57 protein-coding genes, 1 tRNA gene, 1 other RNA gene and 1 pseudogene (1 of these 60 cut by a window edge) are annotated in these 55546 nt (G+C 66.0%); 34 read left to right on the top strand and 26 right to left on the bottom strand.

The window, feature by feature from the left end:
* From ftsZ to ACED67_RS12305, 6 genes are all read left to right on the top strand, one after another.
* A protein-coding gene (gene ftsZ, locus ACED67_RS12330; protein WP_395541946.1) for a cell division protein FtsZ crosses the window boundary here: on the top strand, positions 1-620 show its 3' end. Its footprint begins 1051 nt before the window's first position; only the last 620 of its 1671 coding nucleotides appear in the window; the start codon falls outside the window, past its left edge; it ends in the stop codon at positions 618-620.
* Between the two features lie 208 nt (positions 621-828).
* Positions 829-1761, top strand: coding sequence for a UDP-3-O-acyl-N-acetylglucosamine deacetylase (gene lpxC, locus ACED67_RS12325; protein WP_395541945.1), 933 nt, complete (start codon positions 829-831; stop codon positions 1759-1761).
* A gap of 193 nt (positions 1762-1954) precedes the next feature.
* On the top strand, positions 1955-2794 hold the full coding sequence (locus tag ACED67_RS12320; protein WP_395541944.1) for an outer membrane protein assembly factor BamD: 840 nt from the start codon (positions 1955-1957) through the stop codon (positions 2792-2794).
* A 38-nt stretch (positions 2795-2832) separates the two neighbouring features.
* On the top strand, positions 2833-4476 hold the full coding sequence (gene recN, locus ACED67_RS12315) for a DNA repair protein RecN (RefSeq protein ID WP_395541943.1): 1644 nt from the start codon (positions 2833-2835) through the stop codon (positions 4474-4476).
* A gap of 217 nt (positions 4477-4693) precedes the next feature.
* Positions 4694-4855 carry a DUF3563 family protein gene (locus ACED67_RS12310; RefSeq protein WP_395541942.1) on the top strand — a complete coding sequence of 54 codons (162 nt, stop codon included), beginning with the start codon at positions 4694-4696 and terminating at the stop codon, positions 4853-4855.
* Positions 4856-4917: 62 nt separating this feature from the next.
* Positions 4918-5079: a hypothetical protein gene (locus ACED67_RS12305; protein ID WP_395541941.1), complete on the top strand. Its 162-nt coding sequence runs from the start codon at positions 4918-4920 to the stop codon at positions 5077-5079.
* Positions 5080-5114: 35 nt separating this feature from the next.
* On the opposite strand, the gene ACED67_RS12300 is transcribed toward ACED67_RS12305, so the two are convergent.
* Positions 5115-6482, bottom strand: a complete 1368-nt coding sequence (locus tag ACED67_RS12300) for an FAD-binding oxidoreductase (RefSeq protein ID WP_395541940.1) — start codon at positions 6480-6482, stop codon at positions 5115-5117.
* A 117-nt stretch (positions 6483-6599) separates the two neighbouring features.
* Here ACED67_RS12300 and purQ point away from each other — a divergent pair, with 117 nt between their 5' ends.
* From purQ to ACED67_RS12275, 5 genes are all read left to right on the top strand, one after another.
* Positions 6600-7268, top strand: coding sequence for a phosphoribosylformylglycinamidine synthase subunit PurQ (gene purQ / locus ACED67_RS12295; RefSeq protein WP_395541939.1), 669 nt, complete (start codon positions 6600-6602; stop codon positions 7266-7268).
* Positions 7269-7313: 45 nt separating this feature from the next.
* Entirely contained in the window at positions 7314-9074 is a 1761-nt protein-coding gene (locus tag ACED67_RS12290) for a sensor histidine kinase (protein WP_395541938.1), read from the top strand.
* A gap of 7 nt (positions 9075-9081) precedes the next feature.
* Positions 9082-10416 carry a sigma-54-dependent transcriptional regulator gene (locus tag ACED67_RS12285; protein WP_395541937.1) on the top strand — a complete coding sequence of 445 codons (1335 nt, stop codon included), beginning with the start codon at positions 9082-9084 and terminating at the stop codon, positions 10414-10416.
* 1 nt (position 10417) lies between these two features.
* Positions 10418-10615, top strand: a complete 198-nt coding sequence (locus ACED67_RS12280; protein WP_395541936.1) for a hypothetical protein — start codon at positions 10418-10420, stop codon at positions 10613-10615.
* A 460-nt stretch (positions 10616-11075) separates the two neighbouring features.
* A complete protein-coding gene (locus tag ACED67_RS12275) occupies positions 11076-13859 on the top strand; it encodes an Rne/Rng family ribonuclease (protein WP_395541935.1) in 2784 nt (927 codons plus the stop codon).
* A gap of 110 nt (positions 13860-13969) precedes the next feature.
* Here ACED67_RS12275 and ACED67_RS12270 read toward each other — a convergent pair whose 3' ends face one another.
* Positions 13970-14338, bottom strand: coding sequence for a hypothetical protein (locus tag ACED67_RS12270; protein WP_395541934.1), 369 nt, complete (start codon positions 14336-14338; stop codon positions 13970-13972).
* 97 nt (positions 14339-14435) lie between these two features.
* Positions 14436-14666, bottom strand: coding sequence for a sulfurtransferase TusA family protein (locus tag ACED67_RS12265; protein WP_395542174.1), 231 nt, complete (start codon positions 14664-14666; stop codon positions 14436-14438).
* A gap of 131 nt (positions 14667-14797) precedes the next feature.
* Here ACED67_RS12265 and ACED67_RS12260 point away from each other — a divergent pair, with 131 nt between their 5' ends.
* The 3 genes from ACED67_RS12260 (at position 14798) to ACED67_RS12250 (ending at position 18315) form a co-directional block, all read left to right on the top strand.
* Positions 14798-15556 carry a cytochrome c biogenesis CcdA family protein gene (locus tag ACED67_RS12260; protein WP_395541933.1) on the top strand — a complete coding sequence of 253 codons (759 nt, stop codon included), beginning with the start codon at positions 14798-14800 and terminating at the stop codon, positions 15554-15556.
* A 123-nt stretch (positions 15557-15679) separates the two neighbouring features.
* Positions 15680-16960, top strand: a complete 1281-nt coding sequence (locus tag ACED67_RS12255) for a hypothetical protein (protein WP_395541932.1) — start codon at positions 15680-15682, stop codon at positions 16958-16960.
* Positions 16957-18315, top strand: a complete 1359-nt coding sequence (locus ACED67_RS12250; protein WP_395541931.1) for a cytochrome P450 — start codon at positions 16957-16959, stop codon at positions 18313-18315. The genes ACED67_RS12255 and ACED67_RS12250 overlap by 4 nt, the downstream gene beginning before the upstream one ends.
* A 67-nt stretch (positions 18316-18382) precedes the next feature.
* Here ACED67_RS12250 and purS read toward each other — a convergent pair whose 3' ends face one another.
* Together purS and ACED67_RS12240 are read right to left on the bottom strand one after the other, a co-directional pair.
* Positions 18383-18622, bottom strand: a complete 240-nt coding sequence (gene purS / locus ACED67_RS12245; protein WP_395541930.1) for a phosphoribosylformylglycinamidine synthase subunit PurS — start codon at positions 18620-18622, stop codon at positions 18383-18385.
* 16 nt (positions 18623-18638) lie between these two features.
* A complete protein-coding gene (locus ACED67_RS12240; protein ID WP_395541929.1) occupies positions 18639-19397 on the bottom strand; it encodes a phosphoribosylaminoimidazolesuccinocarboxamide synthase in 759 nt (252 codons plus the stop codon).
* Positions 19398-19598: 201 nt separating this feature from the next.
* Here ACED67_RS12240 and ACED67_RS12235 point away from each other — a divergent pair, with 201 nt between their 5' ends.
* Both ACED67_RS12235 and bmt read left to right on the top strand, forming a co-directional pair.
* On the top strand, positions 19599-19913 hold the full coding sequence (locus tag ACED67_RS12235; protein WP_395541928.1) for a DUF1476 domain-containing protein: 315 nt from the start codon (positions 19599-19601) through the stop codon (positions 19911-19913).
* A gap of 197 nt (positions 19914-20110) precedes the next feature.
* The gene (gene bmt, locus ACED67_RS12230; RefSeq protein WP_395541927.1) at positions 20111-21124 is read left to right on the top strand and encodes a betaine--homocysteine S-methyltransferase; all 1014 of its coding nucleotides are present in this window, start codon (positions 20111-20113) and stop codon (positions 21122-21124) included.
* Positions 21125-21165: 41 nt separating this feature from the next.
* On the opposite strand, the gene ACED67_RS12225 is transcribed toward bmt, so the two are convergent.
* The gene (locus ACED67_RS12225; protein WP_395541926.1) at positions 21166-21624 is read right to left on the bottom strand and encodes a hypothetical protein; all 459 of its coding nucleotides are present in this window, start codon (positions 21622-21624) and stop codon (positions 21166-21168) included.
* 63 nt (positions 21625-21687) lie between these two features.
* The gene (locus ACED67_RS12220) at positions 21688-22779 is read right to left on the bottom strand and encodes a PA0069 family radical SAM protein (RefSeq protein WP_395541925.1); all 1092 of its coding nucleotides are present in this window, start codon (positions 22777-22779) and stop codon (positions 21688-21690) included.
* A gap of 159 nt (positions 22780-22938) precedes the next feature.
* On the opposite strand from ACED67_RS12220, the gene ACED67_RS12215 reads away from it, so the two are divergent.
* The 3 genes from ACED67_RS12215 to ACED67_RS12205 all read left to right on the top strand — a co-directional run bounded on the left by ACED67_RS12215 (position 22939) and on the right by ACED67_RS12205 (position 24563).
* Entirely contained in the window at positions 22939-23634 is a 696-nt protein-coding gene (locus tag ACED67_RS12215) for a cobalamin B12-binding domain-containing protein (RefSeq protein ID WP_395541924.1), read from the top strand.
* 111 nt (positions 23635-23745) lie between these two features.
* Positions 23746-23904 carry a hypothetical protein gene (locus tag ACED67_RS12210; protein WP_395541922.1) on the top strand — a complete coding sequence of 53 codons (159 nt, stop codon included), beginning with the start codon at positions 23746-23748 and terminating at the stop codon, positions 23902-23904.
* Positions 23895-24563 (top strand): DUF1638 domain-containing protein, encoded by a 669-nt coding sequence (locus tag ACED67_RS12205; protein ID WP_395541921.1) that lies wholly within the window; start codon positions 23895-23897, stop codon positions 24561-24563. Before ACED67_RS12210 ends, ACED67_RS12205 begins: the two co-directional genes overlap by 10 nt.
* Here the strand turns inward: ACED67_RS12205 and ACED67_RS12200 are convergent.
* The 12 genes from ACED67_RS12200 to ACED67_RS12145 all read right to left on the bottom strand — a co-directional run bounded on the left by ACED67_RS12200 (position 24542) and on the right by ACED67_RS12145 (position 33226).
* Positions 24542-24766 carry a ribbon-helix-helix domain-containing protein gene (locus ACED67_RS12200; protein ID WP_395541920.1) on the bottom strand — a complete coding sequence of 75 codons (225 nt, stop codon included), beginning with the start codon at positions 24764-24766 and terminating at the stop codon, positions 24542-24544. The two genes, ACED67_RS12205 and ACED67_RS12200, sit on opposite strands and share 22 nt — an antisense overlap.
* Positions 24767-24856: 90 nt before the next feature.
* Positions 24857-25087 carry an N-(5'-phosphoribosyl)anthranilate isomerase gene (locus tag ACED67_RS12195; RefSeq protein ID WP_395541919.1) on the bottom strand — a complete coding sequence of 77 codons (231 nt, stop codon included), beginning with the start codon at positions 25085-25087 and terminating at the stop codon, positions 24857-24859.
* Between the two features lie 47 nt (positions 25088-25134).
* A complete protein-coding gene (locus tag ACED67_RS12190) occupies positions 25135-25326 on the bottom strand; it encodes a DUF4169 family protein (RefSeq protein WP_395541918.1) in 192 nt (63 codons plus the stop codon).
* Between the two features lie 14 nt (positions 25327-25340).
* Positions 25341-26735, bottom strand: coding sequence for a class II fumarate hydratase (fumC, locus tag ACED67_RS12185; protein ID WP_395541917.1), 1395 nt, complete (start codon positions 26733-26735; stop codon positions 25341-25343).
* Positions 26736-26833: 98 nt separating this feature from the next.
* A complete protein-coding gene (locus tag ACED67_RS12180) occupies positions 26834-27388 on the bottom strand; it encodes a class I SAM-dependent methyltransferase (RefSeq protein ID WP_395541916.1) in 555 nt (184 codons plus the stop codon).
* Positions 27389-27404: 16 nt separating this feature from the next.
* Complete coding sequence (locus tag ACED67_RS12175) at positions 27405-27866, bottom strand: SspB family protein (RefSeq protein WP_395541915.1); 462 nt, start codon at positions 27864-27866, stop codon at positions 27405-27407.
* A 77-nt stretch (positions 27867-27943) separates the two neighbouring features.
* Positions 27944-29218, bottom strand: a complete 1275-nt coding sequence (gene chrA, locus ACED67_RS12170) for a chromate efflux transporter (protein WP_395541914.1) — start codon at positions 29216-29218, stop codon at positions 27944-27946.
* Positions 29215-30009: a chromate resistance protein ChrB domain-containing protein gene (locus ACED67_RS12165; protein WP_395541913.1), complete on the bottom strand. Its 795-nt coding sequence runs from the start codon at positions 30007-30009 to the stop codon at positions 29215-29217. The genes chrA and ACED67_RS12165 overlap by 4 nt, the downstream gene beginning before the upstream one ends.
* A gap of 105 nt (positions 30010-30114) precedes the next feature.
* On the bottom strand, positions 30115-30744 hold the full coding sequence (locus ACED67_RS12160) for a trimeric intracellular cation channel family protein (protein ID WP_395541912.1): 630 nt from the start codon (positions 30742-30744) through the stop codon (positions 30115-30117).
* Positions 30745-30800: 56 nt separating this feature from the next.
* Positions 30801-31454: a DUF1194 domain-containing protein gene (locus tag ACED67_RS12155; RefSeq protein ID WP_395541911.1), complete on the bottom strand. Its 654-nt coding sequence runs from the start codon at positions 31452-31454 to the stop codon at positions 30801-30803.
* 127 nt (positions 31455-31581) lie between these two features.
* Positions 31582-31938, bottom strand: a transfer-messenger RNA (tmRNA) gene (gene ssrA, locus ACED67_RS12150).
* A 40-nt stretch (positions 31939-31978) separates the two neighbouring features.
* On the bottom strand, positions 31979-33226 hold the full coding sequence (locus tag ACED67_RS12145; RefSeq protein ID WP_395541910.1) for a D-amino acid dehydrogenase: 1248 nt from the start codon (positions 33224-33226) through the stop codon (positions 31979-31981).
* A 146-nt stretch (positions 33227-33372) separates the two neighbouring features.
* On the opposite strand from ACED67_RS12145, the gene ACED67_RS12140 reads away from it, so the two are divergent.
* Positions 33373-33813 (top strand): Lrp/AsnC family transcriptional regulator, encoded by a 441-nt coding sequence (locus ACED67_RS12140; protein ID WP_395541909.1) that lies wholly within the window; start codon positions 33373-33375, stop codon positions 33811-33813.
* Positions 33814-33929: 116 nt separating this feature from the next.
* Here ACED67_RS12140 and ACED67_RS12135 read toward each other — a convergent pair whose 3' ends face one another.
* Complete coding sequence (locus ACED67_RS12135) at positions 33930-34976, bottom strand: ABC transporter substrate-binding protein (protein ID WP_395541907.1); 1047 nt, start codon at positions 34974-34976, stop codon at positions 33930-33932.
* A 423-nt stretch (positions 34977-35399) separates the two neighbouring features.
* Between ACED67_RS12135 and ACED67_RS12130 the strand changes: the two genes are divergently transcribed.
* From ACED67_RS12130 to ACED67_RS12075, 12 genes are all read left to right on the top strand, one after another.
* Positions 35400-36626, top strand: coding sequence for an aminotransferase class V-fold PLP-dependent enzyme (locus ACED67_RS12130; protein WP_395541906.1), 1227 nt, complete (start codon positions 35400-35402; stop codon positions 36624-36626).
* 107 nt (positions 36627-36733) lie between these two features.
* Entirely contained in the window at positions 36734-38158 is a 1425-nt protein-coding gene (locus ACED67_RS12125) for a cryptochrome/photolyase family protein (RefSeq protein WP_395541905.1), read from the top strand.
* 58 nt (positions 38159-38216) lie between these two features.
* Positions 38217-39431 carry a class I SAM-dependent methyltransferase gene (locus tag ACED67_RS12120; protein WP_395541904.1) on the top strand — a complete coding sequence of 405 codons (1215 nt, stop codon included), beginning with the start codon at positions 38217-38219 and terminating at the stop codon, positions 39429-39431.
* 25 nt (positions 39432-39456) lie between these two features.
* A complete protein-coding gene (locus tag ACED67_RS12115) occupies positions 39457-39903 on the top strand; it encodes a TrgA family protein (RefSeq protein WP_395541902.1) in 447 nt (148 codons plus the stop codon).
* A 2-nt stretch (positions 39904-39905) separates the two neighbouring features.
* Entirely contained in the window at positions 39906-40769 is an 864-nt protein-coding gene (locus ACED67_RS12110; RefSeq protein WP_395541900.1) for an NUDIX domain-containing protein, read from the top strand.
* Positions 40770-40830: 61 nt separating this feature from the next.
* Positions 40831-41484: a GntR family transcriptional regulator gene (locus tag ACED67_RS12105; protein WP_395541899.1), complete on the top strand. Its 654-nt coding sequence runs from the start codon at positions 40831-40833 to the stop codon at positions 41482-41484.
* 169 nt (positions 41485-41653) lie between these two features.
* The gene (locus tag ACED67_RS12100; RefSeq protein WP_395541898.1) at positions 41654-43054 is read left to right on the top strand and encodes an aspartate aminotransferase family protein; all 1401 of its coding nucleotides are present in this window, start codon (positions 41654-41656) and stop codon (positions 43052-43054) included.
* Positions 43055-43251: 197 nt separating this feature from the next.
* Positions 43252-43908, top strand: a complete 657-nt coding sequence (locus ACED67_RS12095; protein WP_395541896.1) for a hypothetical protein — start codon at positions 43252-43254, stop codon at positions 43906-43908.
* Positions 43909-44085: 177 nt separating this feature from the next.
* Positions 44086-45120 carry a cysteine synthase A gene (locus tag ACED67_RS12090; RefSeq protein WP_395541895.1) on the top strand — a complete coding sequence of 345 codons (1035 nt, stop codon included), beginning with the start codon at positions 44086-44088 and terminating at the stop codon, positions 45118-45120.
* 5 nt (positions 45121-45125) lie between these two features.
* Positions 45126-47633 (top strand): DUF3772 domain-containing protein, encoded by a 2508-nt coding sequence (locus ACED67_RS12085; protein ID WP_395541893.1) that lies wholly within the window; start codon positions 45126-45128, stop codon positions 47631-47633.
* Positions 47630-48349, top strand: a complete 720-nt coding sequence (locus tag ACED67_RS12080) for an alanyl-tRNA editing protein (protein ID WP_395541892.1) — start codon at positions 47630-47632, stop codon at positions 48347-48349. Before ACED67_RS12085 ends, ACED67_RS12080 begins: the two co-directional genes overlap by 4 nt.
* Before the next feature lie 216 nt (positions 48350-48565).
* A tRNA-Ser gene (locus tag ACED67_RS12075) sits at positions 48566-48655 on the top strand.
* Positions 48656-49087: 432 nt separating this feature from the next.
* On the opposite strand, the gene ACED67_RS12070 is transcribed toward ACED67_RS12075, so the two are convergent.
* The 5 genes from ACED67_RS12070 to ACED67_RS12050 all read right to left on the bottom strand — a co-directional run bounded on the left by ACED67_RS12070 (position 49088) and on the right by ACED67_RS12050 (position 52944).
* Positions 49088-50749 carry a recombinase family protein gene (locus tag ACED67_RS12070; protein ID WP_395541891.1) on the bottom strand — a complete coding sequence of 554 codons (1662 nt, stop codon included), beginning with the start codon at positions 50747-50749 and terminating at the stop codon, positions 49088-49090.
* Positions 50746-51201, bottom strand: coding sequence for a DUF2924 domain-containing protein (locus ACED67_RS12065; protein WP_395541889.1), 456 nt, complete (start codon positions 51199-51201; stop codon positions 50746-50748). The genes ACED67_RS12070 and ACED67_RS12065 overlap by 4 nt, the downstream gene beginning before the upstream one ends.
* Positions 51198-51632, bottom strand: a complete 435-nt coding sequence (locus tag ACED67_RS12060; RefSeq protein ID WP_395541887.1) for a DUF3489 domain-containing protein — start codon at positions 51630-51632, stop codon at positions 51198-51200. Before ACED67_RS12060 ends, ACED67_RS12065 begins: the two co-directional genes overlap by 4 nt.
* 147 nt (positions 51633-51779) lie before the next feature.
* Complete coding sequence (locus ACED67_RS12055; protein WP_395541885.1) at positions 51780-52589, bottom strand: ImmA/IrrE family metallo-endopeptidase; 810 nt, start codon at positions 52587-52589, stop codon at positions 51780-51782.
* 19 nt (positions 52590-52608) lie between these two features.
* Positions 52609-52944, bottom strand: coding sequence for a helix-turn-helix domain-containing protein (locus tag ACED67_RS12050; protein WP_395541883.1), 336 nt, complete (start codon positions 52942-52944; stop codon positions 52609-52611).
* A gap of 127 nt (positions 52945-53071) precedes the next feature.
* On the opposite strand from ACED67_RS12050, the gene ACED67_RS12045 reads away from it, so the two are divergent.
* Together ACED67_RS12045 and ACED67_RS12040 are read left to right on the top strand one after the other, a co-directional pair.
* Positions 53072-54403, top strand: a complete 1332-nt coding sequence (locus tag ACED67_RS12045; protein WP_395541882.1) for a site-specific DNA-methyltransferase — start codon at positions 53072-53074, stop codon at positions 54401-54403.
* Positions 54400-55119, top strand: a complete 720-nt coding sequence (locus ACED67_RS12040) for a DUF5681 domain-containing protein (RefSeq protein ID WP_395541880.1) — start codon at positions 54400-54402, stop codon at positions 55117-55119. The genes ACED67_RS12045 and ACED67_RS12040 overlap by 4 nt, the downstream gene beginning before the upstream one ends.
* Before the next feature lie 309 nt (positions 55120-55428).
* Here ACED67_RS12040 and ACED67_RS12035 read toward each other — a convergent pair.
* A pseudogene (locus ACED67_RS12035) lies at positions 55429-55546 on the bottom strand (DDE-type integrase/transposase/recombinase); the annotation flags it as partial.

Here is a 55546-nt window from a genome sequence, read left to right as displayed (position 1 = left end):
CCCCGCGCCGCGAAGCGCCCCGCGCCGCCCCGGCTCCGGTCGCCGCAGCTCCGGCTCCGCAGCCTGCACCGCGCCCCGCGCCTGTTGCGGCCCCGACGCCGGTCAGCCAGTTCGCCTCCAGCCAGGATCTCTTCGACACGGCGGAGGACAGCGAAGAGGCCTTCGCCGCCGAGCAGGCCGAGTATCTGGACGACGAGGTGCCGCCGCCGGTCTATCGCCCGCAGCCCGCGCCGCAACCCGTGGCAACGGCTCGCCCGGCGCCCGCCTCGATTGACCAGGACCCGGGCGCTTTCGTGGCGCCGCGTCCGCGCAGCGCTGGCCAGCCCTCGCCCGAGGCGCTTGCCCGCCTCCAGGCCGCCGTTTCAAAGAACCCTGCCGCTCTTGCCCAGCAACGCGGCATGGCGCAGCCGGCACCACAGCCGGCGGCCGCAGGTGCCAAGCCGCGCTTCGGCATCGGGTCCTTGATCAACCGGATGGCCGGGCATCTGGAGGCCAACGAACGCCCCGTTCCGCAGGGCCGCGCCCAGCCGCCCGTGACGGCCTTTGACGACGAGCCCGAGGCCGGTGGCGACCACGAGCGGATCGAGATTCCCGCCTTCCTGCGCCGCCAGGCCAACTGAAAAGCGCTGTAACAGGTTCATGCAAAGGCCCGGTTAGTCCGGGCCTTTTCTTTTTGAAATCATGTAGTTGGGTCGTGTCACAAACCGTTGCAAAAGGTGAATTGCTGCAACTGCGTGACAGACCTATCTAGACCCTCGGAACAATCAGTCTGACTTGCGCATTAGTGCGAAGGCTGATCGAACCCAGAGGAAGACAAGGTAGACGGACGTGCAGAACACGTTGAAATCGGCGGTTACGTTCACTGGGGTGGGGCTTCACTCCGGCAAGCCCGTGCGCATGACCCTGCGTCCGGCCTCGGCCGACTATGGCATCTGGTTCCGCCGCACCGACATTCTGGACCGCGATGCGCTGGTCCCGGCGATCTGGCATGCAGTGACGCCCTCGCGTCTTTGCACCGTGGTCGAGAATGCCGATGGTGTCTCGGTCTCGACCATCGAACATATCATGGCGGCCCTTGCCGGCTGTGCCGTCCACAACCTGCTGATCGAGATCGACGGGCCGGAAGTGCCGATTCTCGACGGGTCGGCCGAGCCCTTCGTCGCCGCGATCCTGGCGCGCGGCCTGCGCCAGCAGGCGGCCGATGTGCGCGCGATCCGCGTCCTGAAGCCGGTCGAAGTGCGCGAGGGCGAGGCTGTGGCCCGGCTTGAGCCGTCGGACATGCTGGAAATCGACTTCCGCATCGATTTCGACGATGCCGCCATCGGCCGTCAGGAACGCCATCTGAACATGTCGAATGGCGCTTTCGTGCGCGAGCTTTCCGATTGCCGCACCTTCTGCCGCCAGGCCGATGTCGATGCGATGCATGCCCGTGGTCTTGCCCTGGGCGGCACGCTGGAAAATGCCGTGGTTTTCGACGGCGATCGCATCCTGTCGCCGGGCGGTCTGCGCCGCGCCGATGAGCCCGTGCGCCACAAGATGCTGGATGCGCTGGGCGATCTTGCCCTGGCCGGTGGTCCGCTCCTGGGTCGCTATACCGGCGAGCGGGCGGGCCATGCGATGACCAACCGGCTGCTGCGCGCGCTGTTTGCCGATCCCGAAGCCTATCGGATCGAAGGCTGCGGCGGCCGCGTCGGCGAAAAATTGCCGGGTGTGGGCGTCAACCGCGCCGATCTGCCCTCGCGCCGCCGCCTCGCGGCTTGAACTTCGCGTCGCTGGGCGGCCTTTTCGCAACAAGTGCCTGCCCTTGCGGCAGCGTGATCACCGAGAAAGGCGTTTTGCGCCGCCGATTTTTCTATGCTAGGACAGCGCAAAAGCCGGGCGCAAATCGCCCGGGCGGAGCCTGCGAATTGCGCGCGCGCCCCGGACAAGGAAGACAGGTTTGGATAGGCAAGGCATGACGGGCAGGGCATCGGCAGGACAGGGCGCGGTGGCGCTTGTGGCGGCGTTGCTGCTTTCGGCCTGCGCGGGCGGCAACAAGGAAGTTCCGCTCGAGAATTACACCGCCGAGGAAATCTACCGCCAAGGTGAGCTGGCGCTGGAGAAAGAGCCCAAGCCTGATGACGCTCTGGTCTATTTCCAAGAGATCGAGCGGCTTTACCCCTATACCGAATACGCCAAGCGCGCGCTGATCATGCAGGCCTTTACCCTGCACAAGTCCAAGAAATACGAAGAGGCCCGCGCCGCCGCGCAGCGCTTCCTTGATTTCTACCCGGACGATGAAGACGCCGCCTACGCCCAGTATCTGATGGCGCTGTCCTATTACGATCAGATCGACGATGTCGGTCGCGACCAGGGCCTGACCTTCCTGGCGCTCCAGGGCATGCGCGATGTGATCGAGAAATATCCCGACAGCGAATATGCGCAATCGGCGATCCTGAAATTCGACCTCGCTTTCGACCATCTGGCCGCCAAGGAGATGGAGATCGGGCGCTACTACCTCAAGCGCAAGAACTATGCCGCCGCGCTCAAGCGATTCCGCACCGTGGTGCAGGACTACCAGACCACCTCGCACACCGCCGAGGCGCTGCACCGGCTGGTGGAGTGCTATCTGGCGCTGGGTCTGGTGGAAGAGGCGCAGACCGCTGGCGCGATCCTGGGTTACAACTACCAGTCCTCGCCCTTCTATCAGGACAGCTACAACCTGTTGAAGTCGAAGGGCCTGTCGCCGGAAGCCAAGGGCAATAACTGGCTGGCCAAGATCTATCGCCAGATGGTCCGCGGCGAGTGGTTGTAGGGATGTCGGGCGTCGAAACGCGCCCGACAGCATAGGCCATGCTGCGCAGTCTTGAGATTCGCGACATTCTGATCATCGACCGCCTGGCGCTGGATTTGGCGCCGGGGCTGAACGTGCTGACCGGCGAGACGGGGGCGGGCAAGTCGATCCTGCTTGATGCTCTGGGCATGGTGCTGGGCTGGAAGGGCCGGGCCGATCTTGTTCGGGCCGGGGCTGAGACGGGCGAGGTGACGGCGGTCTTTGATCTGCCTGTCGGCCATGCCGCGCGCGCCGTGCTGGAGGAAGCGGGGATCGCTGCCGAGGACGAGCTGATCCTGCGCCGCACCGCCCATGCGGATGGGCGCCGTTCGGGCTTTGCCAATGACCGCAGGGTCTCGGCCGAGGTGCTGCGCGCGCTGTCGGACACTCTGGTCGAACTGCATGGCCAGCAGGATGACCGCGGCCTTTTGAACCCGCGCGGCCATCGCGCGCTTCTCGATTCCTATTCCAGTCAGGATCTTGCGCCCCTGCGCGCCCTTTGGGCGGCACAGCGAGAGGCGCGGGATACGTTGTTTGCGGCCGAGGCGCAGATCGCGCGGGCCAAGACCGAGGAAGAGTTTCTGCGCCATGCCGTCGCGGAACTGGTGAAGCTGGCGCCGCAGCCGGGCGAGGAAGCCACGCTGGACGCCCGCCGCCGGGCGATGCAGGCGGGGGCGCGGATCCGCGAGGATATTGGGCGGGCGCAGGGGGCCTTGTCGGAAGAGGGGGCCGAAGGCCGGTTGCGCGACGCCTATCGCTGGCTGACCGGGGCGGCGGACAAGGCCGAGGGGCGGCTGGACGAGGCGTTGGCGGCGCTGGACCGGGCGCTGAACGAATTGTCGGAGGCGCAAGCCGGGGTCGAGGCCTGTGTCGAGGCGCTGGATTTCGATCCGTCGGAGCTGGAACGGGCCGAGGAACGGCTTTTCGCGATCCGGGCGCTGGCACGCAAACATGGCGTCGCGCCGGACGATCTGGCCGATCATGCCGCCGGATTGCAGGCGCGGCTGGAGGCTTTGGATGCGGGTGAGGCCGGGCTGGCGAAGCTGTCCCGCGCGGTGGCGGAAGCCGAAGCCGCCTATGCCAAGGCGGCAAAAGACGTGACAAAAGAACGGCTTGCCGCCGCCGCCCGGCTGGACAAGGCCATGGCGAGGGAACTGGCGCCGCTGAAAATGGAGCGGGCGGTGTTCCGCACGGTGGTTTCCGAGGGGGAGCCGGGGCCGGAGGGGATGGATCTGGTCACTTTCACTGTGGCGACCAATCCGGGGGCGCCGCAGGGGGCGTTGAACAAGATTGCCTCGGGCGGTGAACTCAGCCGCTTTCTTCTGGCGCTGAAGGTCTGTCTGACCGGCCGCCAGCCGGGGCTGACGATGATTTTCGATGAGATCGACCGCGGTGTGGGTGGGGCGACGGCGGATGCGGTGGGACGCCGCCTGAAGGCATTGTCCGAGGATTCCCAAGTGCTTGTCGTGACCCACTCGCCGCAGGTCGCGGCGTTCGGGGCGCAGCATTGGCGGGTCGAGAAGAAGGTCAAGGCCGGGGCGACGCTGTCGACTGTCAAGCCGCTGGACCCGGTGGAGCGGGTTGAGGAACTGGCGCGGATGCTGGCGGGCGACACGGTGACCGACGCCGCCCGCGCCGCCGCGCGCGCGCTGATAGAGGCCTGATTTCCCGGCATTTTCAACGTCTTCCGAAGGTCTTCCAAAGGTCTTCCGAACGTCTTCCGCTGCGCTCGGTCGCAACATCCCCGGAAAATGCCCGCAAGTTACGCGTTTTCTGCGCGAGCTATGATGTCTGCGCATGACGGCAAGACCCAAAGGTCCGATGTTTTCTGCGGTGCGGCATTCTAACTAATGGGCATGAACCGATAAGGAGGGTTCAGCCATGTTCAACCGCCTGCAAACCGTTCTTGGCCGCCTGCGCATGCCCAGCATCGCCGATCAGGAACATGCCTATCTGAGCGCGGCGGTGTCGCTGGTCGACCTGGAGCGCCGCGAGCGCGAAGTCGATCAGGGCCTGTTCCGCCGCTCGCCCTTTGACCGCTAAACCGCAAGGAAGAGCGCTGGCCCGGTGCTGCTCTGCACCCGTCCCGCGCGGAGAATGAGAAAATGACCAAGAAGATCCGTTCGCTGATTTCCGGTTTCCGCATCCCGTCGCTGAGCACGGTGATCTCGGATATCGAAGGGCTTTACGTCAATGCGGCCGAAGGCGCGGAAGAGCGCGCGCGCCGTCAGCGCGAAGTGGCCGCCGGCCGTTTCCGCAACTGGTAATCGTGATCCACAGGGTGCCCTGACCGCAACGGGTCTCAGGGCACCATCTTGCCGGGGTTCATCAGCCCCTTCGGGTCCAGCGCCTGCTTGATCCGTCCCATTGCCTGCCAGCCCGCGCCATGTTCGGCCGGCATCAGCCCGGTCTTGCCGAAGCCGATGCCATGCTCGCCGGTGATCGTGCCGCCCAGCCGTAGGGCCCGTTCGGCCATGCGACGGGCAAGGTCCTTGGCCACGGCAGCCTCGGCCGCATCCCCCCGTTTCACCATCAGGATCGCATGGAAATTGCCGTCGCCGACATGGCCCAGAATCGGGCCGGGCAGCGGTGAGGCCGCGATATCCGCCGCAGTCTCGGCCAGAGCCTGCGCCAGCGCCGAAATCGGCACGCAGACATCCGTCACAACGGCGGTTGCGCCGGGCCGTGACGCCAGAATGGCGCGATAGGCCTGATGCCGCGCCGCCCAGAGCCGATTGCGGTCTTCCTGCTTTTCCGCCCATTGGAAGCCCTGTGCGCCGAAACCGGCGGCCAACTCGCCAAAGCGTTCGGCCTGTTCGGCGACGCTGGCGGGCGAGCCGTGGAATTCCAGCAGCAATTGCGGCGCGGGCGGCAGGGCGAGATGCGAGAAGGCGTTGACCGCCGCAACCGTCGCTTCGTCCAGAAGCTCGATCCGCGCCATGGGCAGGCCCATCTGGATCGTCGCGATGACGCAATCCACCGCCGCCGAAACCGAAGGGAAGGCGCAGGCGGCGGAGGACACCGCCTCGGGCTGGCCATGCAGGCGCAGGGTCAGTTCGGTGATCAGGCCGAGCGTGCCCTCGGAGCCGACGATCAGGCCGGTCAGATCGTAGCCGGCGGCGGATTTGCGCGCCATGGTGCCGGTGCGGATGACTTCACCGCCGGCCAGAACGACCTCGAGCCCAAGAACATTGTCGCGCATCGTGCCGTAGCGGACGGTCGCCGTGCCGGAGGCGCGGGTCGAGGCCATGCCGCCCAACGAGGCATTGGCACCGGGATCGACCGGGAAGAACAGACCGGTGGCGCGCAGCGCGTCATTCAGCGCGATGCGGGTCAGGCCGGGCTGGACCACGGCGACCATATCCTCGGGATGGACAGCAAGAACGCGGTCCATCCGGGTGAAATCGACGGTGACGCCGCCCTGCGGCGCAAGGGCATGGCCTTCCAGCGACGTGCCGGCGCCCCAGCCGATCAGCGGGAATCCATGGCGGTCGGACAGCGCGGCGAGCGCCGAAACCTCTTGCGTCGTTTCGGGGAAGACCACGGCCCAGGGCGGCGGGGCCGAGACCAGGCTTTCGCTTTGGGCATGATGGTCCAGCACGGCACGGGCGGTCGAGAAGCGCGCGCCGAACAGGGCGGACAGATCGGCAAGGGCGGGATCGCTGAGCATGGAACAGGCATGGCGCAGGAAAAGCCGCGCCGCAAGGGGCGGGGGTGGCCAAACGCTCTGGAAAGCCCGGCGCGCATGGGATAGGAACCGCGCCATCCCCAAGCAGGAGTGCTGCCGATGAGAGCCGCCGTCATCACCTTTCCCGGGTCGAATTGCGACCGCGATCTTGCGGTGGCCTTTGAGGGCGCGGGGTTCAAGGTGGACCGGGTCTGGCACAAGGACACGGCGCTGCCTGCGGGCGTGGATGTCGTGGGGGTGCCGGGCGGCTTTTCCTATGGCGATTACCTGCGCTGCGGCGCCATTGCCGCGCAATCGCCGATCTCGGCCGCGGTGAAGCGCCATGCCGAAGGCGGCGGCTATGTTCTGGGCATCTGCAACGGCTTTCAGGTCCTGACCGAGATGGGCCTGCTGCCGGGCGCGCTGATGCGCAATGCCGGGCTGAAATTCGTCTGCCGCACGGTCAGGATGAAAGTCGCCACCTGCGCTTCGGCCTATACGCAGGGCTATGAGAAGGGGCAGGAGATCGCGGTTCCGGTGGCCCATCACGATGGCAATTACACGATCGACGCCGAAGGTCTGGCGCGGTTGCAGGGCGAGGATCTGGTCGCCTTCACCTATGCCGAGCCGGTCAATGGCGCGATGGGCGACATTGCGGGCGTGCTGTCGGACAATCGCCGCGTCCTGGGCATGATGCCGCATCCCGAGCGCGCGGCCGAGGCGCTGCATGGCTCGACCGATGGGGCGGCGCTGTTCAAGGGCCTGATGGGCGGGATGGCGCTGGCCTGATGCCGCCCGCTTGAGGGGGTTTCGCGGCAGGCTTAGGATCGCGCCATGTTTGCCGATACCGCCACGGAGACCGACGACGCACCGCAGGGCCTGCCCCTGGGGGTGAAGATTGTCGTGGCCTTCCTGATCCTTGTGGCGGTGGGCGTGGTGATCGTGTCGAACCGCTGGCTGACCGAGCGCTTTGTCGAGACGACGCGCAACCGGTCGGACGTGCGGCTGGCGCTGTATACCGGGAATCTGGTGTCGGAATTGCAGCGCACCTCGGTGGTGCCGCTGATCCTGGCGCGCGACCCTGATCTGATCACGGCGCTGCGGGACGGGAATTTCTCGTCCACATCGGCCAAGCTGATCCAGCTGCAATCGGAAATCGGCGTGGCCTCGATCCGGCTCATGGATGGCGACGGGCGCGTGGTGGGGGCGACGAACCGCAACCTTCTGGGCGTGAGCCACCGCAGCGACCCCTATTTCGTCGATGCGCAGCGGGCCAAGGAGACGGTCTTCACCTCGGTCAAGCGCGAGGCGGGCGGCTTCGACTTTACCTATTCGCGGGCGCTGCGCGCGGATGGCAAGGTGCTGGGGGTGATCGTCGTCTCGGTCGACCTGATGAAATATGAGCGCGCCTGGTCGGGGTTGCAGGATGCCGTGCTGGTGACGGACAGCGAGGGCACGGTGATCCTGGCGACCGAGCCGGTCTGGCGCGGTCTGCCGCTGAGCGAGGCCTTGGCGGTGAAGGATGCGCCCTCGGCCATCGCGCGGGCCTTTCAGGCCACGACCGACTGGGCCTGGGAGCCGCCGGACGCCTATGTGAAGGGCGAGGCGGTGATGCGGACCGAGGCTCGGGTGCCGTTCCGCGGCTGGAAGATCGTGACCTTCACAGCCTATGATTCGGTGCGCGAGAAGGTGAATGGCATCCTGGCGCTGGAGATCATGGGCTTCGCCATCCTGATGGCGCTGTCCTTCTATGTCCTGTCGCGACGGGCCTGGTCGCGTTCGGTCAGTCTGCAACGGGAATCGGCGGAGCTGCGGCTGTTGAACGCGCGGCTGCAGCGCGAGATCGCGGAACGCGAGCGGGTGCAGAAGAACCTGGAAGTGGCCGAGCAGACCCTGGCGCAATCGTCGAAACTGGCGGCTTTGGGCGAGATGTCGGCCGCGGTGAGCCATGAGCTGAACCAGCCGCTGGCCGCGATGAAGACCTATCTGGCGGGGGCGCGGCTGTTGTTGCAGCGCAAGCGGCCGGATGAGGCGCTGTCATCTTTCCAGAGGATAGATGACCTGATCGAGCGGATGGGCGCGATCACGCGGCAGCTGAAAAGCTACGCGAGGAAAGGCGGCGAAGCCTTTGAACCGGTTGACCTTCGTGCCTGTATCTCATCGGCGCTGTCGATGATGGAGCCGCAGCTGAAGGCGCGCGTCGTCAAGATCACCCGCACCCTGCCGCGCCAGCCGGTTATGGTGATGGCTGATCGGATCCGTCTGGAACAGGTCATCATCAACCTTTTGCGCAACGCGCTGGACGCGATCAAGGAATCGCCTTCACCGCATGTCGAGCTTCTTCTGGCGGCGGGCGAGACGGCGACTTTGACGGTACGCGACAATGGGCATGGGATTGCCGATTTGGACAATCTCTTTGAGCCATTTTACACCACCAAGAAACCGGGAGAGGGGGTCGGGCTTGGCCTTGCCATCTCGTCGGGCATTGTAGGCGACCTTGGCGGCCGGTTGACGGCCCGCAACGGGGAAAACGGCGGCGCGGTCTTCGAGATGCAGCTGCCGATCCTCGGCAAGGAGCAGGAAGCAGCAGAATGAGGGGCCAATGGCACGCACGATGAAAGTGGCGATCGTCGACGACGAGGCAGATATGCGGGCGTCGATCAGCCAATGGCTGGCGCTTTCGGGGTTCGACACCGAGACCTATGGCAGCGCCGAAGATGCGCTGAAGGCAATCGGACCCGAATTTCAAGGGGTTGTCGTTTCGGACATCAAGATGCCGGGCATGGATGGCATGGCCTTCCTGAAGCGCCTTATGAGCCAGGATTCCGGCCTGCCGGTGATCATGATCACCGGCCATGGCGATGTGCCGATGGCGGTCGAGGCGATGCGCGTCGGCGCTTTCGATTTCCTGGAAAAGCCGTTCAACCCCGACCGGATGACAGAACTGGCCAAGAAGGCCACCCAGGCGCGGCGGATGACGCTGGACAACCGCGCGCTGCGAAAAGAATTGTCGGATGGCTCGACCATCATGAAGAAGCTCGTGGGGTCCAGCCCGGCGATGGAGCGGCTGCGCGAGGATATTCTCGATCTGGGCCAGGCGGATTCCCACGTTCTGATCGATGGCGAGACCGGTACGGGCAAGACCCTGGTGGCCCATGCGCTGCACGCGGTCGGGCCGCGGGCATCGAAGAAATTCGTCACCATCTCTTGTGCGGCCTGGGCCGAGGATCAGCTTGCGACCAAGCTTTTCGGGCCAGGCGGCGATGACGGGGCGATCCCGCTGGTCGAAGAGGCGCGCGGCGGAACGCTGTGCCTTGAGGATATCGAGGCGCTGCCCAATGCGCTTCAGGCGCGGCTTCTGACCTTCATCAACGAGCAGGGTGTGCCGCCGGAGACCAGGATCATCGCGATCTGCAACCAGCATGCGCCGGACATGACGCTGGAACAGACGCTGCGGCAGGACCTGTTCTATCGCCTGGGCGCGATGACCATCGTTCTGCCGCCGCTCCGGGCGCGGGGCGAGGATATCCTGCAGCTGTTCACGCGGTTGAGCGAGCAGTTTTCCGAGGAATATGGCTGTGAAGCCCCGCAGGTGACGGCGCAGGAAGCGGCGCAATTGTTGCAGGCGCCCTGGCCGGGCAATGTGCGGCAATTGGTCAATATTGCGGAACGCGCGGTCTTGCAGAACCGCCGCGGCTCGGGTTCGATCGCGTCCTTGCTGATGGCCGACAACGAGACTTCGGGTCCGTCGGCGATGACGACCGAGGGTAAGCCGCTGAAGGAATATGTCGAGGCTTTCGAACGGATGCTGATCGACAACACGATGCGCCGCCACAAGGGCAGCATCGTCGCGGTGATGGACGAATTGTGCCTGCCGCGCCGGACGTTGAACGAGAAGATGGCCAAATACAGCCTGACCCGGTCGGATTACGTCTGAGATGCGCCGGCTGGCCTTGCCGATCGCAATGCTGGCCGCCAGCCCTGCCCGGGCGGAATGTCTGGGGCAGGGCTGTTATGACGGCCTGTTGGTGGCGCTGATCCTGATCGGGCTGGGCGGGCTTGCCATCGTCGCATTGGCGATCTGGCTTTTGCTGCGGCTTCTTCGCCATCTGCGCCGCAACCGGCCCTCGGCTTGACGCACGCCCGTTTGCGCAGGCCCGCAGGCGCAGGATTGGCGCGGCTCTGAGGGCCACCGGAAAAACAGCATTGTGCTGGTGCCCCTTTTGTCGATAGTTTGAGGGCCTGGGGCCCTGTGGGGCCGACTATGGAATTCTCTCCCTTCCCAGGCGGGCCGGCCGCGCAAAGCGCGTCGACGCCATGAGGGGAGCCGGATCAGCCGCAAGGCTGTGCACATTGCCGAAGGACACAGCGCAAGCGCCGTCCGGCTGGCCACCAAAGGCGGAGGGTCCGCAAGGCCCTCTTGACGTGAACCGCGATGAGGCGCGCGAGCATTGCAGGATCAGGCGAGGTCTGCCCAACGGGCAGCACCCGCGCACCTGTGCTCGTCGCCCGCGCCCAGACAAGCCGTCCCATCCGTATTGATCCGCCCCCCGGTTCGCCGGGGGGATATTTGCGCTTGGGACGCAATGGAACAACATGCCCAAGAAGATGCTTATCGACGCCACCCACGCGGAAGAGACCCGCGTTGTCGTGGTGGACGGAAACAAGGTCGAAGAGTTCGACTTTGAAACCCTGAACAAGCGCCAATTGGCCGGGAATATCTACCTGGCCAAGGTGACGCGGGTCGAACCCTCGCTGCAGGCGGCCTTTGTGGATTACGGCGGGAACCGGCACGGCTTCCTGGCCTTTGCGGAAATCCACCCGGATTATTACCAGATCCCGGTCGCCGACCGTAAGGCGCTTCTGGAAGAGGAACGCGCCATGGCGCGGGCCGAGGAAGAGGAAGACAATCGCCGTCAGCGCCGCCGTCCGGGCCCGCGCCCCAAGCCCGCCGCCGTTGAAGGCGAGGCGGTGGTGGCGCGTGGCCCGTCGGAAATGGACGTGGTCGATCTGGAGGACGAGGGGGCCGAGGCCCTTGCCGAGCCGGTGGCCGCCGAGACCGTGGCCGAGGATCATGACCATGCGCATGAGCACGACCATGGCCATGATCACGCCGCGGTCGAAAACGGCAATGGCGCGCGGCCCTATCGGGCGATGGACCATGCCTCCGACACGGATGACGAGATCGAATCGGTCGCCGAGGAGGATGTCGCCGAGGAGATTTCGGCCCCGCGCCGCCCCAAGCTGCGCCGCTACAAGATCCAGGAAGTGGTCAAGGTGCGCCAGATCATGCTGGTGCAGGTGGTCAAGGAAGAGCGCGGCAACAAGGGCGCGGCGCTGACGACCTATCTGTCGCTGGCGGGTCGCTATTGCGTCTTGATGCCGAACACCGCGCGCGGCGGCGGGATTTCCCGCAAGATCACCAATGCGGTCGACCGCAAGAAGCTCAAAGAAATCGCGGGCGAGATGGAGGTGCCGGAAGGCGCCGGCCTGATCATCCGCACGGCGGGCGCCAAGCGCACCAAGGCCGAGATCAAGCGCGACTACGAATATCTGATGCGGATGTGGGAACAGGTCCGCGACCTGACCCTGAAAAGCATCGCCCCCGCGGCGATCTATGAGGAAGGCGATCTGATCAAGCGCTCGATCCGCGATCTTTACAGCAGAGAGATCGACGAGGTGCTGGTCGAGGGCGAGGCGGGCTATCGTACCGCCAAGGACTTCATGAAGATGATCATGCCGTCCCATGCCAAGCAGGTGAAGCGCTATGACGAGCCGATGCCGCTGTTCGCGCGCTATCAGGTGGAAAGCTATCTGGGCGGCATGTTCAACCCGGTCGTGCAGCTCAAATCCGGCGGCTATATCGTCATCGGCGTGACCGAGGCGCTGGTTGCCATCGACGTGAACTCGGGCCGGGCGACGAAGGAAGGCTCGATCGAGGAAACCGCGCTCAAGACCAATCTCGAGGCTGCGGAAGAGATCAGCCGCCAGCTGCGCCTGCGCGACCTGGCCGGTCTGATCGTGATCGACTTCATCGACATGGAAGAGCGGAAGAACAATGCCGCGGTCGAGAAGCGTCTGAAAGACAAGCTGAAAACCGACCGGGCGCGCATTCAGGTCGGCCGCATCTCGGGTTTTGGCCTGATGGAGATGTCGCGCCAGCGGCTGCGGCCGGGCATGCTGGAATCCACCACCCAGCCCTGCCCGCATTGCCATGGCACCGGGCTGATCCGGTCGGATGACAGCATGGCGCTGACCATCCTGCGCGCGCTGGATGAGGAAGGCACGCGCAAGCGGTCGAAGGAAGTGCTGCTGAAGGCGCCGGTCGGAATCGTGAACTTCCTGTTCAACCACAAGCGCGAGCATATCGTCCTGATCGAGACGCGCTATGGCATGGCGGTGCGGATCGAGGCCGATCCGATGCTGGTCTCGCCGGATTATTCCATTGAAAAGTTCAAGACCGCGACACGGGTCGTGCCCGAGCCTTCGACGGTGATCTCGGGCCATGCGGGCCTGATGGGCGCGCCGGTCGACGAGGATGAGGACGAGGATCTGGTCGACGAGATCCTCGATGAGGAAGAGGAGGCCGAGGAGGCCGTGGCCGAGGGCGGCGAGGCGAAGGCCGCGCGGTCCGAAGGCAATGGCGATGGCGGCGGGAAGAAGAAGCGTCGCCGGCGTCGGCGTCGGCGCGGCGGCCGCGATGGCCAGGGCGAGGGTGCGACAGGCGCATCGGCGGCCGAGGGCGATGACGGCGATGACGAGGGCGAGGATGGTGACGAGGGCGATGCGGGCGAGGCCGATCTGGCCGTGACCGTCGAGCTTGTGGCTGGGACGGCGGAAGCGCCTGTCGAGGCGGTGGCCGAAGAAGCCCCGGCCAAGCCCAAGCGCACCCGCAAGCCGCGCGCCAAGGCGGGCGCCGCCGCGGCCGAGGCGGTGACGCCGGAAGCGGTGACGGTGGAAGAGGCGGCCCCTGCCGCCGCGCCCGTTGTCGCCGAGGCCGCTGTCGCGACGGAGGCTGCCGCGGCGGAGGTGCCCGCGCCGAAGAAGAAGACGAGCCGCGCTAAGCCCAAGGCGGCGACCGCCGAAGGCGAGGCCAAGCCTGCCAAACCTGCCACGCGCGCGCGCAGCAGCAAGGCCAAGGCGGCGCCCGTGCCGGAGGTTGAAGCTTCGGTCGCGGAAGCGCCGGTCGTGGCTGCTCCTGTCGAAGCGCCGGTCTCTGCGGAGGCCCTGGTGGTCGAACTGCCGCCCCTGGCCGTCGATCCGGGCCTGGCGGTGGCAGAGGCGGTCCATGCCGATCCGGCGGCCGAGACGGTCGCGGAACCCGTGGCCGATGACCCGGCCAAGCCGCGCCGCAAGGGGTGGTGGTCGCTCAAGCGCTGAGGCTTTGCCCGAGGCAACCTCAGGACGATGTCAAGACAAGGGGGCCCGCGGGCCCCCTTCGTCTTTGGCGATGCTGCGAAACCGTGTTGGGCCGCTTGCGGACGGAGCGGTCATTCGTTCTGGACAAACCGACCCTGTTCATCAGGCCACGTCCAGATACTTTCATCTGCGCGTATTGCTGCGACCACTGCCTCAGCGCGTTCTCGTGATGTGCGACGTTCGCCAAGCCCCATGTATTCAGCCTCGACGTGAACGAGATAGCTGACGACCTGATCGCGCGGTGCGCCCTGCCTTAACTGAGAAGCGGCGGAAATCAGATAGTCGTCATACTCATTTGCAAACCCTTGGTTCGCTTCGTCTCTCCATTTTCCCGGCAAATGCCCGCTTGATCCCAGAAGTCCTATTGGGTCCCAAAGGTTCCAGCCGATGTCGCGCAACCTCGATAACTTAACTCGGGGCTGGGGGAGCATATCTGTCATTTAAGGCCTTCAACGCTGCCGAATGTTGCAAGCGTATGAGAAGATCGCAATGGTCTGCAATGGACCCAACCGGACCAACACGGTTTCGCGGCGTGGGTTAGTCCTTTGCGCGCAGGAAATGCAGCGTGACGGTGCCTTCGGCCCGGCTGCCCAGATAGAGATGCCCGCTCTGGGTGCAGAAATGCGGCAGGTCCACTGCCGCCATGGCATCGGTCGCCCGCACCGCGAGAACCTGACCCGGTGCCAGCGTCATCAGCCGCTTGCGCGCGCGCAGGACGGGCAGGGGGCACAAGAGCCCCTCGCAGTCGATCTCGTGGTCCCAGGTCATCTCCATGGCGCTTCCTAGCGGGCCGGGGTGGATTGTGACAAGACACTCCCGGCAAAGTGACGGCGACGTGCGCCATCTCGCGGTGACGCGGGGCAGGCGGGGCGCTAAGCAGGGGCCACGGGGGACCTTTGATGCTTGGCTTTGACATTCTGGACGCGGGATTGGTGGCGGCGACGCTTCTGGCGCTGACCGGCGGCCTGTTGTCGTTCCTCAGCCCCTGCGTGCTTCCGGTCGTGCCGCCCTATCTGGCCTATATGGGCGGGATCTCGATGGGCGAGATGACCAGCGCCTCGGCGGCGCGCAAGCGGGTGATCCTGCCGGCGCTGTTCTTCGTGCTCGGCCTGTCGACGATCTTCCTGCTGCTGGGTTTTGCCACATCCGCCTTCGGCATCTTCGTCCTGACCAATCAGGAATGGTTCAGCCGCATCGCGGGGACGATCATCATCGTGCTGGGCCTGCATTTCCTGGGGCTGTTCCGCATTCCCCTGCTGATGCGCGAGGCGCGGGTGGATGCGGGCGATCAGGGCGGTTCGGCCCTGGGCGCCTTTGTTCTGGGGCTGGCCTTCGCGGCGGGCTGGACGCCCTGCAATGGCCCGATCCTGGCCGGCATCCTGACCCTCGCGGCGCGCGAGGCCGATATGGGCCGCAGCATCTATCTGATGGGCGCCTATTCCATCGGCCTGGGCCTGCCCTTCCTTCTGTCGGCGATCTTCATCACCCGGGCGCTGGCCCTGATGAAGCGAATCAAGCCGCATCTGCGCAAGGTCGAGATCGTGATGGGGCTGTTCCTCATCCTGGTCGGGGTGATGATGTTCACCGGCTCTTTCTCGATCTTCCAGGGCTGGATGCTGGACGTGATGGAGCAGCTGGGCATTCCGCTGCTGGGCTAGCCCCGGCCGCCCTCCCTGCCTGTGAGGAAAATCTCCTGCCGGGGGTAAGGCCCCGGCGCGGAGCGCTTTTCCCACTTATTTCCGCCCCGTTCTTCCGCCATCCTTGGCGGGCAAGAGGGCGGGATGAAACTGGAGCCGGTAGAGCGGGATCAGGCGCGGGCGGCGGGGCGGGTGTTCCGGCGGCGGGTTTTCTACATTCCGGGCTATGATCCGATCCATCCCCGGCGCTATCGCGAATTGTACCGCAAGGAAGGCGCCCATCAGGCGGCGCTGTCGGGCTATCGGCTCAGCCTGCGCCCCAAGACCGGCGGCGGGCCCTATGGCTGGCAGGTGACGGGTGATGTCGAGGGCGCCCGGGTCGAGGCCGAAGTCGAGGTGCTGGTCTGGTCGGATATCGTGCGCGGCAGCATGTCGAATTCGATCCCCGCCACCTATCTGCAGCTTGTCCGCACCGCCTGGGCCTATATCGGCTCGGGCGCGCTGTTCCGGCTGATGCGCCTGCGCAAGGGGCCGATGATCGCGGCGCTTTATCCGATCGTGTTTCTGCTGCTGCAATTGACGGTGGCGGTGGGCCTGGGGTGGGCGGTGGCGAAGCTGATGCTTTGGCCGCTGGCGAATATACCCGTCTCAAGAACCCTTGCCGTGGCTTTGGCCACGGGTCACGCCCTGATCTGGATTGCCGTCGCGAAGGCGGTTCTCATCTGGTTCCGCGCCAGGGACAACAAGGTCTTTGCCTGGTACCTGATGCATGATTATGCCTATTCGGCACAGGCGGGAGGGGCGAATCCGCCCGATCTGGAAGCGCGGATGTCGGATTTTCGCAAGGCGATCCGTGCGGCGCTGGAGCAGGATCTGGACGAGGTTCTGGTCATCGGCCATTCCTCGGGCGCGCATCTGGGCGTGTCGATACTGGCGGACCTGATCCGGGGCGGGCTGCCTGACACGCGCCCGGCCCTGTCCTTTCTGTCGCTGGGGCAGGTGGTGCCGATGGTGTCTTTCCTGCCGCGCGCCACGCGGCTGCGGGCGGATCTGCACTATCTGTCGACGCGCGGGGAACTGACCTGGGTCGATGTGACCGCGCCGGGCGATGGCTGCGCCTTCGCGCTGTGCGATCCGGTGTCGGTGACGGGCGTCGCGCCCGAGGGGAAACGCTGGCCGCTGGTGATCTCGGCCGCCTTCACGCGGACGCTCAGCCCGGCCAGGTGGCAGGCGCTGCGGCGGCGCTGGTTCCGGCTGCATTTCCAGTATCTCTGCGCCTTCGATGCCCTGCCGGGCGCGGCGGATGATTATGATTATTTCCGCATCACGGCCGGGCCGCAGACGCTGGGCGCGCGGTTCGCGGCGCGAAAGCCGTCGAAAAGCCGGATCGAGACCCCGGTCAGCGGCTATCGCAGCACGGCATGAGCGGCTGTCCCTTCCACCCGCCGAAGCCGCCGGCGCGGGCCGACAAGGTCTCGCTCTGGACGCATCTGCGGCTGTTCCGGCGCGACATCCTGTCGGCACAGCCGGCGCGGCTGTACCGGGCCTGGATGGCCGAATTCCGAACGCCCTTCTTCCGCAGCTACATGGTCAATGACCCGGCGCTGATCCGGCTGGTGCTGAACGAGCGGCCCGGGGATTTCCCGAAATCTGACCGGGTGGGCGAGGGGTTGCGCGTGCTGCTGGGCCAGTCGGTCTTTGTGACCAATGGTGAGGTCTGGAAGCGGCAGCGGCGGATCATCGACCCGGCTTTCGAGGGCGGGCGTCTGCGCGAGACCTATCCGGCGATGCTGGCCGCCGCGCAGGTGGCGGTGGCGCGGATGAGCGAAGGCGTGGTCGAGATCGAAGAGGCGGCCAGCCATGCGGCGGCGGATGTGATCTTCCGCACCCTGTTCTCGATCCCGATCGAGCACCGGCTGGCCGCCGAGGTCTTTGCCGCCTTCCGCGCCTATCAGCGCAGCCAGCCGATCCTGAACCTCGCGGCCTTCCTGCCCCTGCCGCGCTGGATGCCCCGCTTTCACCGCAAGGCGACTCGGCAGGCGGCGGCGCAGATCCGGCTTCTGATCGAGGAACTGGTGGCGGCGCGGGGGGAGGAGATCGCGGCAGGGACGGCGCCGGACGATCTGGCCACCAAGATCATGGTCACGCGCGATCCGGTGACGGGGCGGGGCTTCACCCCGGCCGAAATGGTCGACCAGGTGGCGATCTTCTTTCTGGCCGGGCATGAGACCAGCGCCTCGGCCCTGGCCTGGGCGCTGTATCTGCTGGCGCTGTATCCTGAGGTGCAGGCGCGGGTGGCGGCAGAGGTGGCCGGTCTGGGCGCGGCGCCCGAATTCGGCGACATCGCCCGGCTGCGGCTGACGCGCGATGTGTTCCGCGAGACGCTGCGGCTGTATCCGCCAGTGCCGATGATGGTGCGCGAGGCGGCATGCCCCGAAACCTTCCGGGGTCGCGCGGTCAAGCCGGGGGCGCAGGTGGTGCTGTCGCCCTGGCATTTGCAGCGCCATGAGCGGCTGTGGTCCGACCCGGACGGGTTCGACCCGGATCGCTGGGGGCGCGAGGAGACCAGGGCCTCGGCGCGCGCGGCCTATATGCCGTTTTCCGCCGGGCCCCGGGTCTGCACCGGGGCGGGCTTTGCGATGGTCGAAGGGCCGCTGCTGCTGGCGGTATTGCTGCGGGCTTTCCGGTTCGAGCGCATCCACGGCGACGATCCGGTGCCGGTGGCGCATCTGACCGTGCGGGCCCGCGACGGAATCAGATTGCGCGTGGCGCGGCGCTGAGTACGATTTTTCGCCGAAAAATCAAGATCGTCGATCCTTCGGCGAAGGATCGGACCGGCACTGCCGGTCAGGCCAGGTCGACGCGGTAGCTTTCGATCACGGTATTTGCCAAGAGCTTCTCGCACATCGCTTTGACCTCGGCTTCGGCCTTGGCGGCATCCGAGGTGGCGAGGTCCAGCTCGATCACCTTGCCCTGGCGCACGCCTTCTACCCCGGAAAAGCCCAGCGAGCCGAGCGCATGGCGGATCGCCTCGCCCTGCGGATCAAGGACGCCGGATTTCAGCATGACAGTGACGCGGGCTTTCATCGGGCTTCTCCGGGGCTCAGTTGATCAGCGAAGGCTTGGTGGTATGGGTGACATTCGAGGGCAGGACGCCCAGGCGCCGGGCCAGTTCGGTATGGACATCGGCCAAGGGGCCGGGATCATCGACCGAACCGTCGGCGCGTTCGGGCAGGCGCAGATCCCAGAGCCGCATCGATTCAGGGCTGATTTCATCGGCGACGATCAGGCGCATATAGTCGCCTTCCCAGATCCGGCCGACTTCCAGGCGGAAATCCATCAGCCGCACGCCCACGCCCAGCATGACGCCGGACAGGAAATCGTTCACCCGCAGGGCCAGCGCGACCATATCGTCGAGATCCTGCTGGTTGGCCCAGTTGAAGGCGATGATATGTTCTTCGGAGACGAGCGGCGTGCCCAGCTTGTCGTCCTTGTAGTAATATTCGACGATCGGGCGCGGCAGCGGCGTGCCTTCGGGAATGCCAAGGCGGCGCGACAGGTCGCCTGCGGCGAAGTTGCGCACCACGATCTCGAGCGGGATGATCTCGGCCATGCGGACAAGCTGTTCGCGCATGTTGAGACGGCGCATGAAATGCGTGGGCACGCCGATGGCGTTTAGGCCGGACATGAAGAATTCTGACAGGCGGTTGTTGAGCACGCCCTTGCCTTCGGTCGCGGTCGAGATCGGCGCCACATTGTCGGCGGCGGAATCGTCCTTGAAATACTGGATCAGCGTGCCGGGTTCGGGGCCTTCGAACAGGATCTTGGCCTTGCCTTCATAGACCTTCTTGCGCCGTGCCATCATGCATCCCGAAACGGAAAGGACAAAAAGGGGCGGCGGCGCCACCCCGGAAGCTTTGGCCTTGGCCTATAAGCCAAGGGCCGTGCCGCCGCAAGGCGCCCGCGCGGGACGCGGACCCCGCCGATGCAGGATACCCTTGCAGGACTGGCTCGCTCTGGGCATATGACGGTAAAGACGTCCATCGCCCCGAGGGAGACCGAGATGACCACTTTTGACGATCGCGAGAATGCCTTCGAGAGCAAATTCGCCCATGACAGCGAGATGCAGTTCAAGGCCGAGGCGCGGCGTAACAAGCTTGTGGGGCTTTGGGCCGCCGGGCTGATGGGCAAGACGGGCGACGCCGCCGATGCCTATGCGCGCGAGGTGGTGGCAGCCGATTTCGAGGAAGCAGGCAGCGAGGACGTGGTGCGCAAGATCGTGGCCGATCTGGCGGGCAAGGCCACGGCCGACGAGGTGCGCGCCAAGGTGGCCGAACTGATGCCGGTGGCCAAGGCGCAGTTGATGAGCGAGATCTGATCCGCGCCAGAAGCGCGAGACCAGGGGCCGTGCCGGATCATACCGGGACGGCCCCTTTGCATTCGTGCAGACGGGCGCCTGGGGTCAGGGCAGGGCCAGGGGGCGCTGCCGCCGGAGAACGAGAATGAAATTGCATCGACCGGGGCCGCATGGCAGAGGAAAACGGGTTGAAGACAACCCGACCCCGGAGGTGAAAGATGAGTGACGACGCGCTGAGCCGCCTGCTGGCAAGCCGCGACTGGCTGATGGCCGATGGGGCAACCGGAACCAACCTGTTCAACATGGGCCTCGCCTCGGGCGAGCCACCGGAATTGTGGAACACCGACCAGCCCGACAATATCCGCACGCTCTATCGCGGCGCGGTCGAGGCCGGGTCGGACATCTTCCTGACCAACACTTTCGGCGGCAATGCCGCGCGGCTTAAGCTGCACAATGCTCAGGGCCGCGTGCGCGAGCTGAATCGCGTCGGCGCGGAGCTGGGCCGCGAGATCGCCGATGCCGCCGGGCGGCCGGTCGTCGTTGCGGGTTCGGTCGGGCCGACGGGCGAGATCTTCGAGCCGATGGGCACGCTGACCCATGCCGCTGCCGTGGAGATCTTTCATGAGCAGGCCGAGGGTCTGAAGGAAGGCGGCGCGGATGTCTTGTGGATCGAGACGATCAGCGCGCCCGAGGAATATCGCGCGGCGGCCGAAGCGGCGGCGCTGGCCGGGATGCCCTGGTGCGGCACGATGAGCTTTGACACGGCGGGGCGCACGATGATGGGCGTGACCTCGGCGGCGATGGCCGAACTGGTCGAGAAGCTGCCCAATCCGCCGATCGCCTTTGGCGCCAATTGCGGCGTGGGCGCGAGCGACCTGATGCGCACGGTGATGGGCTTTGTCGGCGCGGGCAGCCATCGGCCGATCATCGCCAAGGGCAACGCGGGCATTCCGAAGTATCACGATGGCCATATCCATTATGACGGCACGCCAGAACTGATGGCGGAATATGCGGTGCTGGCGCGGGATGCGGGGGTGCGCATCATCGGCGGCTGCTGCGGCACCATGCCCGAGCATCTGCGCGCCATGCGCGCCGCGCTGGAAAGCCGCCCCAAGGGGCCGGTGCCGACCCTGGAAGACATCTCCGCGCATTTGGGCGGCTTCTCCTCGGCTTCGGACGGGACGGATGGCGAAGGCCCGGTGCGGCGCGAACGGCGCGGACGGCGGGGCTGAGGGTTTCGGTGGGCCCGCTGATCGCAGGCGGCGCGTCGACCTTAGTCGTGCTTTGCCTGCCAGAAACTAATCTGGTATTCGATCAGATCATCCGGGTCTTCGGGCTGATAAAACTCGACGATGCAGGGTCTGTCGGGGAACTGCCAAGCTAACTTCGCCTGGTAGATCTCCTTTAGAATGTTGCCGAGATAGATCAGCTTGTCCTTCGTGCAGTCCTCGCATCCGTGAGCTTGAATGTCCGCGAGGTGCAGATGGTTTAACACCCATTCTACGGATTTCGGCGTTGCGTTGGGCTGCCGTTCGAAGGCGTCGATCCGGTTGTCCGGACAGCCTGCGCGAAGGATGTAATCCCGGTTGACCTCGAACTCCGGCCAGAACTCATTGGCATAGGCCACGGCGAGAAGGCAGTTGCCCAGTCCAGCGACCAGGACTCCAAGGTCTGCCCTTTCTCCCCATCGCGACAGTTCCTGCTCAACGCTTTCCGGGATTCTTCGGGGCACCGTACGCTCCTTGAGAAGGTTTGATGTTCCACCTTAGCATCCGCGCAAGGTGCAGCAATAACGCTAGAACAGGCTTGGCTGGTCGCCCCGTGCCAGGGGCGGCTGGAACAGGTCGCAACGCAGGGGCGGCAGGCGATTGGTATAGCCCAGCCGCGCGCAGGCCTTGTCGAAGCGCTGGCCGATCAGCCGCGACCACAGGCCCTCGCCCCGCATCCTTTGGCCCCAGGCGGCGTCATAGTCCTTGCCGCCTCGGCTTTCGCGGATGCGCGCCATGATCTTGGCGGCGCGGCCCGGTTCCGAACGATCCAGCCAGTCCCGGAACAGGGGGGCGACCTCAAGCGGCAGGCGCAGCATGATCCAGCTCGCGCCCTGCGCCCCGGCCTCGCGTGCGGCGGCAAGGATCGGCTCAAGCTCGTGGTCGGTCAGGCCGGGAATGACCGGCGCAACCATGACCCGCACCGGAATGCCGGCCTGCGCGAGCCGCCGGATCACCGCCAGCCGCCGGGCGGGGGCGGCGGCGCGGGGTTCCATGCGGCGTGACAGGCCGGGATCGAGCGTGGTGACCGAGATGCCGACCCGCAGCAGGCCCTGCGCCGCCATCGGGGCGAGGATGTCGAGATCGCTTTCGACCAGGGTGCCCTTGGTGGTGATTGCCGTGGGGTGGTTGAAGGCGGAGAGAACCTCGAGAATTTCGCGCATCACCCGGTGCTTCGCCTCGATCGGCTGGTAGGGATCGGTGTTGGTGCCAAGGGCCACGGTGGCGACGCGGTAGCTGCGGGCGCGCAGCTCGCGGTCGAGCACGGCGCCGATGCCGGGGCGCGCGATGAGCCGGGTTTCGAAATCGAGGCCGGGCGAGAGGTTCAGCCAGGCATGGGTCGGGCGGGCGAAGCAATAGACGCAGCCATGTTCGCAGCCGCGATAGGGGTTGACGCTGCGGTCGAAGGGCAGATCGGGCGAGCGGTTCCAGCTGAGCGCCGAGCGCGGCCTTTCCAGCCGCACTTCGCTGACGATCAGCCGGTCTTCCTCGGGCAGATCCCAGCCGTCGTCGGCAGCCTCGCGCCGGGTCGGCTCGTACCGCCCGGTCTCGTTCGACGCGGCCCCGCGGGCGCGGAGGCGCTGGCCTTGCAGGAGCGAGGGGTGGGGCGCCTTTTCCATGGCACCAAACTAGAACAAAATGGGAACATGCGCTATCCCTCGTGCTGCGCATTTTTCTTGCTGTCGGCTTTCATTCCGGGCATGTCGCTTAATGAGCAGTCGCAAGGGCGCTTTCGGCCCATGCAACAGGCAGACACCGCCCTTTCTTGGAGCGCCCAGATGGCCGACGACGAGATCATCCTTTCCGAACTGCCCGATGACGAGCTGGTCTTGCAGATGCATGACGATCTCTATGACGGTCTCAAGGAAGAGATCGAGGAAGGCACCGAGATCCTTCTGGAACGCGGCTGGACGCCCTATGACGTTCTGACCAAGGCGCTGGTTGCAGGCATGAAGATCGTCGGTGACGATTTCCGCGACGGCATCCTCTTCGTGCCGGAAGTGCTGCTTTCGGCCAATGCGATGAAGGCGGGGATGCACATCCTCAAGCCGTTGCTGGCTGAAACCGGGGCGCCCCGCATGGGCAAGATGGTGATCGGCACGGTGAAGGGCGACATCCACGACATCGGCAAGAACCTTGTCGCGATGATGATGGAAGGCGCGGGCTTCGAAGTGCTGGACCTGGGCATCAACAATTCGGTCGAGAAATATCTCGACGCGCTTGAAGCCGAGAAGCCCGATATCCTGGGCATGTCGGCGCTGCTGACCACGACCATGCCCTATATGAAGGTTGTGATCGACACGATGAAGGAAAAGGGCATGCGCGAGGATTACATCGTCCTCGTGGGTGGCGCGCCCTTGAACGAGGAATTCGGCAAGGCGATCGGCGCCGATGCCTATTGCCGCGATGCCGCCGTGGCGGTGGAGACCGCCAAGACCTTCGTGGCGCGCAAGCACAACCAGCTGGGCGCCTGAGCCGGAATTTCCGGCGATGTCTTGCAAAGGCCCCGGAATTTCCGGGGTCTCGTCGTTTCGTGACTTGGATTCCGCGACAAGGGGGGCCACATTTGGAATGTGGAGGGCTGGATGATGCCATTGACCCATTTCCTCGGGATGCTCTGCCTGGTGATCCTTGCGGCGGGGACGACGCTGATTCTGGCGCTTTGGGCGCATGTGCCGCTTCTGGCGCTGTCTTTCGCGGCGGTGATGGGCAGCCTGATCCTGGGCGCGCGGCAGTGGCGCTAGGCGCCGGGAAGTCGCCTGATGCCCCGGACGATGCGGTTCTGACCGAAACGGGGCTGGCGCCCGCGCAGACGGGCCGGGTTCTGCTGATCGCCTGTGGCGCGCTGGCGCATGAGATTCTGGCGGTGAAGGCAGCGAATGGCTGGGACCATCTCGACCTGCAATGCCTGCCCGCCAAACTGCATCTTTGGCCCGACCGGATCACCCAGGCGGTCGAAGAGGCGGTGCTGGAGCGGCGGGGCGACTATGCCGCGGTGCTGGTGGTCTATGCCGATTGCGGCACGGGCGGGCAATTGCAGGAAAAGTGCAAGCAACTGGGCGTCGAGATGATCGAGGGCCCGCATTGCTATTCGTTCTTTGAAGGGAATGCGGTTTTCGCCGAGAAATCGGAGACCGAGTTCACCGCCTTTTACCTGACCGATTTTCTGGTGCGGCAGTTCGATGCCTTCGTGTGGAAGCCGATGGGGCTGGACCGCCATCCCGAGCTGCGCGACATGCTGTTCGGCAATTACACCAAGCTGGTCTATCAGGCCCAGACCGAGGATCCCGCCCTGGATGCCAAGGCGCGCGACTGCGCGGCGCGGTTGGGGCTGGATTATGAGCGGCGCTTCACCGGCTATGGCGATCTGGTGCCCGCGCTTCAGCGCGCGGCGGAGCGATAGTGGTTCAGCACGAAGACGCGGATCGCCGAGGCGAGGCCGGTCTCGGGCGGACGGCTGCCATCGATTTCGGCGGCAAGCTCGTTGAGGCTTTGGCCGCGTTCGGCGGCAAGCGTGCGGAAAGCGTCCCAGAATTCTGATTCGAGCGAGACGCTGGTGCGGTGGCCCTGAAGGGTCAGCGAGTGTTTGATTGGGCGGGCGGACATGATCTGCGCATAGCGCAGGCGGCCGCTACACGCAAAATCCTTCGAAGGATTTTGCAAATCTTTTCGAAAAGATTTGCAGCCTGAGGCCGGTCACAGGACGATCCGCACCGGCTCGCGGTTGCAGAAGATGATGAACTGGCCCGCGTTTTCGACCACACGAAAACCCCGACGCCGCACTTCATGGAGAAAACGGTCGCGGCCCAGGATGCGGTCTACATCCTGCACCTTGCGGCGGACGATGCCGCCTTCGGCCGCGCTGCGGGCGGAAAAGAGATGCGCGACCCAGCGATCCGGGGTGATCGGGACAGGCAGATCCTTCATAGCGCACCTCCTGCGCGACAGGCTCGCGCAGGGTGGTTAAATGCCGGTTAATCCTGATCCTGCTCGCGGTCGCGGTGATGGGCGTCAAGATCGCGCGCCGCCTTTTCGGCGCGCGCCTGCTGCAACTCTTTCTCGGCCTTGCTGCGCCCGAATTTCGCCGCTTGCGCATCCGCCGTGGCGCGGGCGGCCTTGCGGGCCGCCTGCTTGCGCGCGGTGCGCAGGTTGACGATCTCGGCCATCAGCCCTCCGACACTCAGCCCTTCGGTCCGATCATGTCTTCGGGCCGCACGACGCGGTCGAAGGTCTCGGCATCGACGAAGCCCAGGGCAATCGCCTCCTCGCGCAGAGTGGTACCGTTCTTGTGGGCGGTCTTCGCAACCTTGGTGGCGTTGTCATAGCCGATGGTCGGGGCCAGCGCCGTCACCAGCATCAGGCTTTCCTTCATCAGCTTGTCGATCCGCGCCACATTGGCCTGGGTGCCGACCACCATGTTGTCGGTGAAGGACGAGGCCGCATCGCCCAGAAGCTGCATGGATTGCAGCACGTTATAGGACATCATCGGATTGTAGACGTTCAGTTCGAAATGCCCCTGCGACCCGGCGAAACCAACCGCCGCATCATTGCCCATGACATGGGCACAGACCATGGTCAGCGCCTCGGCCTGGGTCGGGTTCACCTTACCCGGCATGATCGAGGAGCCCGGCTCGTTTTCCGGCAGGATCAGCTCTCCCAGGCCCGAACGCGGGCCGGAACCCAGCAGACGCAGGTCATTGGCGATCTTGAACAGGGCCGCCGCGACCGTCTTGAGCGCGCCCGAGAACATCACCATCGCGTCATGCGCCGCCAGCGCCTCGAACTTGTTCGGAGCGGTGACGAAGGGCAGGCCGGTGATCCTGGCGATCTCGGCCGCGACGGCGGCGTCATAGCCCTTGCGGGTGTTCAGCCCGGTGCCGACGGCGGTGCCGCCCTGCGCCAGTTCGTAAATGTCGGTCAGGCACATCTTCACCCGGGCGATGCCTTTGTCGACCTGGGTCGCGTAGCCGGAAAACTCCTGGCCCAGCGTCAGCGGCGTCGCATCCTGGGTATGGGTGCGGCCGATCTTGATGATGTCCTTGAACTCCTCGACCTTGGCCCAGAGCGCCTTGGAAAGCTTTTCCAGCCCCGGGATCAGCACGTCGCGCGCATGCATCCCGATCGCCACATACATTGCGGTCGGGAATGTGTCGTTCGAGGACTGGCCCATGTTCACATGGTCATTCGGATGGACGGGCTTCTTCGAGCCCATCACGCCGCCCAGCATTTCGATGGCGCGGTTCGAGATCACCTCGTTGGCATTCATGTTCGATTGCGTGCCGGACCCGGTCTGCCAGACGACCAGCGGGAAATTGTCGTCGAACTTGCCCTCGATCACTTCCTGCGCGGCGGCTTTGATCGCCTCGGCCAGCGCGGCATCCAGATCGCCCTGCGCCGCGTTTACGGTGGCCGCGGCCTTCTTGATCACGCCCAGCGCGCGGATCACCGGGACGGGCTGCTTTTCCCAACCGATCGGGAAGTTGATGATCGAGCGCTGGGTCTGTGCGCCCCAATACTTGTCGGAAGGAACCTCAAGCGGGCCAAAGCTGTCGGTCTCGGTACGGGTCGCGGTCATCGGAAGACTCCTGCAATGCTCTCGCGGCCCCCGATAGCGCCGCAGCGCCGCGAAATCAATCGGCATACCTTGGCATACCGTCTTGGCTGGAGCGGCCTTCAGGTCCGGCGAAAGCGATAGACGCGGGCGGGGGGAAGGTTGGCCCAGACCTTGAAGCCGCGATCGACCTTGAGGCCAAGGCTGGCAATCTGTTCCGGCGGCAGGGGCGGGCGGGGGCCATAGGTGAATTGCACATATGTGCCACGCGGGCCAAGAACCTTGAAGGCCGCGCCGACAATGCCTTCGCGCACCGTTTCGGGCATGGACAGCAGCGGCAGGCCCGAGATCACGACCTGAACCCCGGCATCCATCAGATCGGCTGTTGTCTCGGCCCCGGCCTGATGCACCGTCACGCCGGGAAACTTGGCGCGCAGATGGGTGACGAATTCCTCGTCCAGCTCGAAAAGCGTCAGATTGCCAGGCGGTACGCCGCGCGCCAGGATCGCCTCGGTGAAGCGGCCGGTGCCGGGGCCGAATTCGACCACGCGGCCCGATTGCGGACCGAGCCCCAGCGTCATCGCGCGCGCCAGAGTGCGCGAGGAGGGCGCGATGGCAGAGACCTGCCGCGGGTTCTTGAGAAGCCGACGGCGGAAAAGGGCGAGATCGCTTTCCAATTGTCCGGTCTTGGCGTCAGGTCTTGCGGAACTTGTCGAGGCTGACGACCTCGGCCTCGGGGCGTGGGCTGTCGTCGCCATCGGTGTCGGGATCGTCGCCGTCTTCCTCGTCCTCGTCGTCTTCCTCATGGCTTTCGAAGCGCAGGCCGAATTCGACGGAAGGGTCGACAAAGGTTCGCACCGCGTCGAAGGGGATGATCAGGGGTTCCGGCTGGTTGCCGAAATTCAGCGTGACAGAGAAACCCTCGTCTGTGACCTCGAGATTTTCATACCAATGCTGAAGCACCACGGTCATTTCCGATGGGTAGCGCGCATGAAGCCAATCGGCGATGGCAACGCCGGGATGGGTGGTGTCGAAGGTGATGAAGAAGTGATGCGCCCCGGGCAGGCCGTCACGGGCAACATCTGCCAGCACGGTCTGGATCAGGCCGCGCATCGCCTGGTGCATGAGGTTGCCGTAATCAATGCCGCGCGCCATGACCGATCCCTTCCAATTGAGCGCCAGCATAGGGGATTCGTCGGGCAAGGGAAGAGGGGGCGGGGGTCATGCCCGCATCATGCCCAGCCAAAAGCAGAGGCCAGCGCGGATGCCGCCGCCGAAAGCGCCAGCACAAGAAGAAGCGGCCAATGCCTGCGCAGCAACAGAAAGCCCGCGCCAAGTGCGATCAGCGCGACGGCGGGGCGCAGGGTCAGAAGCTCTGGCAGGGACAGGTGAACTGGCCCCAGCCGCACCTCGCTGACCGTGCCGAACAGGACATGCAGGGCGAACCACAGCGACAGATTGGCGATCACGCCCACCACGGCGGCAGTGATGGCGGCCAGCGCTCCCGAGAGGCGCGGCATATGGGTCAGCCGCTGGACAAAGGGCGCCAGCGCGAAGATGAACAGGAAGCAGGGGACGAAGGTCATCCACAGCGCGATGATGGCACCGGCCAGGCCCATCGGCCAGCCGCCTGCGCCATGCCCCGCCATATAGCCCACGAATTCATTGACCAGGATCAGCGGCCCCGGCGTCGTCTCGGCCAGGCCCAGCCCGTCCATCATCTGCCTTAGGCTGAGCCAGGCCTTGTTCTCAACCACCTCCTGCGCCATCCAGGCCAGAACCGCATAGGCGCCGCCAAATGTCAGGATGGCGAGCTTCGAGAAGAAGATGCCGATCTCGACCAGTCGTTGCGGCGCTGTGGAACAGAGCAGCCCGAGCGGCACCAGCCAGATCGCGAGCCAGGTGGTCGCGGCGCGCAGGCTGTCGCGTAGCGCACCGGGTTGCGGCGGTGTAGGGGTGGCGGGCACGGCATGGCTGCGCAGATAGCCCCAGAGACCGGCGGCCAGGATGATCACCGGGAAGGGTAGGTTCAGGAAGAACAGCCCGACAAAGGCGGCCAGCGCCACCAGATAGGCGGCCCGCGACTTCAGCGCCCGCTTGGCCACGCGCAGCAGCGCCTCGATCACGATGGCGATGACCGCGGCCTGAACCCCCGCGAACAAGGCCGCGATCAGCGGCACCTGGCCGAAGGCGGCGTAGATCATGCTCAGCGCCAGAACGACGCAGGCCCCGGGCAGGACGAACAGCCCGCCCGCGATCAGCCCGCCCCTGACCCCGTGCAGCTTCCAGCCGATCCAGGTCGCGAGCTGCATGGCCTCCGGCCCGGGCAGAAGCATGCACAGCGACAGCGCGCGCAGGTAATCGGCCTCGTCGACCCAGCGTTTCTCGTCCAGCACGATCCGGTGCATCAGCGCGATCTGCGCGGCGGGACCGCCAAAGGACAGAAAGCCGATGCGGGCGAAGGTGCGCGTCAGCTCGTCCAGCGAGGGCGTCAAGCCAGAGGTCATGCCGGGCGCCCCGCCGGCCAGTCATGGCCTTCGTCGAACCCGTCCCGGGCCCAGCGATACAGGGCGTCATACAGAATCATTCCGGCCTCAAGCTGTTGCAGATCATCACGAAACTGGCGTGACAATCCGACCGAAAGCGCCAGAAGCCCCGCGGCCTGCGGCGCAAGATCATGGCGGTCGGTATCTGCGGCCCGGATCACCCTTGCCATGCGCTCCAGCGGCTCGGTCATCAGGCCGAAATCCTGCATCAGGGCGTCGAAGCTGCACAGATCGCCGCGGTGGCTGAAGGTCACATCGGGGATGTCATAGGGAATGGCCCCGAAGCGTTCGGCCACGGCAGGCACTTCGGCGGGCGCGACGTAAAGGAACTGCGCCTGCGGGTCGATGAAGCGGCGGATCAGCCAGGGGCAGGCGATGCGGTCGATCTTGGGGCGCTGGCGTGTGACCCAGAGGCGCGTCTGCGGCAGGGCGGCGCGCGGGATCATCGGCAGGCCCGCCTCGGCCCAGGCGGCGGCGCCGCCTTCCAGCACCTCGGCCTGCCAGCCGCTTGCGCGCAAAAGCGCCGCCGCGCCTTCGGAAAGCTTGCGGCCCCTCATGCAGATCACGGCGACGCGGCCGGGCGGCGCGGCAAGACCGTCCAGCGCGTCATGGCGGCATAGGCGGGTGGTCGGGATCAGGCGGGGCAGGCTGTCCAGATCCTCGGGCAGGCGGACATCAAGGATCAGCGGCGCATCGGGCGTGCCGATCAGGCGCATCAACTGGGCGGGGGCGATCTGGCCGAAAGCGGGCATGGCGGCATCCTTGGCAAAGGGTCAGGGATGCGACACTTGGGCCGGGGCCTCACGGGGTGGGCGCAGACCCCATGAGCGATGGCTTAGGCCCAGTGCCTGTTCCGGTCAAGGCTTAGCGCGCGGGATGCGCAGGCCAAGCCGCACCGAGGCCACGCGGATCGCGAAGGTCAGCGCGAGTCCCAAGGCGGCGATCAACAGGGGCGGCCAGCCAAGATGGTCGCCCAGCACCACCAGCCCCGCGCCAAGGATTGCCGCGACGGCATAGACGTCTTCGCGCAACACGCGCGGGATCTCTGTCACCAGCAGATCGCGCACCACGCCGCCGCCCACGGCGGTCAGGACGCCGATCAGGCAGGCCGCGGCGGGGTTCAGCCCGAATTCCAGCGCTTTCTGCGTGCCCGAGACGGCAAAGACGCCCAGACCCAGCGCATCGAGCAGCATGACGGGCTTGTTCAGCCGCTCGACCTGGCGGTGGGCCAGGAAGGCGACAAGGCCGGCGGCAAGGGCCGCCAGAAGGATGCGCGGGTCCTGCAACACGGCGGCGGGCTGGTCGCCGATCGCCATGTCGCGAATGGCACCCCCGGCCGTGGCAGCGGCGGTGGACAGGACAATGACGCCGAAAAGATCAAGTTGGCGGCGAACGGCCAGCATGCCGCCCGACAGGCCGAAGACGAAGGTGCCGGTCAGGTCCAGCCAGAGGGCAAGGGTGGTCAGGCTGGCAGCGGGCAGGTCCATGCGCGACTCCGGGCGTTTGGCGCAGCCTAGCCTGCGGTCGGGCAGTGGGACAGGGGTCAGCCGATGGGCTTGGACAGTTCGCGCAAGAGTTTCAGCCGCAGGCTGGCGGCATAATCCTGCAAGCCCCGGGCGGTGACGACAAACCCGCCCGGCGTGACGACCCAGGACAGGTAGTAGCGGGTGATCGGGCTGGCGGGGCCGGGTTCCTCGATGGCGATGGCATTGACGGCGACGCCCATCGCGCGGGCCTCGGACCGGGCGCGGGCATCGGTGAAGCCGGCATTCTCCTGCCCGTCGCCGGAAATGTCGACGACAAGGCGGTCGCAATCAGCAACCTCGGGGAATTGCGCCAGGGCGAAGCGCAGGCCCTGACCCACCGCCGTGTCCGAGCCTTCGAAGGCGCGAGGCGTGCGGGCGGCGGCCTCGGCAAAGCGGCGGACTGCGCCTTGGGTCAGCATCCGCTGCCAGGGCAGAACAAGGGCCTGCTGGTCGGTGCCGGACCAATGCACCACGGCCAGCGCCACCTGCCCCTCGACCAGAGCATCGGCCACGGCCGGATCGGTCAGCGCGGCGGCCAGCCCCTCGGCCTGAAGGCGGTAGTCGCCGGCGTCGATCGAGCCAGAGACATCGATCGACAGCACGAGCGCCGTCTCGCAGGCCCCTGCGGCTCTGGCGGTCAGGCAAAGGCCAAGGGCGAGCGTACGCAACATGGTGTCAAGCATGGGGCGCGGCGCGGCGTTACGCAAAGAAAATGGCAGGGAAGGAAAGCACAGGATTCTGTTGCCAGGCTCCTGAGACAGGGCGTTTTGCAGGAGCCTTGGGGCAGGATCTTGGGGAAGCGCAGGATTCTGTTGCCAGGCTCCTGCAGGCCCCGCCCTACGCGGCTAAGCGCAGGGACTTGAGTTTGGTATTGCGAGCTGCTTACGCAGCCAGCGCCACCGGAGCACGGTTGTCATTGGCAACTGTGATCTTGGACCGATAACGGTGGTACCTCACCGAGCGAAAGCTGGCCTCTTTGGTCGTTCGTCGATCCTATTTCGGCCCCACACGCCCGCAATGAACGGGAAAGTCTGGTGGAGCCGCCGGGTACCGCCCCCGGGTCCGAGCCGATTATTACAGGTGCGTTTATCGCCATAGTCCGAGTTGCCCCGAACAGGGTGGAATATAGGGGGCGGACCTACGGGCCGCAAGCCCGTTGCGGCAGGCCGCAGAGGGCGGCAGGGGCGCTGCGGCGTCAGTAGCGGGACAGCGCCAGATCCTTGGCGTCGATTTCGGGCGCGCGGCCCGAGACCAGATCGGCGATCAGCCGGCCCGAGCCCGAGGACATGGTCCAGCCCAGCGTGCCATGGCCGGTATTGAGGAACAGGCCCTGCACCGGGGTCGGGCCGATGACCGGGGTGCCATCGGGCGTCATGGGGCGCAGCCCGCTCCAGAACGTCGCCTTCGACGTGTCGCCGCCGGGGAAAAGATCCGTCACCGAATGTTCCAGCGTGCGGCGGCGGGCGGGTTCAAGGCGGTTGTTGTAGCCCGAAATCTCGGCCATGCCGCCCACGCGGATGCGGTCGCCCAGCCGGGTGATGGCGATCTTGTAGGTCTCGTCCATCACGGTCGATTCCGGGGCGCGGGAGGCATCGGTGATCGGGATGGTCAGCGAATAGCCCTTGACCGGGTAGACCGGCAGGCGGATGCCCAGGGGCGCGAGCATCTGCGGCGAATAGCTGCCCAGACACATCACCACCGCATCGGCCCGGGTCTGGCCGCGGTCGGTCTCGACCCCGATGGCGCGGCCGCCTTCGGTCAGGATGCGGCGGATCGTCTCGCCCCAGCGGAAGGTCACGCCCTTGGCCACCGCCAGATCGGCCAACGCGTTGGTGAACTTGAAACAATCGCCGGTCTCGTCGAGCGGCGTCAGCAACCCGCCCACGATCTTGTCGCGGGCCTGGGCCAGCGCCGGTTCCTGGGCGATGCAGCCCGCCGGGTCCAGCACCTCGCAGGGGATGCCATCGGCGTTGAGCGCCCTGACGTCCTTGGCCGACGCCTCAAGCTGGGCCTCGGTGCGGAACAGTTGCAGCGTGCCCTTCATCCGCTCGTCATAGGCAATGCCGGTGGCGGCGCGCAATTCGGCCAGCGCGGTGCGCGAATAATCGGCCAGGCGCAGCATCCGGCTTTTGTTCAGAGCATAGCGGGCCGAGGTGCAGTTGCGCAGCATGGCGACAAGCCAGGACAGCATCGCCGCATCGACCTTGGGGCGCAGGATCAGGGGCGCGTGCTTCATCAGCAGCCATTTGACCGCCTTTTTCGGAATGCCCGGCGCGGCCCAGGGGCTGCAATAGCCGAAAGAGACCTCGCCCGCATTGGCGAAGCTCGTCTCCAGCGCGGGGCCGGTCTGGCGGTCGATCACCGTGACCTCATGGCCCGCCTGCGCCAGATACCAGGCTGAAACGGTGCCCAGAACGCCGCTGCCAAGCACGATGACTTTCATCTGAAGGATACCTCGTTCGGCGTGCGCCTTCCGCCCGCCTTTCTGCGTGAACATCGTGTAAAATCCATCGAATGTCCTGCCGATCCGTGCAATTATATTTCTTCTGACATGCGTATGCGCAATTAACGAGGGTCAGACGCAAGAATATGCCGGAACTGGATCGTATCGACCGCGCGTTGATTCGCGCATTGCGGCGCAACGCGCGGATCACCAATGTCGCGCTGGCTGCCGAGGCGGGGCTGTCGCCCTCGGCCTGTCTGCGCCGGATACAGATGCTGGAAGCCTCGGGGGTGATCCGGGGATATACCGCGCTGATCGCGGGGGCGGCGTCAGAGCGGGCGCATGTGGTGATCGTGCGCATCAGCCTTGAGCGGCAGACCGAAGATGTTCTGAACGCCTTCGAAGCCGAAGTGCGCAAGCATCCCGAAGTGCGCGAATGCTACCTGATGACCGGCGAGGAGGATTACCTGCTGCGGCTGGAAACCGAAGGCGCCGGCGATTACGAGCGGGTCCATAAGGAAATCCTGTCCCGCCTTCCGGGCGTCAGCCGGATCAATTCCAGCTTCGCGATCCGCAGCGTGATCTGAAGCGCCACCTGTCAGGCCAGGTGGGGCAAAGGGCGCTTCCGCGCACGGCGATGCTTGGGTGGCGCAACAGCAAACGCCCGGGACAAGGCCCGGGCGTTGCAGCCAGAATGGGGCGATCAGAAGCCCGATTTGATCAGCTCGAATTCCTCGATCATCTTCTCGCGCAGTTCCGCCGTGGGCGGGGTCTGGGCGAAAAGCGTCGTGGTGACCGGATCGACATAGGCGGCCTTCAGCGCGGCGGGGTCGATCGTGGCCATGGCGGCATCGTTCGACAGGGAATAGCCGATCGCATCCAGCAGCGGCTGGGCCGAAGTCGGGGCCAGCAGCGAGTTGATGAAGTCATAAGCCTTGTCTTCCTTGCCAGGCCCGTCCTTCATGTTCACCATGCCGCAGAACCAGGTCGCCGCCCCTTCGGCCGGGGCGCGGTTGAAGCCGACGGGGAAATTCTCGCCCATCAGGATCGCGACCGGGTCATTCCACGACCAGGCCACCTGCACTTCGCCCGAGGCCATGAGCTGCGACAGTTCCGACGGGTCCGACCAATAGGCGCGGACATTCGGGTGTACCTTGCGCAGCCAGTCGGCAGCGGCCTGGAACTGTTCGTCGGTGATGTTATCCCAGGAGGTCACGCCAGTGGCGAGGAAGGCCAGCGACCAGACATCGTCGGTATTGTCGGGCATCGAGATGCGGCCGGCATATTTCTCATTGGTGAAGACCGACAGCGAGGCCACGTCTTCGGCGGGGACCGTCTCGGTGTTATAGGCGATCGCCGTATAGGCATAATCGGTCGGGATGAACCAGACACCGTCGGAATCGGTGAAGTTCTTGGTCATCCGCTCGGGGATGTTCTTGAATTCCGGGATCTTCGCGACATCCCAGGGCTCGATCAGCCCGGCATCCTTGTAGCGCGGCACCGAGGCGGCGCAGGGGTGGACGACATCGGCCTTGAAGCCGGACGAGACCTTCTGGAACGCCTCGTCGTCATCGGCGAAGAAGACGTAGGACGGCTTCTGGCCATATTTGTCGACATAGGGTTGCAGCATCCCGTCGATTTCCCAACCAGCCCAGTCAAGGATGGTCAGTTCGGGGTCGGCGGCGCGGGCCGTGGTGGCGAGGGCAAGCGCGGTGGCAGCGCAAGCCAGGAATGTGGCGTGACGGGACATACTCTCTCCTTGTTGGCATCAGACCTGCCGGATTTCCCCAAGACGGCGATCTGCGTGGTTGAGACGCTAGGACAGGTGCATTCCTGCCTCAAGCCTGTATTGACATTGTGCGTTCGGTGCGCGGCAGACAAGAGGCGCAGCGGCGCTTGCCCGCGGAATATGACCAAGGCGGCGCCCGAGCGCGCGCCCGCGCCTGTTCTTGCGGCGGGGCGAGGCGGAGCGCAGGGGGTTGACCCTTGCTCTGATCCGGCGTGGCTTGCGCTGCGGCTGGGCGGTTGCTAGACCTGTTCGCGATGCCGGGCGGCGCCCGGTTCTGGCCCGGCGGGAGACAACGCCGGGTCTGGCTGGAAGACCTGCCGCGGACCGGGATGACCCGCCTGCGCAGGCATTCCCGCTCCGTGGCCCTAGATGCAGGAGCCGCAGATGGCACTCGACCTTTCTTTTGTCCGTTCCCAGTTCCCGGCCTTTGCCTCGCCGGTGCTGTCGACCCATGCCTTCTTCGAGAATGCGGGCGGCAGCTATCCTTGCGCGCAGGTGGTCGAGCGGCTGCACCGCTATTACACCGACCGCAAGGTGCAGCCCTATGGGCCCTATCCGGGGGCGCAGGCGGGCGGCGCCGAGATGGACGAGGCGCGCGACCGGCTGGCGGCCATGATGGGCGTGGCGCGGGAAGAAGTGTCCTTTGGCCCTTCGACCAGCGCGAACACCTATGTGCTGGCCCAGGCGGTGCGGCAGTGGCTGCGCGGGCAGGATGCGGCGATCGTGGTGACGAACCAGGATCATGAGGCGAATTCCGGCGTCTGGCGGCGGCTGGCTGACGAAGGGATCGAGGTGCGGGAGTGGAAGCTTGACCCGGCGACCGGCTCGCTGGACCCGGCCGCGCTGGCGACGCTGCTGGCCGATGGCAAGGTGCGGCTGGTGTGCTTCCCCCATTGCTCGAACGTGGTGGCCGAGATCAATGACGTGGCGGCGATCTGCGCCGTGGCCAAGGCCGCGGGGGCGCGGACGGTGGTGGATGGGGTCAGCTATGCCCCGCATGGTTTCCCCGACATGCCGGCGCTGGGGGCGGATGTCTATCTGTTCTCGGCCTACAAGACCTATGGGCCGCATCAGGGCATCATGGTGATCCGCAAGGAATTCGGTTTCGAGTTGCCGGGGCAGGGGCACCATTTCAACCACGGCACGCTGTACAAGCGTCATACGCCGGCAGGGCCGGACCATGCGCAGGTGGCGGCCTGTGCGGGCATGGCGGATTATGTCGATGCGCTGGCGGTCCATCATGGCATTGGCGGCGATGCGGCGGCGCGGAACCGGGGCGTCCATGATCTGATGCGGGCGCAGGAAGTGGCCACGATTCAGCCGCTCCTGGACTATCTGGGCGGGCGCAATGACCTGCGGCTGATCGGCCCGCGTGACGCGGCCCGCCGGGCGCCCACGGTCGCGGTCGATCTGGGCCGGGTGGCGGAACCCGTGTCCGAGGCGCTGGGCCGTGAAGGGATCGCCTGCTGGGCGGGGGATTTCTATGCGGTGCGCCCTTTGGCGGCGATGGGGATCGACTTGGAAAAGGGCGTACTGCGCCTGTCGGCGGTCCATTATACCAGTCCTGAAGAGGTGACGCGGCTGATCGCGGCGCTGGACCGGGTGCTCTGACTGTCCCACGGTGGGACAAAGGGGCGGGATGAGGAAATCCAAAGGCTTGACCTGTACGTATTCACCCTTTGTTAACCTCTGTCCCGCCTCTGACCGGAGTTCCTGCCGTGCCTGACCAAGCCAAGGATGCGCCCCTGATCCTGTGGTTCCGCCGCGATCTGCGGCTGGACGACCAGCCGATGCTGCTCGAAGCCGCAGCGACGGGGCGGCCCCTGGTTGCGGTCTTCCTGCTGGATTCCGAGACCGAGGCGATCGGGGCGGCGGCGAAGGGGCGGCTTGGCCTTGCGGTCGGTTCCTTCGCCAAGGCGCTGCAAGGGGCAGGGCTGACGCTTGTCCTGCGCCGCGGGGCAGCCTTGCCCGCGCTTCAGGCGCTGGTTGCCGAAACCGGGGCCAAGGGTGTCTGGTGGTCGCGGCTCTACGATGGGCCGTCGCGCGAGCGCGACACCGCCGTGAAGTCGGCGCTCCGGGCGGCGGGCGTCGAGCCGCGCAGCTTTGCCGGACACCTGCTGGCCGAGCCTTGGGAGCTGGAGACCGGGCAGGGCGGGCCCTACAAGGTCTTCACACCCTATTGGAACGCGCTGCGCCGCCGCGAACCCGATGCGGCCTTGCCGCCGGTCAAGACGCTGCGCGCCCATGGCCCTGTGCCCAGGGGGGACCGCCTGGAAGATTGGGATATGGCGCGCGCGATGCGGCGGGGCGGCGCGGTGGTCTGGCCGCGCCAGACCGTGGGCGGCGATGCGGCGCGCGACCGGCTGGAGGCCTTTCTGGACGGTCCGGTCGAGGCGTATGCCGGGATGCGCGACCGCCTTGACTGCGACGCCTGCTCGGGCCTGTCGGAGAACCTGACCTATGGCGAAATCGGCATCCGCCGGGTCTGGCACGCGGCCCTGCGCGCCCGGGACGAGGGCCGTGCGGGGGCCGAGAAATTCCTGTCGGAACTGGCCTGGCGCGAATTTTCCTGGCACCTGCTGTACCATTTCCCGCAGATGGACCGGGCAAATTGGCGCGCAGAGTGGGATGGCTTTCCCTGGCGCGACGACAATGACGATGCCGAGGCCTGGCGGCGGGGCCGCACCGGGCAGGCGCTGGTCGATGCCGCGATGCGCGAAATGTTCGTGACGGGCCGCATGCACAACCGCGCCCGCATGATCGTGGCTTCCTATCTGACCAAGCATCTGCTGACCCATTGGAAAGTCGGACTCGACTGGTTCGCCGAGTGCCTGACCGATTGGGACCCGGCGGCGAATGCGATGGGCTGGCAATGGGTTGCGGGGTCCGGCCCCGATGCCGCACCCTATTTCCGCATCTTCAACCCCGAGACCCAGGCCGAGAAATTCGACCCGTCGGGCCTGTATCGCCGCCGCTGGCTGGCCGAGGGCCAGCGCGATCCGGGTGCCGATGCGCTGGCCTATTTCGACGCCGTGCCCCGGTCTTGGCACCTGTCGCCCAAGGATGCGCCAGCCCGACCGTTGATTGCACTGGCCGAGGGGCGCGAAAGGGCGCTGGCGGCGCTTCGGCAAGGAAAAGCTTGAGCGGCGGCGGATTCCGGGGAAAGGTTAATTCGTTTGGGCCTTTTGGGGGGAGGCACGGATGGACATCCTGACCAGCACAACGGGAAATCGCGACTTGCCGCGCTATTTCGGGCGGGTCTTCGAGGTGGCGGGGCGGCTGGGGCGGGGCACGCTGGATTTCACGCTTCAGGATGGCCGACGGTTTCGCGCCACCGGGGCGGGGCCGGGACCAAGGGCCGAGATCCGGGTGATCAGCCCCGACCTTTTCGCACGGCTTTTGCGCGAGGGCGAGCTGGGCTTTTGCGAGGCCTATCTGGATGGCGACTGGGATACGCCCGACCTGCAAGCCCTGATGGACCTGATCCAGTTGCCCGACAATGATCCGGTGAATGACGGCTTCCCGGCCATGGGCCTTGTGCGCGGGCTGGAGCGGCTGCGCTTCTGGCTGCAATCGAACACCCACCGTCAGGCGCGGCGCAACATCGCGGCGCATTACGATCTGGGCAATGATTTCTACCGGCTCTGGCTGGATGACAGCATGACCTATTCCAGCGCGCTTTTCGCCAGCGGGCAGGTAAGCCTGGAACGGGCGCAAGAGGCGAAATATGCCAGCGTGATCGACCGGATGGGCGCGCGGCCGGGCGACCACCTGCTGGAGATCGGCTGCGGCTGGGGCGGCTTTGCCGAATTTGCCGCGGCGCGACGGGGCCTGAAGGTGACGGGGCTGACCATCTCGAAAGCCCAGGCCGACTTCGCCCGCGCCCGAATCCGCAAGGCGGGGCTGGAGGACCGTGTCGAGATCGTGCTGCGCGATTATCGCGACGAGCGCGGCACCTATGACGGCGTCGCCTCGATCGAGATGTTCGAGGCGGTGGGGCAGCGCTATTGGCCGACCTATTTTCAGGCGCTGGCCGGGCGGCTGAAGCCCGGGCGGCAGGCCGTGTTGCAGGTGATCACCGTGGCCGAACACCGCTGGGCGCTGTATCGGCGGCAGGTCGATTTCATCCAGAAATACATCTTTCCGGGTGGGATGCTGCCCACGATGTCGGCCTTGCAGGAACAGGGGCGGAGGGCGGGCCTGCGGGTCGCGGGCAGCGTCGAATTCGGCGAAAGCTACAGCCAGACCCTGCGCCGCTGGCGCGAGACCTTCCTTGCGCGCTGGGACGAGGTGCGCGATCTGGGCTTTGACGAACGCTTCCGGCGGATGTGGGATCTTTACCTGACCTCTTGCGCGGGGGCTTTTCACGGCGGAAACTGCGACGTGACGCAGATCACGTTGACACGCCCCGGCTGAAGGGGCGGCAGATCGAGGGAGAGCCATGCCAACAGCCGCCAAGCTTGTCGCCGCCCTGTGCTTTGCCGCCGTGGGCTGGCTGGCCGCCAACGCGCATGTGCCTTCGCTGGGCGAGAATGCCGCGGTCGGACCCTTCCGCGAGTTGACGGCGCTGATGGGGCTGGTGATCGGCTGGCGCGTGATGGGCAATCTGGTGGGGCAGGGCTATGGCGAGGCGATGGGCTCGGGGCTGCGCACTTCGGTGACGCTGGCCTTTTTCGCGCTTCTGCTGTTCTGCACCTATCTGATGGTGCGCAAGTCGATCACCACCAATGCCTATGGCGGCAGCCCGATGGCGGCGGTGCTGGATATATTCAAGCTGATGATGGAGCAGGCCCGCGCCATGCTGACGGTGGGGGTTCTGGGTGTGCTGATCCTGGGGGGGCTGCTGGGCGGGGCGCTGTCCGAATATGCCAGGCGGCGCTGGCGTTGAGCATGGATGCACGGCTGGACGATCCCGCGCTGGCGCGGCTTCTGGGTGCCGATCCGGCACGGCTGGCTTTCTGGCAGGCGGCGACGGGCGAGCTTGCGGCGGAAAGCGCCGCGCTGGAGCGCGCTTTGGCCGAGGATATCCTGGCCGCCATGGGGCAGGTTCCGGCCGAGCGGCTGCTGGCGCGGCGCGGACCGATGCTGGTGCGCGCGGCCTCGCGTCTGAGGGCGCTGGCCGAGGGGGCGCCGACAGGGCTGCGGCTGGGCGCGGGGACGGTGGCGGAGGAGCCGCGCCGCATCCGCCATGCCGGGTTTTTCGCCGTCGAGGAGCTGGAGCTGCGCTTCCGCCGCTTTGACGGTGCGATGAGCCCGCAGGTCCGCCGCGAGGTCTTTGTCGGCTGCGACGCGATCACGCTTCTGCCCTGGGATCCGGTGCGCGACCGGGTGCTTCTGGTCGAGCAGATGCGGGTGGCGCCCCTGGTGCGGGGCGAGGCGAATCCCTGGCAGATCGAGGCGGTGGCCGGGCGGATCGACCCCGGCGAGACACCGGAAGACGCCGCGCGGCGCGAGGCGCTGGAAGAGGCGGGGCTTTCCGTCGGGCGACTGATCAAGGCCGCCGAATATTACCCGACGACCGGGGCTTTCAGCGAATACATCTACTCATATATCGGGTTTTGCGATCTGCCCGATGATGCGGCAGGCGTGCATGGCGTGCCGGGCGAGGCCGAGGATATTCGCGGCCATCTTCTGCCCTTTGCCGAGGCGATGGCCCGCGCCCGGGCCGGGGAATTCACCTGTGCGCCACTGCTCCTCTCGCTTCTGTGGCTGGATGGCGCGCGGGAGAGGCTTCGCCGCGAGGCCGGAATTTGATCAACTCTTGCATGTGCGGGCAGGGGCGTCATAAAGGGCCTCTCGACAGGGCAAGAGGGCCATGGACGCAGACAGCCGCAAGATCCCGACCCATGAGCTGACCTATGCGCGGTTGCGCGACATGGTGCTTTACGGCCATCTCGCTCCGGGCCAGCCGGTGACGATTCAGGGACTGATCCAAGAACTGGGCGCGGGCATGACGCCGGTGCGCGAGGCGCTGCGGCGCCTGATCGCCGAGGGCGCGCTTTTGCTGCAGGACAATCGCCGCGTGGCGGTGCCGCAGATGACAGCGGGAATGCTGGATGAAGTGGCCTTTGCCCGGCTGACCATCGAGCCGAAACTGGCCGAGATGGCGGCGGCGCGGCTGACGCCGGCACTGATCGCGCGGCTGACCGCGGCGGATGACCGGGTGGATGCGGCAATCAAGGCCGGCAACATTCCCGATTACCTTCAGGCCAATCACGCCTTCCATTTCACGCTTTACGAGGCCTCGCAGGCGCCCGTGCTTCTGGACATAGCCCGGTCGCTCTGGCTGCGGGCCGGGCCGTCCTTGCGGGTGGTGATCGCGCGCTACGGCAAGGCGGGCCTGCCCGACCAGCATCACGAGGCGCTGGCAGCGATGCGCGCGGGCGATGCGACCGCGCTGGCCCAGGCCGTCGCGCGCGACATCCAGCAGGGCGTCGATCAGGTGCGCCAGGCGCTGGCCGAGGTCTGACCCAGGCTCCGGGGCGGCTTTCAGCGGGGCCTGACCTTTCTGCCCTTTGCGCATGGTGCCACCGCGTTGTCGCATAATTTGATCAAATTCCTTGAAGCCGGGACCGTGCCGATCTATCCTGTGGTCAGACGGCGCAGTCGCCGCCGATTCCTGCCAATGAGGTCTGGCCATGAACATGATCACCAACAACCTGCCCACGGCCGAATTGCAGCGGCTGGATGCGGCGCATCACTTTCATCCGTTCACCGACAAGGCTGAACTGGCCAAGAAGGGCGCGCGGGTCATCCTGCGCGGCGAGGGCGTCTGGCTGACCGACAGCGAGGGTCATCGCATCCTGGACGGCATGGCGGGCCTGTGGTGCGTGAACATCGGCTATGGCCGCAAGGAACTGGGCCAGGTCGCGGCGCGGCAGATCGAGGAACTGCCTTATTACAACACCTTCTTCCAGACGACCCATGTTCCGGCCATCGCGCTGGCGGCGAAGCTGGCGGAACTTGCGCCCGGCGATCTGAACCACGTTTTCTTCGCGGGTTCGGGATCCGAGGCGAATGACACCAATATCCGCCTGGTCCGCCGCTACTGGCAGGTCAAGGGCCAGCCCGAAAAGCGCGTGATCATCGCCCGCTGGAACGGCTATCACGGCTCGACCATGGGCGGCGGCAGCCTTGGTGGCATGAAGCCGATCCATGCCCATGGCGGCATGATCGACGGCATCGCCCATATCGGCCAGCCGCATTGGTGGGCCGAGGGCGGCGACATGACGCCCGAGGAATTCGGGCTGATGCGCGCACGCGAGCTGGAAGCCAAGATCGAGGAGCTGGGTGCCGACAAGGTGGCGGCCTTCATCGGCGAGCCGGTGCAGGGCGCCGGCGGCGTGATCATTCCGCCCGCGACTTATTGGCCGGAAATCCAGCGCATCTGCGACAAGTACGGTATCCTCTTGATCGCCGATGAGGTCATCACCGGCTTTGGCCGCACCGGCAACTGGTTCGGCAGCCAGACCTTTGGCATCAAGCCGCATATCATGACCATCGCCAAGGGCCTGTCCTCGGGCTATCAGCCGATCGGCGGTTCGATCGTCTGCGACGAGGTGGCCGAGGTTGTCGGCTCGGGTGGCGAGTTCTTCCACGGCTATACCTATAGCGGCCATCCGGTCGCGGCGGCGGTTGCGCTGGAAAACCTGCGGATCATGCAGGATGAAGGCGTGGTCGAACATGTGCGCGACGTCGCGAACCCCTATCTGGCCGAACGCTGGGCGGCGCTGGCGGATCATCCGCTCGTGGGCGAGGCCAAGCTTGTCGGCCTGATGGGCAGCATCGCGCTGACCCCCGACAAGGCCAAGCGGGCCAAATTCGCCAGCGAAGAGGGCAAGGTCGGCTACAAGATCCGCGAACGCTGCTTTGCGAATGACCTGATCATGCGCCATGTCGGCGACCGTATGATCATCTCGCCGCCGCTGGTGATCACGCCCTCGGAGATCGACGTGCTGATCGAACGGGCGAAGAAATCGCTCGACGAGGGGCTGAAGGTCATCAGGGACGAGGGTCTGATGGTCGCCGCCAAGGGCTGAGATCATTCAGCATAGGTTTGAAAGGGGCGCCGCTGCATGGGGCGCCCCTTTTTCTTTGGTGTTCTCAATGGGGAAGCTTCGTCCCTTCCGGTTCTGGTTTTCTTGGGCGGAAAGCCTCACCTTGTCGTGCGGCGGCGTGGCGCGGCAGGGGCGATCCGTGCAAGAATGGACCAAACGCCCCTGAGCGGAGGTTCCCGGTGATGCGTCTGACCCTGTCGAAATCCCTGAGCGCCCTTGCGCTGTCGCTGGTGCTTCTGGCCCCTGCGATGGCCGCGGCCCGGTGCGTCGAGGCCGCTGACCTGCGCGCGGGCATCACCTTCAAGCGGCAGGACGGACGGCTGGGCACCGTGCGTGCGGGCAAGGATCGCGGTGTGGTTCTGGTGGATTACGATTCCGCCTCGGCGGTGTCGCGCGACAGCCGCCGGTCGTTGTGGGGCGTCTACGAGACGCGGACCACGCGGAACGGCCGGGACGGCGAAACCGTGATTTCCTGGAAGTTCGATCCGCGCCCGAAAGAGCCGCAGGCCGGTGGCGGCTGGGCCGGATCCCTGCGCGAAGGGCGCCGGGGCGCGGGCGAGACCGGTCGGCTTCCAGGGTTCGGATCGGTGGAGCAAAGCGAAAAGGATGCGGTGCACAAGGGCATCCGGGCGCTGCGGGTCAGCTATTCCTTCCTGCCCGAGCGGGTGGTGAAACTCTCCGGGTGCAAATATCGTGTTGTGCCGGTCGAGGCGGTCTTCGCCGGGGCGGGCGAGGGCTTTTCGCGGCGATGGGTCTATTTCACCGATCTGGGCTTTGGGCTTGAGACAAGGCGCGATGGCGAGGGCAATGGCATTGTCGCGCTGGTGGTGCGGTAGCAGCGTCTTGCCGGAGGAAAGATCCGCTCCGCCCGGTCCGATCTATCTTGGCGCTGTCAAGCTGCGCGCCATGTGGTTCACAACCTGTAGCCAGCCCTTGCCGCACCGCCTGCGGCGGCTTGAGTTTGCCGGGCCGCTTGCCTACACCTGAGGCAGAGTAACGAAGGAAGCCCCGAGATGCATATTCAGGAAGATCTGGCCGCCGCAATCGGCAATACGCCGCTTCTGAAGCTGCGCCGCGTCAGCGAGATGACCGGCTGCACCATCCTGGGCAAATGCGAATTCATGAATCCCGGCCAGTCGGTCAAGGACCGCGCCGCGCTGTTCATCATCCGCGACGCGATCGCCAAGGGCCAGCTGCGCCCGGGCGGCACCATCGTCGAGGGCACGGCGGGCAATACCGGGATCGGGCTGGCGCTGGTGGGCGCGTCGATGGGGTTCAAGACCGTCATCGTGATCCCGGAAACCCAGAGCCAGGAAAAGAAGGACATGATCCGCCTGGCCGGGGCCGAGCTGGTGCAGGTGCCGGCGGCACCTTACAAGAATCCCAACAATTACGTGCGCTATTCGGGTCGTCTGGCCGAGGCGCTGGCGCGGACCGAGCCGAATGGCGCGATCTGGGCCAACCAGTTCGACAATGTCGCCAATCGTCAGTCGCATATCGAGACGACCGGGCCGGAAATCTGGACCCAGCTTGACGGCAAGGTCGATGGCTTCGTCTGCGCCGTGGGCAGCGGGGGGACGTTGGCGGGGGTGGGGCTTGCCTTGCAGCCCAAGGGCGTGAAGATCGGCTTGGCCGATCCCGAAGGCGCGGCATTGCACGCCTATTACACCAAGGGTGTGTTCGAAAGCCCGGGCAACTCGATCACCGAGGGCATCGGCCAGGGTCGGATCACCGCGAATCTGGAAGGCTTTACCCCGGATTTCAGCTGGCGGATCTCGGATGCCGAGGCGCTGCCCTATGTCTTCGACCTCGCCCGTGACGAGGGGCTGTGCATGGGCGGCTCGACCGCGATCAACATCGCGGGGGCGGTGCGCATGGCCAAGGAAATGGGGCCGGGCCATACGATCGTGACCATCCTGTGTGACTATGGCAGCCGCTACCAGTCGAAGGTCTGGAACCCGGCCTTCCTGAAGGAAAAGGGCCTGCCCGTGCCCGACTGGCTGGACCGCGCGCCGCGGGCGCTGCCTTCGGTCTACGAGGAGGCGTGAGGCCGGTGGCGGCGGCAAAATTGCGGGCATTGCTGCACGGGCTGATCCCGGTTCTGGCGCTGGTTTTGACGCTGGGCCTTGCGGCGGCACCGGAGCGGGCTTTCGCGCAGGACGCTGCGGCCGACACCCAGACCGCGGTCGATTATGCCGATTGGCGCGCCACGGCCGAGGCGGCCGAGGCAGAGATCGGCAATGCCAATATCTCTGACGAGCGGCTGGAAGAGCTGCGCGGCCAGCTTGCGCAATGGCGTGCCGCGCTTTTGACCGCGCAGACCGCCAATTCCTCGCGCATCGCGACGGTGAAGGAACAGGTTGCGGCGCTAGGCCCCGCACCGGCCGAGGGCGAGACCGAAGCGCCGGAAATCGCGGATCGGCGCAGCGAGCTGGCCGATCAGATGGTCAAGCTTCAGGCACCGGGCATCGCCGCCGAAGAAGCCTATCGCCGCGCCGACGGGCTGATCCGCGAGATCGACGGGATGCTGCGCGACCGGCAGGCGGACCAGCTGTTGCAGCTTTGGCCCGCGCCGGTGAACCCGCAGAACTGGCCCGAGGCGGCGGTCGGCATCTCGGATACGCTGTTGCAGCTTTGGGATGAGACCAGTTCGGGCTGGACCGACCGCGAGCAGCGTGCGGCCTTTTTCGACAACCTGCCGCTGATCCTTCTGCTTCTGGTCGTCTGGGTGGCGCTGGCGATCTATGCCCGCGCCTTCATCGAGCGTTTCGTCGACCGCTTGCAGGCCGGCGGCTCCGAGGCGCGGCGGCGGGTTCTGTCGCTTGTCGCCTCGCTGGGTCAGGTGGCGGTGCCAACGCTGGGTATGGTGGCGCTGGCGGGTGCGCTGATCTCCAGCCATTTGCTGGGAATGATCAGCACCCGCGTGGCCATGGCGCTGCCGGTGATGGGCCTTGCGGTGTTTCTGGCGGCCTGGCTGGGCGGCCGGGCCTTTCCGCGTGTGCAGGGCGAGCATGCCGTTCTGCCGATGGCCGATGAGCGCCGCGCCGAAGGGCGGTTTCTGGCGACGATGCTGGGGCTGGTTCTGGCGGCCGACATGCTGCGCAGCGTCGCGATGGATGCGCAAAGCTATTCCGATGCGGTGACGGCGACGGCGACCTTTCCGGTTCTGGTGGCGGGCGGGCTCTTGCTTTGGCGCACGGGGAGGGTGCTGCGCAGGGGCGTGACCGGCGCGGGCGAGACGAATTATACGCTGACGCTGTTGGGCCTTTTGGCGCGGGGCCTTGCGGTCGTGGGCATCGTCGGGCCCTTGCTGGCGGCGGCGGGCTATGTCGCGGCGGGCCGCGCGTTGATCTTTCCGGCCATCCTGACGCTGGGTCTGGTGACGGTCGTTCTGGTCTTGCAGCGGCTGGTGTCAGATCTGTGGTCTATGGTGACGCCCGGCGAGGAGCGGGCCGAGGGCGACGGGCTGGTGCCGGTGCTGGTCGGCTTTGCACTGACACTTCTGGCCCTGCCGATCCTTGCGCTGGTCTGGGGCGCGCGGTTCAGCGACCTGACCGAGCTGTGGACGCGGTTCCGCGAAGGCTTTCAGATGGGCGATACGCGGATCTCGCCCACGGTCTTCCTGCTGTTCGTGCTGATCTTTCTGGCGGGATTCCTGGTCACGCGGCTGTTCCAGGGGGCGCTGAAGAACTCGATCCTGCCGCGGACGAAGCTGGATCGCGGCGGACAGACCGCCATCGTCTCGGGCACGGGCTATGTCGGCATCTTCATCGCCGCGCTGATCGCGATCAATGCGACCGGGATCGACCTGTCGGGTCTGGCCATAGTCGCCGGTGCCCTGTCGGTTGGCATCGGTTTCGGCCTTCAGAATATCGTGCAGAATTTCGTCTCGGGTATCATCCTGTTGATCGAGCGGCCGGTGTCGGAAGGCGACTGGATCGAGGTCGGCGGCGTGCAGGGCATCGTTAAGTCGATCTCGGTGCGCTCGACCAAGGTGCAGACCTTCGACCGCACCATGGTGATCGTGCCCAATGGCGATCTGGTCAGCCAACAGGTCAAGAACTGGACGCGTTTCGGTCTGGCCGGACGGCTGATCGTGCCGGTCGGCGTGGCCTTTGGCACGGATACGCGCAAGGTCGAGCGGGTGCTGCGCGAGATTGCCGAGGCGCAGCCGCTGGTGGTGCTGAACCCGCCGCCCAATATCGTCTTCCAGGGCTTCGGCGCCGATGCGATGAATTTCGAGATCAGGGTGATCCTGCGCGACGTGAACTTCTCGTTGACGGTGAAGACCGACATCAACCACGCCATCGTCAAACGGTTCGAAGAAGAAGGGATCGAGATCCCCTTCGCCCAGTCGGAAATCACCCTGCGCAATGCCGATGAGATCGGTCGGGCGCTGGCGGGGCTGGCGCTTTCGGGGGGCGCGGCTGCGGTATTTCACCATGGCGGGATGCCGCCGCCGAACGCCGTGCCGCCGGTCGATCCGCGCCGGGGCGCGCCAGAGGAATATGAGGAGGGGCTGCCCGAGGCGGAAGAGGATGCAGACGGGGATCAGCGATGACCGAGCTTCTGTTCCGCGCCGATGCCTATCTTCAGGATTGCGACTGCACGGTCACCGGCCACACGCCGGAGGGCGGCATCGAGGTTGACCGCAGCGTCTTTTACCCGACCGGCGGCGGCCAGCCCGGCGACAGCGGCTGGCTGGTCTGGAATGGTGGTCGCATGCCGATCGCGACGGCGGTGAAGGGGGCGGGGGGCGCGGTGGTGCTGGTTCCGGCCGAACCGCTGGCGCTGCCCGCCGTGGGCACGGGCCTGCTCCAGGTCATCGACTGGGAGCGCCGCCATCGCCACATGCGCATCCATACCGCGCTGCATCTTCTGTCGGTGGTGATCCCGCTGCCGGTCACCGGCGGCCAGATCGGGGCCGAACGCGGGCGGCTGGATTTCGACATGCCGGAGGCGCCGGCGGATGTGCCGGCGCTGGAGCGGCGGCTGAACGGGCTGATCGAGGCCGATCTGAAAGTGAGCGAAAGCTGGATCAGCGATGAGGAGCTGCTGGCCAATCCCGGGCTGGTCAAGACGCTGTCGGTGCGCCCGCCGATGGGGCAGGGCAGGGTGCGGCTGGTGCGGATCGGCGCGGGGGCGGGGCAGGTGGATCTGCAACCCTGCGGCGGCACCCATGTCGCGCGGACCGGCGAGATCGGCCAGGTCACGATCGACAGGATCGAGAACAAGGGCCGCCAGAACCGTCGGGTGACGCTCTCTCTGGCAGACTGACGCGAGGCGATCCCCCGCCCCGGTATCCAGGGCCGCGCGGGGGCCGTCGCCCTTGGCCGGACGCGGCCGGAAGACCCGCATCTTGGGCCGCGCTGCCCTGTCGGGCCAGAGCGGCCAAACGTCCGACCCGGCGCTGCATGGCGCGCTGACAAGCGGGGTTTCTTGCGCGCGCCCCCCCTTGCCGCCGCCACCCACCCCGGTATAAGACCGCGCGACGGACAGTTGGCCGAGTGGTCGAAGGCGCACGCCTGGAAAGTGTGTAGGCGGGGAACCGTCTCGAGGGTTCGAATCCCTCACTGTCCGCCATAACATATTGATATCGCACGATTTTTCGGTTTCCGCCGATATACCCGCGTGTTTCCGGGGGTTAGGCGTGCTGTTCTTGGACGGAGACGCTCCACCTCCCTGATCTTCCCTGCAATTTGGCCCCGCGTCTCCGCAGGCGGCGCGCCCGGTTCGGTTTGGGGTCGATGCAAGAACAGGGAATTAACAGGGATTATCCGATTTTCCGGGCCGATCCTGAGATTTCGGCCTCGGAAAAATCGCGAAATTTCCGTGGGTTGCGGGCAAATTCCCTGCTCGACAGGAACAGGGAACTTAAATCAGCGGAGCAGGGAATATAAATTAACAGAACAGGGAAGGAATTGGGAAGAACAGGGAAGCCTGGGTTTTTGGGTTCTGAGGCGCGGACGACCTGCGCCGGTCTCACCCAGCGATCTTCCGGACGGCTTTCCTGCGTCAGGGGATTTCGAAGAACCGGGCCTGTTCGGTCCAGTCCAGGGGTATATCCTCACGGATGAACTGCGCTACCGAGACGTGTGGCGGCTGCCGCCCGTCGAGGATCGCGGCCTGCAGTTTCGGCGCGAGGAAAGCCAGAGGGATGCGGGTGCGGATATAGGGCTCGGACCGCCCTGTCTTGCGGGCGATCTCGGTCAGGGAGGTGCCCCGGCGCAAGGCCCGCGCCCAGAGATGGGCCTCGGCGAGCGTGCGCTGCAGAACCTCGTCCCGTGCGGGCGCGGTCTCACCCGCGATGATCCGGGTCTCGACGCCGCGACGACGGAGCGCGAAGGCGCAGCGGACCCGCAGAAGGGTGTCCGACAGGGAGGCCTCCGGCACGTCAAGCGCCGCAGCGATCTTGCCTGGATCAAGCTCAAGCTGCAGCCTGCCCTGCGCGAGGGATCCCGACGCAATGAGGCTGCCAAGACGTGCTGTATCGCTTTCCAACCGATCGGCCAGGTCAGTCGCACGCCGCATCAGCTCGGCCGCACCCGTCGCCTCGGGCTGCGCCAGCAGCGCATGGCCTGAGGCGGCGCGCCGGAGATGCGCGACCACGAGGTGCCGGAGCGTGGTCTCCAGCGCGTCGGCAGGCAGTCGCCAGCCGGTGGGATCCTTGCCCCCCGCGATCAGACGGTTCGAGACGTAATAGGCAAACCGTCGACCATGGCGCATTGTATGGGTCGGGGTCAGAAGATCCCCGGTCTCATCGCGTAGCTTGCCGGTCAGCGCACGCGGATCGGCGGGTGCCTCGCCGCGCCCACGCGGGCGTGCGGACGCAGCGATGAGCCTGGCCTGAACCTCTTCCCAGAGGGCTGCGTCGATGATCGCCGGATGCTGGCCGGGATAAGTCTGATCCTTGTGCCGGATGCGTCCGATGTAGACCGGGTTGGTCAGGAGATGATGCAACTGGCCGCGGGCAAAGGCCGCGCCGCCACGGAGGCGACCGGTCCGGGAGACCAGTCTCTTGGGCCGAAGCCCGCGTCGCTCGGCCTCGAGTTCCACGAGGCGCAGGTTGCCGAGATCGGCATAGAGGTGGAAGAGGTCCTTCACGACCTCGGCCTCGACCGGATTGACGACAAGCTCGCGGCGCTGCGGATCGGGGTGGCGGTCGTAACCAAGCGGCAGGGCGCCGCCCATCCAGAGGCCCTTCTTCTTCGAGGCGGCGATCTTGTCGTGGATGCGTTCGGCGGTGACCTCGCGCTCGAACTGGGCGAAGGAGAGAAGGACGTTGAGGGTCAGGCGTCCCATGGAGGTCGCGGTGTTGAAGGCCTGGGTGACGGAGACGAAGGAACAGCCCTTGGCGTCCAGCCGCTCGACCAGCCGACCGAAGTCGACGAGCGACCGGGTCAGACGGTCGATCTTGTAGACCACCACCATCCCGACGCGGCCGGCATCGATCTCGGCCAGCAGGCGCTGCAGGGCTGGGCGGTCGAGCGTTCCGCCGGAAAGGCCGCCATCATCGAAGCGCTCTGGTCCCAGTTTCCATCCCTCGTGCCTTTGGCTGGCGACATAGGCGGCACAGGCCTCGTATTGCGCGTCGAGCGAGTTGAACGCCTGATCGAGCCCCTCGTCCGTCGATTTGCGGGTGTAAATGGCACAGCGGATCACCGGCTTCTGGGTCATGCCGCGCGATCCAACCCGCTGCGCCTGGAGCACTTCGGTGCCCTGCTCTCGTCGACCGCGGCGACGATCCCGAAGAAGCGCGGTCCCGACCAGCGCGCCCCGGTGATGGCGCGGGCGATGGCGGAAAGCGAGCGGTGCCGGGCGCCGTTCCAGAGATAGCCATCGGGCAGGACATCGACGACATGGGTGGTTCCGTTCCAGGCGCGCAGAAGCCGGGCGCCGGGCTTCATCCGGGGCGTGGCCTTGCGCGCCTCGCCCGCGGCGATGCGGTCGAGCCGGGCGAGGAGCGCGGGCGGCAGGCCGCCAGACCTGCGCGCCTGCAGTTCAAAGGCGAGGAAGCGGCGCTGCATCGGCTGGCTCATGCTCGCGGGCACGTCGCCGCCGATGAGGTCGGACCAGAGCCGCGCGAGATCCGCCCGGCCAAGGCTCGCAAGATCGGCCAGCGTGGTCATGCGGAGGCCCTGACCGGCGTCGCGGCGAGGGCCGCGTCAACTTCGCCCTCAGCCGTGTCTCCCACGGTGACGCCGGTGCAGGCCCCTTCTGGACCATCCGGCCCGATCGCATAGCCGGTCGCCTCTCCGGCGCGGTGCCGGGTGACATCATGTCCTGCCTTCCTGAGGCCGGTCAGGGCGGCGCGGAGGGTATGGGCCTGCCAGCCGGTCGCGGCCATCAGGGCGGGGAGGGACGCGCCACCGGGTGCGGCCAGCATCGCGCGCAGGAGGGCGGACTTGGTAGGGCGCGGTGCTTTTGTTTGATCGGGCTCGTGGGAGCCGTTGTGGATCTTCCCCCTCGTGGCAACGGGGCTGCATGGAACTTCCGCCGCGCGGATCGCAATCCCCTCTTCCGGTTCGCTCTTGTTCATCGTCTTGCGGGCCTTCGTCATCGCGCTCTCCCTGGTTCCTGGGGCCCTGGCATCTTGCCGACCCCCGTACCGGGCAGAGCCCGGACGCGGCCGGGCACGGCAGGGAACAACGCTCGCGGGCCGGCTGAAGTCCAGTCTATTCTGGGAAGAAGAGCCGGTTCCGACGAATCACTCTTCGCCGTCACTGTCCTCGGGCAGCGTTGCCCAGAGCAGGGTCAGGCTGTGGCCATCCCTGCCGATCCGGACCTGCTCGAAGAGCTCGGGCAAATCGGGCTTGGTCCAGGCGGCAGGTGCGACCTCGGCCATCCGGCTCACCCCGGTTCCGCATATGGCAAGATGCCGCCTGGTCAGGCTCAGCGGCGGGATGCGGTCACCACGAGACCAGGTGATCCAGGGGAAGGACGGACCGCGGATGACATAGCGGATCATACCATCCTTCGCCCAGATCGCCGCCAGGGGTTCGTCATGGCGTTCGACCAGACAGCGCGTCGATGCCTCGAGGCTGAGATCGAGACTGCGGGCCAGTTCCATCGCCGCCTCGATCTCCGGATCGGCGCCCAGCATCGGCTCCAGCGCATGGTCGGGCGCAAGAAGACCGATGGCAAACTCGTTCGCCTCGACCTCCTGCTGGCGATGCTTCCTCAGGGACCGCGCCTGGCGCATGTCGTCGAGGCTGCAGCGCAGGACGCCATGCAGGCCCAGCTCGTGGCGTTCCATCAGGAAGTGCCCAAGCTCATGGCCGATGCCGAAGCGGGCTGCCTGTCGCCCGCGCCGCGTGTTGACCGCGATCTTGCCGCGGGTCCGGCGGCGATCGGTCAGGAGCATGCCCTCGCAACCATCCATCTCTTCCTCGCGCACCTCTTCGATGTCGAGCGCCAGTGCGATCTCCTTGACCGCGATCGGACCGGAGAGCGGACCGATCTGGCGGTGCACCGCCCGGGCAAGCGCACGGGGATTGGCAATGTCGGCAAGATCCACCCGATCGAGCTGCAGGGCGCTATTCCTCGCCCGAGCCGTCGGGTCCGGGCTTCATCGACCGCACCATGGATTCGACCAGCGCGAGATCCCGCGGCGACAGACCCTTCAGATCGCGGTGGATGCGGTTGATCCGCTGGTCTTCCGGGGAGGGGACAGATGCGGCGCCGGCCAGTTCTTCTGCACTGACGCCATAATAGGTCGCGAGCTTCTGCACGAGTTCGAAGGAGGGGTTCTTCGACCGTTCCTTCTCCAGCTCCCAGACATGCGCCTTCGACACGCCGACGGCATCGGCTACCGCCTGCAGCGAGACCTTGGCATTCTTGCGCAGGTCATAGAGGCGGTCGGCGAGGGACATGGCTGCGCTCCGTAAGATGTGACTGCCGCCAGGATATGCCATGATTGAACGCGAGGCCAGAGTAAGCTATATCTTACTATTGAGGCCGAGATGTCGGCTGACATGCCCTTGAAGAAAGGATTCCGGCATGAGACCGACCATCGAACAAATCGCGCCGGGCGACCTGCGCCCCTGGGCGCGCAACGCGCGGACCCATTCGAAGAAGCAGCTGCGCCAGATTGCGCAGTCGATCGAGACCTTCGGCTTCACCAACCCTGTGCTGATCGACCAGGCGAACACGATCCTGGCCGGCCATGGCCGGGTTGAGGCGGCGAAGCTTCTCGGCATGCCGACCGTGCCCTGTCTGCGCATCGAGCACATGACGCAGGCGCAGAAGCGGGCTTACGTCATCGCCGACAACAAGCTGGCGCTGAATGCGGGCTGGGACGAGGAGATGCTGGCCGAAGAGCTGAAGGGGCTTCTGGCGACCGAGGACCTTGGCGACCTCGGATTCGACATCGGGGTGATCGGCTTCGAGATCGCCGAGATCGACGCCCTGGTCGAGGGGTTGGTGCCCGAAGAGGCGGGGGATCCGGAGGAAGATGTCACGCCCGACCTCGCGCCCCGTCGGGTGAGCCCTGGCGATCAGTGGCAGCTCGGACCGCACCGGCTGGCCTGCGGGGATGCGCTTGATCCCCACGTGCTGGAGGACCTGATGCAGGGCGAACTGGCGCGGATGGTGTTCTCGGATCCGCCTTACAACGTGAAGATCGACGGGCATGTCGGGGGATCGGGCAAGGTGAAGCATCGCGAGTTCGCCATGGCTTCGGGTGAGATGAGCGAGGCGGAGTTCACCGGGTTCCTGACCCGCGCCCTGCGCAACATGGCGGAGCACAGCTGCGACGGGTCGATCCACTTCCTCTGCATGGACTGGCGCCACACGCGCGAGATGCTGGCCGCGGGCCATGAGGTCTATGACGAGTTGAAGAACCTGATCGTCTGGGCCAAGGACAATGGCGGGATGGGGACCTTCTATCGGTCCCGCCACGAGTTGATCTTTGCCTTCAAGAGGGGGACGGCGCCGCATGTGAACAGCTTCGAGCTGGGCCAGCATGGGCGCTACCGCACCAATGTCTGGACATATCGTGGGGTCAACACGATGCGGGCGGGCCGGATGGAAGAGCTGCGGCTGCATCCGACGGTCAAGCCGGTGCAGATGATTGCGGATGCGATGAAGGATGTCTCCGGCCGGGGCGAGATCGTCCTTGATGCCTTCGGGGGCTCGGGTTCGACGCTGATCGCGGCGGACAAAACCGGGCGCCGGGCGCGGCTGGTCGAGCTGGATCCGATCTATTGTGACCGCATCCTTGCCCGCTGGGAGGCGATCGCCAAGGACGAGGCCGAGCAGATCCTCTGCGGCTGGCCACGGTCGCAGGATCTGGCGCAGGATGTGGTGGCGCTGCGCGAGGCGGCGGAATGACGGCGCCCGGGCCTGGCAAGGGCAAGGGTCCGCTCGCGCCGCGGCGAGGCTACGAGGTCGGCTATGGCAAGCCGCCGGAGGCCACGCAGTTCCGCAAGGGGAAATCGGGCAATCCCCGCGGCCGCCCGAAAGGCTCGAAGAACAAGCTGCCCGCGCTGAACGAGGAACGGATGAAGGGGATCATCCTGGAGGAAGCCTATCGCAGCATCACCGTACGCGATGGCGCGCGCAATATCAGCGTTCCGATCGCGCGGGCGGTGCTGCGTTCGCTTGCCGTCAACGCGGTGAAGGGCCAGCACCGGTCGCAGCGCCTCTTCGCGGAACTGCTTTCCGCCGTCGAAACCTCAAACAAGCTCCTGAACGACGAATGGTTGGACACCGCCTTGACCTACAAGATCGAATGGGACCGCGAGCTGGAACGGCGCCGTGTCCTCGGCATCACCCATCTCCCCGATCCCCTGCCACATCCCGATCATGTCCGCATCGACATGCAACGCGGCACCGCCCGCGTCGTCGGGCCGGCGACAAAGGAGGAAAAGGCCACCTGGGACGCCTGGATGGCGTGCAAGCCCGACTTCGAGGCCGAGGTCGAGGAGCTTCAGCAACTCATCCTGACCGAAGAAGAGCCGGGCATGCGCAAGTTCCTCGAAGAGGACCTGGCACGGTCGCAGAAGATCGTGGCATTCCTGAACAAGGCCCAAAGAGGGGAAGGTTAGGGATAGGGCGGCTAAGGGCGGAAAGCCGTCTGACGGCAGCGCGGCGTGGCGGTCGCAGCAATCCTCGAAAATCGGTCATTCGCAAGAGCTGCAACGCCCACTCCGACCGACACTTCGCAAGGAGCGGAATGCGCCCTGTCGCTGCGTATGCTCGAATGGCCGATTTGGACCACGCTATTTAGGCGTTGGGCCGCCATCAGTAAGGGCTACTTCAGCAGCTTGATAGGTCTCAGCTGGTGTGGCCATAATCGCTTACTAATGAGAGACACATTGTGCCTAGGGGAAACGGAGACTGGTTCGCATTCGTCTGACAGCACCGTCGTAGCAGTTCCCGCGCCCGCTCATTGAGATCAGGATGCCGCGTTTGCGAAGCAGGGCCTGATAGTCGACCGAGCAGTATTGGGACCCGCGATCGGAATGATGGACC

Origin of the sequence: Neotabrizicola paludis (assembly GCF_044142105.1) — a bacterium.
Classification (GTDB): domain Bacteria; phylum Pseudomonadota; class Alphaproteobacteria; order Rhodobacterales; family Rhodobacteraceae; genus Pseudogemmobacter.
The sequence above is the reverse complement of the archived record's forward strand: the minus strand, read 5'-3'. Positions and strand labels throughout refer to the sequence as shown.

Coding starts and splice junctions, on each gene's coding strand:
- recN (WP_395541943.1), top strand. CDS start 2,833: ATGCTGCGCAGTCTTGAGATTCGCGACATTCTGATCATCGACCGCCTG.
- ACED67_RS12120 (WP_395541904.1), top strand. CDS start 38,217: ATGGACATCCTGACCAGCACAACGGGAAATCGCGACTTGCCGCGCTAT.
- ACED67_RS12280 (WP_395541936.1), top strand. CDS start 10,418: ATGCGCCGGCTGGCCTTGCCGATCGCAATGCTGGCCGCCAGCCCTGCC.
- ACED67_RS12255 (WP_395541932.1), top strand. CDS start 15,680: ATGAAACTGGAGCCGGTAGAGCGGGATCAGGCGCGGGCGGCGGGGCGG.
- ACED67_RS12100 (WP_395541898.1), top strand. CDS start 41,654: ATGAACATGATCACCAACAACCTGCCCACGGCCGAATTGCAGCGGCTG.
- ACED67_RS12110 (WP_395541900.1), top strand. CDS start 39,906: ATGGATGCACGGCTGGACGATCCCGCGCTGGCGCGGCTTCTGGGTGCC.
- bmt (WP_395541927.1), top strand. CDS start 20,111: ATGAGTGACGACGCGCTGAGCCGCCTGCTGGCAAGCCGCGACTGGCTG.
- ACED67_RS12060 (WP_395541887.1), bottom strand. CDS start 51,632: ATGACGAAGGCCCGCAAGACGATGAACAAGAGCGAACCGGAAGAGGGG.
- ACED67_RS12160 (WP_395541912.1), bottom strand. CDS start 30,744: ATGGACCTGCCCGCTGCCAGCCTGACCACCCTTGCCCTCTGGCTGGAC.
- ACED67_RS12235 (WP_395541928.1), top strand. CDS start 19,599: ATGACCACTTTTGACGATCGCGAGAATGCCTTCGAGAGCAAATTCGCC.
- ACED67_RS12260 (WP_395541933.1), top strand. CDS start 14,798: ATGCTTGGCTTTGACATTCTGGACGCGGGATTGGTGGCGGCGACGCTT.
- fumC (WP_395541917.1), bottom strand. CDS start 26,735: ATGACCGCGACCCGTACCGAGACCGACAGCTTTGGCCCGCTTGAGGTT.
- ACED67_RS12305 (WP_395541941.1), top strand. CDS start 4,918: ATGACCAAGAAGATCCGTTCGCTGATTTCCGGTTTCCGCATCCCGTCG.
- ACED67_RS12105 (WP_395541899.1), top strand. CDS start 40,831: ATGGACGCAGACAGCCGCAAGATCCCGACCCATGAGCTGACCTATGCG.
- ACED67_RS12155 (WP_395541911.1), bottom strand. CDS start 31,454: ATGTTGCGTACGCTCGCCCTTGGCCTTTGCCTGACCGCCAGAGCCGCA.
- ACED67_RS12040 (WP_395541880.1), top strand. CDS start 54,400: ATGACGGCGCCCGGGCCTGGCAAGGGCAAGGGTCCGCTCGCGCCGCGG.
- ACED67_RS12145 (WP_395541910.1), bottom strand. CDS start 33,226: ATGAAAGTCATCGTGCTTGGCAGCGGCGTTCTGGGCACCGTTTCAGCC.
- ACED67_RS12320 (WP_395541944.1), top strand. CDS start 1,955: ATGACGGGCAGGGCATCGGCAGGACAGGGCGCGGTGGCGCTTGTGGCG.
- ACED67_RS12130 (WP_395541906.1), top strand. CDS start 35,400: ATGGCACTCGACCTTTCTTTTGTCCGTTCCCAGTTCCCGGCCTTTGCC.
- ACED67_RS12080 (WP_395541892.1), top strand. CDS start 47,630: ATGACCGAGCTTCTGTTCCGCGCCGATGCCTATCTTCAGGATTGCGAC.
- ACED67_RS12310 (WP_395541942.1), top strand. CDS start 4,694: ATGTTCAACCGCCTGCAAACCGTTCTTGGCCGCCTGCGCATGCCCAGC.
- purQ (WP_395541939.1), top strand. CDS start 6,600: ATGAGAGCCGCCGTCATCACCTTTCCCGGGTCGAATTGCGACCGCGAT.
- ACED67_RS12250 (WP_395541931.1), top strand. CDS start 16,957: ATGAGCGGCTGTCCCTTCCACCCGCCGAAGCCGCCGGCGCGGGCCGAC.
- ACED67_RS12175 (WP_395541915.1), bottom strand. CDS start 27,866: ATGGCGCGCGGCATTGATTACGGCAACCTCATGCACCAGGCGATGCGC.
- ACED67_RS12285 (WP_395541937.1), top strand. CDS start 9,082: ATGGCACGCACGATGAAAGTGGCGATCGTCGACGACGAGGCAGATATG.
- ACED67_RS12265 (WP_395542174.1), bottom strand. CDS start 14,666: ATGACCTGGGACCACGAGATCGACTGCGAGGGGCTCTTGTGCCCCCTG.
- ACED67_RS12210 (WP_395541922.1), top strand. CDS start 23,746: ATGATGCCATTGACCCATTTCCTCGGGATGCTCTGCCTGGTGATCCTT.
- ACED67_RS12275 (WP_395541935.1), top strand. CDS start 11,076: ATGCCCAAGAAGATGCTTATCGACGCCACCCACGCGGAAGAGACCCGC.
- ACED67_RS12135 (WP_395541907.1), bottom strand. CDS start 34,976: ATGTCCCGTCACGCCACATTCCTGGCTTGCGCTGCCACCGCGCTTGCC.
- ACED67_RS12045 (WP_395541882.1), top strand. CDS start 53,072: ATGAGACCGACCATCGAACAAATCGCGCCGGGCGACCTGCGCCCCTGG.
- ACED67_RS12070 (WP_395541891.1), bottom strand. CDS start 50,749: ATGACCCAGAAGCCGGTGATCCGCTGTGCCATTTACACCCGCAAATCG.
- ACED67_RS12140 (WP_395541909.1), top strand. CDS start 33,373: ATGCCGGAACTGGATCGTATCGACCGCGCGTTGATTCGCGCATTGCGG.
- ACED67_RS12165 (WP_395541913.1), bottom strand. CDS start 30,009: ATGCCCGCTTTCGGCCAGATCGCCCCCGCCCAGTTGATGCGCCTGATC.
- ACED67_RS12090 (WP_395541895.1), top strand. CDS start 44,086: ATGCATATTCAGGAAGATCTGGCCGCCGCAATCGGCAATACGCCGCTT.
- ACED67_RS12220 (WP_395541925.1), bottom strand. CDS start 22,779: ATGGAAAAGGCGCCCCACCCCTCGCTCCTGCAAGGCCAGCGCCTCCGC.
- ACED67_RS12270 (WP_395541934.1), bottom strand. CDS start 14,338: ATGACAGATATGCTCCCCCAGCCCCGAGTTAAGTTATCGAGGTTGCGC.
- chrA (WP_395541914.1), bottom strand. CDS start 29,218: ATGACCTCTGGCTTGACGCCCTCGCTGGACGAGCTGACGCGCACCTTC.
- ACED67_RS12050 (WP_395541883.1), bottom strand. CDS start 52,944: ATGTCCCTCGCCGACCGCCTCTATGACCTGCGCAAGAATGCCAAGGTC.
- ACED67_RS12240 (WP_395541929.1), bottom strand. CDS start 19,397: ATGGCACGGCGCAAGAAGGTCTATGAAGGCAAGGCCAAGATCCTGTTC.
- ACED67_RS12290 (WP_395541938.1), top strand. CDS start 7,314: ATGTTTGCCGATACCGCCACGGAGACCGACGACGCACCGCAGGGCCTG.
- ACED67_RS12065 (WP_395541889.1), bottom strand. CDS start 51,201: ATGACCACGCTGGCCGATCTTGCGAGCCTTGGCCGGGCGGATCTCGCG.
- ACED67_RS12195 (WP_395541919.1), bottom strand. CDS start 25,087: ATGAAGGATCTGCCTGTCCCGATCACCCCGGATCGCTGGGTCGCGCAT.
- ACED67_RS12215 (WP_395541924.1), top strand. CDS start 22,939: ATGGCCGACGACGAGATCATCCTTTCCGAACTGCCCGATGACGAGCTG.
- ACED67_RS12115 (WP_395541902.1), top strand. CDS start 39,457: ATGCCAACAGCCGCCAAGCTTGTCGCCGCCCTGTGCTTTGCCGCCGTG.
- purS (WP_395541930.1), bottom strand. CDS start 18,622: ATGAAAGCCCGCGTCACTGTCATGCTGAAATCCGGCGTCCTTGATCCG.
- ACED67_RS12300 (WP_395541940.1), bottom strand. CDS start 6,482: ATGCTCAGCGATCCCGCCCTTGCCGATCTGTCCGCCCTGTTCGGCGCG.
- ACED67_RS12200 (WP_395541920.1), bottom strand. CDS start 24,766: ATGTCCGCCCGCCCAATCAAACACTCGCTGACCCTTCAGGGCCACCGC.
- ACED67_RS12190 (WP_395541918.1), bottom strand. CDS start 25,326: ATGGCCGAGATCGTCAACCTGCGCACCGCGCGCAAGCAGGCGGCCCGC.